The 56,301-nt window shown below is 66.3% G+C and carries 51 protein-coding genes and 1 pseudogene (1 of these 52 only partly in view); 26 read left to right on the plus strand and 26 right to left on the minus strand.

The window, feature by feature from the left end; translation table 11 throughout:
- Positions 1-205: hypothetical protein (locus KO516_RS22385; protein WP_216006010.1), on the plus strand; the 205-nt coding region annotated here is incomplete at its 5' end.
- An 804-nt stretch (positions 206-1,009) separates the two neighbouring features.
- Here KO516_RS22385 and KO516_RS22390 read toward each other — a convergent pair.
- Positions 1,010-2,146, minus strand: a pseudogene (locus KO516_RS22390) (IS3 family transposase).
- A 535-nt stretch (positions 2,147-2,681) separates the two neighbouring features.
- Between KO516_RS22390 and KO516_RS22395 the strand changes: the two are divergent.
- The gene (locus tag KO516_RS22395; RefSeq protein WP_216006011.1) at positions 2,682-3,839 is read left to right on the plus strand and encodes an AMP-binding protein; all 1,158 of its coding nucleotides are present in this window, start codon (positions 2,682-2,684) and stop codon (positions 3,837-3,839) included.
- A complete protein-coding gene (locus KO516_RS22400) occupies positions 3,836-4,939 on the plus strand; it encodes an acetyl-CoA C-acyltransferase (RefSeq protein ID WP_216006012.1) in 1,104 nt (367 codons plus the stop codon). The genes KO516_RS22395 and KO516_RS22400 overlap by 4 nt, the downstream gene beginning before the upstream one ends.
- On the opposite strand, the gene KO516_RS22405 is transcribed toward KO516_RS22400, so the two are convergent.
- The 7 genes from KO516_RS22405 to KO516_RS22435 form a co-directional block, all read right to left on the minus strand.
- Complete coding sequence (locus KO516_RS22405) at positions 4,936-5,613, minus strand: nitroreductase (RefSeq protein WP_216006013.1); 678 nt, start codon at positions 5,611-5,613, stop codon at positions 4,936-4,938. The genes KO516_RS22400 and KO516_RS22405 overlap by 4 nt on opposite strands.
- Positions 5,610-6,152 carry a biotin transporter BioY gene (locus KO516_RS22410; RefSeq protein ID WP_216006014.1) on the minus strand — a complete coding sequence of 181 codons (543 nt, stop codon included), beginning with the start codon at positions 6,150-6,152 and terminating at the stop codon, positions 5,610-5,612. The genes KO516_RS22405 and KO516_RS22410 overlap by 4 nt, the downstream gene beginning before the upstream one ends.
- An 11-nt stretch (positions 6,153-6,163) precedes the next feature.
- The gene (locus KO516_RS22415) at positions 6,164-6,781 is read right to left on the minus strand and encodes an energy-coupling factor transporter transmembrane protein EcfT (RefSeq protein ID WP_216006015.1); all 618 of its coding nucleotides are present in this window, start codon (positions 6,779-6,781) and stop codon (positions 6,164-6,166) included.
- On the minus strand, positions 6,756-7,469 hold the full coding sequence (locus KO516_RS22420; RefSeq protein WP_216006016.1) for an energy-coupling factor ABC transporter ATP-binding protein: 714 nt from the start codon (positions 7,467-7,469) through the stop codon (positions 6,756-6,758). Before KO516_RS22420 ends, KO516_RS22415 begins: the two co-directional genes overlap by 26 nt.
- Before the next feature lie 136 nt (positions 7,470-7,605).
- Positions 7,606-8,514 (minus strand): hypothetical protein, encoded by a 909-nt coding sequence (locus tag KO516_RS22425; RefSeq protein ID WP_216006017.1) that lies wholly within the window; start codon positions 8,512-8,514, stop codon positions 7,606-7,608.
- Positions 8,515-8,747: 233 nt separating this feature from the next.
- A complete protein-coding gene (locus tag KO516_RS22430; RefSeq protein ID WP_216006018.1) occupies positions 8,748-10,976 on the minus strand; it encodes a calcium-binding protein in 2,229 nt (742 codons plus the stop codon).
- 105 nt (positions 10,977-11,081) lie between these two features.
- Positions 11,082-11,801 (minus strand): GntR family transcriptional regulator, encoded by a 720-nt coding sequence (locus KO516_RS22435; RefSeq protein WP_216006019.1) that lies wholly within the window; start codon positions 11,799-11,801, stop codon positions 11,082-11,084.
- A gap of 147 nt (positions 11,802-11,948) precedes the next feature.
- Between KO516_RS22435 and KO516_RS22440 the strand changes: the two genes are divergently transcribed.
- The 6 genes from KO516_RS22440 (at position 11,949) to KO516_RS22465 (ending at position 20,323) form a co-directional block, all read left to right on the plus strand.
- A complete protein-coding gene (locus KO516_RS22440; RefSeq protein WP_216006020.1) occupies positions 11,949-14,003 on the plus strand; it encodes a hydantoinase/oxoprolinase family protein in 2,055 nt (684 codons plus the stop codon).
- Positions 14,000-15,691, plus strand: a complete 1,692-nt coding sequence (locus tag KO516_RS22445; RefSeq protein ID WP_216006021.1) for a hydantoinase B/oxoprolinase family protein — start codon at positions 14,000-14,002, stop codon at positions 15,689-15,691. The genes KO516_RS22440 and KO516_RS22445 overlap by 4 nt, the downstream gene beginning before the upstream one ends.
- A gap of 32 nt (positions 15,692-15,723) precedes the next feature.
- The gene (locus KO516_RS22450) at positions 15,724-16,701 is read left to right on the plus strand and encodes a TRAP transporter substrate-binding protein (RefSeq protein ID WP_216006022.1); all 978 of its coding nucleotides are present in this window, start codon (positions 15,724-15,726) and stop codon (positions 16,699-16,701) included.
- Positions 16,698-17,246 (plus strand): TRAP transporter small permease subunit, encoded by a 549-nt coding sequence (locus KO516_RS22455; RefSeq protein ID WP_216006023.1) that lies wholly within the window; start codon positions 16,698-16,700, stop codon positions 17,244-17,246. Before KO516_RS22450 ends, KO516_RS22455 begins: the two co-directional genes overlap by 4 nt.
- 9 nt (positions 17,247-17,255) lie before the next feature.
- Entirely contained in the window at positions 17,256-18,566 is a 1,311-nt protein-coding gene (locus KO516_RS22460; protein ID WP_216006024.1) for a TRAP transporter large permease, read from the plus strand.
- Positions 18,567-18,694: 128 nt separating this feature from the next.
- Positions 18,695-20,323 (plus strand): thiamine pyrophosphate-binding protein, encoded by a 1,629-nt coding sequence (locus tag KO516_RS22465; RefSeq protein ID WP_216006025.1) that lies wholly within the window; start codon positions 18,695-18,697, stop codon positions 20,321-20,323.
- On the opposite strand, the gene KO516_RS22470 is transcribed toward KO516_RS22465, so the two are convergent.
- The 10 genes from KO516_RS22470 to hmgA all read right to left on the minus strand — a co-directional run bounded on the left by KO516_RS22470 (position 20,270) and on the right by hmgA (position 29,714).
- Complete coding sequence (locus KO516_RS22470) at positions 20,270-20,758, minus strand: MarR family transcriptional regulator (protein ID WP_216006026.1); 489 nt, start codon at positions 20,756-20,758, stop codon at positions 20,270-20,272. The genes KO516_RS22465 and KO516_RS22470 overlap by 54 nt on opposite strands.
- A complete protein-coding gene (locus KO516_RS22475) occupies positions 20,746-22,053 on the minus strand; it encodes a TRAP transporter large permease (protein WP_216006027.1) in 1,308 nt (435 codons plus the stop codon). Before KO516_RS22475 ends, KO516_RS22470 begins: the two co-directional genes overlap by 13 nt.
- Positions 22,046-22,501 carry a TRAP transporter small permease gene (locus KO516_RS22480; RefSeq protein ID WP_216006028.1) on the minus strand — a complete coding sequence of 152 codons (456 nt, stop codon included), beginning with the start codon at positions 22,499-22,501 and terminating at the stop codon, positions 22,046-22,048. The genes KO516_RS22475 and KO516_RS22480 overlap by 8 nt, the downstream gene beginning before the upstream one ends.
- Positions 22,498-23,526, minus strand: a complete 1,029-nt coding sequence (locus KO516_RS22485) for a TRAP transporter substrate-binding protein (protein ID WP_216006029.1) — start codon at positions 23,524-23,526, stop codon at positions 22,498-22,500. The genes KO516_RS22480 and KO516_RS22485 overlap by 4 nt, the downstream gene beginning before the upstream one ends.
- A gap of 42 nt (positions 23,527-23,568) precedes the next feature.
- A complete protein-coding gene (gene maiA, locus KO516_RS22490) occupies positions 23,569-24,198 on the minus strand; it encodes a maleylacetoacetate isomerase (RefSeq protein WP_216006030.1) in 630 nt (209 codons plus the stop codon).
- On the minus strand, positions 24,191-24,379 hold the full coding sequence (locus tag KO516_RS22495; protein ID WP_216006031.1) for a DUF2783 domain-containing protein: 189 nt from the start codon (positions 24,377-24,379) through the stop codon (positions 24,191-24,193). The genes maiA and KO516_RS22495 overlap by 8 nt, the downstream gene beginning before the upstream one ends.
- Positions 24,376-25,977, minus strand: coding sequence for an FAD-dependent monooxygenase (locus KO516_RS22500; protein WP_216006032.1), 1,602 nt, complete (start codon positions 25,975-25,977; stop codon positions 24,376-24,378). Before KO516_RS22500 ends, KO516_RS22495 begins: the two co-directional genes overlap by 4 nt.
- A gap of 54 nt (positions 25,978-26,031) precedes the next feature.
- A complete protein-coding gene (locus KO516_RS22505) occupies positions 26,032-26,982 on the minus strand; it encodes an MBL fold metallo-hydrolase (protein WP_216006033.1) in 951 nt (316 codons plus the stop codon).
- Positions 26,983-26,995: 13 nt separating this feature from the next.
- On the minus strand, positions 26,996-28,228 hold the full coding sequence (gene fahA, locus KO516_RS22510; protein WP_216006034.1) for a fumarylacetoacetase: 1,233 nt from the start codon (positions 28,226-28,228) through the stop codon (positions 26,996-26,998).
- 118 nt (positions 28,229-28,346) lie between these two features.
- The gene (gene hmgA / locus KO516_RS22515; protein WP_216006035.1) at positions 28,347-29,714 is read right to left on the minus strand and encodes a homogentisate 1,2-dioxygenase; all 1,368 of its coding nucleotides are present in this window, start codon (positions 29,712-29,714) and stop codon (positions 28,347-28,349) included.
- Positions 29,715-29,790: 76 nt separating this feature from the next.
- Here hmgA and KO516_RS22520 point away from each other — a divergent pair, with 76 nt between their 5' ends.
- The gene (locus KO516_RS22520) at positions 29,791-30,258 is read left to right on the plus strand and encodes a MarR family winged helix-turn-helix transcriptional regulator (protein ID WP_216006036.1); all 468 of its coding nucleotides are present in this window, start codon (positions 29,791-29,793) and stop codon (positions 30,256-30,258) included.
- On the opposite strand, the gene KO516_RS22525 is transcribed toward KO516_RS22520, so the two are convergent.
- Positions 30,218-30,679 (minus strand): Lrp/AsnC family transcriptional regulator, encoded by a 462-nt coding sequence (locus tag KO516_RS22525; RefSeq protein ID WP_216006037.1) that lies wholly within the window; start codon positions 30,677-30,679, stop codon positions 30,218-30,220. The two genes, KO516_RS22520 and KO516_RS22525, sit on opposite strands and share 41 nt — an antisense overlap.
- A 162-nt stretch (positions 30,680-30,841) precedes the next feature.
- Between KO516_RS22525 and KO516_RS22530 the strand changes: the two genes are divergently transcribed.
- Positions 30,842-33,880 carry a transporter substrate-binding domain-containing protein gene (locus KO516_RS22530; protein ID WP_216006038.1) on the plus strand — a complete coding sequence of 1,013 codons (3,039 nt, stop codon included), beginning with the start codon at positions 30,842-30,844 and terminating at the stop codon, positions 33,878-33,880.
- Between the two features lie 383 nt (positions 33,881-34,263).
- On the opposite strand, the gene KO516_RS22535 is transcribed toward KO516_RS22530, so the two are convergent.
- Positions 34,264-34,758: a lactoylglutathione lyase family protein gene (locus KO516_RS22535; RefSeq protein WP_216006039.1), complete on the minus strand. Its 495-nt coding sequence runs from the start codon at positions 34,756-34,758 to the stop codon at positions 34,264-34,266.
- 103 nt (positions 34,759-34,861) lie between these two features.
- Between KO516_RS22535 and KO516_RS22540 the strand changes: the two genes are divergently transcribed.
- Complete coding sequence (locus tag KO516_RS22540) at positions 34,862-35,746, plus strand: LysR family transcriptional regulator (RefSeq protein WP_216006040.1); 885 nt, start codon at positions 34,862-34,864, stop codon at positions 35,744-35,746.
- 41 nt (positions 35,747-35,787) lie between these two features.
- Here KO516_RS22540 and opgC read toward each other — a convergent pair whose 3' ends face one another.
- Positions 35,788-36,972 (minus strand): OpgC domain-containing protein, encoded by a 1,185-nt coding sequence (gene opgC, locus KO516_RS22545; RefSeq protein WP_216006041.1) that lies wholly within the window; start codon positions 36,970-36,972, stop codon positions 35,788-35,790.
- Between the two features lie 660 nt (positions 36,973-37,632).
- Between opgC and KO516_RS22550 the strand changes: the two genes are divergently transcribed.
- Positions 37,633-37,929, plus strand: a complete 297-nt coding sequence (locus KO516_RS22550; protein WP_216006066.1) for an SH3 domain-containing protein — start codon at positions 37,633-37,635, stop codon at positions 37,927-37,929.
- A gap of 111 nt (positions 37,930-38,040) precedes the next feature.
- On the opposite strand, the gene KO516_RS22555 is transcribed toward KO516_RS22550, so the two are convergent.
- Both KO516_RS22555 and KO516_RS22560 read right to left on the minus strand, forming a co-directional pair.
- Positions 38,041-38,643: an NrsF family protein gene (locus KO516_RS22555; protein ID WP_216006042.1), complete on the minus strand. Its 603-nt coding sequence runs from the start codon at positions 38,641-38,643 to the stop codon at positions 38,041-38,043.
- Positions 38,625-39,179: a sigma-70 family RNA polymerase sigma factor gene (locus tag KO516_RS22560; RefSeq protein ID WP_216006043.1), complete on the minus strand. Its 555-nt coding sequence runs from the start codon at positions 39,177-39,179 to the stop codon at positions 38,625-38,627. Before KO516_RS22560 ends, KO516_RS22555 begins: the two co-directional genes overlap by 19 nt.
- Positions 39,180-39,346: 167 nt before the next feature.
- Here KO516_RS22560 and KO516_RS22565 point away from each other — a divergent pair, with 167 nt between their 5' ends.
- The 6 genes from KO516_RS22565 to KO516_RS24610 all read left to right on the plus strand — a co-directional run bounded on the left by KO516_RS22565 (position 39,347) and on the right by KO516_RS24610 (position 44,394).
- Positions 39,347-39,640 (plus strand): DUF2282 domain-containing protein, encoded by a 294-nt coding sequence (locus tag KO516_RS22565; protein ID WP_216006044.1) that lies wholly within the window; start codon positions 39,347-39,349, stop codon positions 39,638-39,640.
- A 68-nt stretch (positions 39,641-39,708) separates the two neighbouring features.
- A complete protein-coding gene (locus tag KO516_RS22570; RefSeq protein WP_216006045.1) occupies positions 39,709-40,524 on the plus strand; it encodes a DUF692 domain-containing protein in 816 nt (271 codons plus the stop codon).
- Complete coding sequence (locus tag KO516_RS22575; protein ID WP_216006046.1) at positions 40,521-41,207, plus strand: DNA-binding domain-containing protein; 687 nt, start codon at positions 40,521-40,523, stop codon at positions 41,205-41,207. The genes KO516_RS22570 and KO516_RS22575 overlap by 4 nt, the downstream gene beginning before the upstream one ends.
- Positions 41,204-41,746, plus strand: a complete 543-nt coding sequence (locus KO516_RS22580; protein WP_216006047.1) for a DoxX family membrane protein — start codon at positions 41,204-41,206, stop codon at positions 41,744-41,746. Before KO516_RS22575 ends, KO516_RS22580 begins: the two co-directional genes overlap by 4 nt.
- Positions 41,747-41,853: 107 nt before the next feature.
- Complete coding sequence (locus KO516_RS22585) at positions 41,854-43,995, plus strand: DEAD/DEAH box helicase (protein ID WP_216006048.1); 2,142 nt, start codon at positions 41,854-41,856, stop codon at positions 43,993-43,995.
- A gap of 273 nt (positions 43,996-44,268) precedes the next feature.
- Entirely contained in the window at positions 44,269-44,394 is a 126-nt protein-coding gene (locus tag KO516_RS24610; RefSeq protein ID WP_256444201.1) for a hypothetical protein, read from the plus strand.
- Here the strand turns inward: KO516_RS24610 and KO516_RS22590 are convergent, their stop codons facing one another.
- Positions 44,395-46,698, minus strand: coding sequence for a Tex family protein (locus tag KO516_RS22590; RefSeq protein ID WP_216006049.1), 2,304 nt, complete (start codon positions 46,696-46,698; stop codon positions 44,395-44,397).
- 32 nt (positions 46,699-46,730) lie between these two features.
- Positions 46,731-47,648 (minus strand): LysR family transcriptional regulator, encoded by a 918-nt coding sequence (locus KO516_RS22595; protein ID WP_216006050.1) that lies wholly within the window; start codon positions 47,646-47,648, stop codon positions 46,731-46,733.
- A gap of 99 nt (positions 47,649-47,747) precedes the next feature.
- Here KO516_RS22595 and KO516_RS22600 point away from each other — a divergent pair, with 99 nt between their 5' ends.
- From KO516_RS22600 to KO516_RS22630, 7 genes are all read left to right on the plus strand, one after another.
- A complete protein-coding gene (locus KO516_RS22600; RefSeq protein ID WP_216006051.1) occupies positions 47,748-48,947 on the plus strand; it encodes an acyl-CoA dehydrogenase in 1,200 nt (399 codons plus the stop codon).
- 3 nt (positions 48,948-48,950) lie between these two features.
- Positions 48,951-50,090 carry a CaiB/BaiF CoA-transferase family protein gene (locus KO516_RS22605; protein WP_216006052.1) on the plus strand — a complete coding sequence of 380 codons (1,140 nt, stop codon included), beginning with the start codon at positions 48,951-48,953 and terminating at the stop codon, positions 50,088-50,090.
- Positions 50,091-50,189: 99 nt separating this feature from the next.
- Positions 50,190-51,380, plus strand: coding sequence for a glutathionylspermidine synthase family protein (locus KO516_RS22610; protein WP_216006053.1), 1,191 nt, complete (start codon positions 50,190-50,192; stop codon positions 51,378-51,380).
- Between the two features lie 11 nt (positions 51,381-51,391).
- A complete protein-coding gene (locus tag KO516_RS22615) occupies positions 51,392-51,964 on the plus strand; it encodes a DUF1190 domain-containing protein (RefSeq protein ID WP_216006054.1) in 573 nt (190 codons plus the stop codon).
- Between the two features lie 147 nt (positions 51,965-52,111).
- Positions 52,112-53,500, plus strand: coding sequence for a glutamine synthetase family protein (locus KO516_RS22620; RefSeq protein WP_216006055.1), 1,389 nt, complete (start codon positions 52,112-52,114; stop codon positions 53,498-53,500).
- Positions 53,501-53,569: 69 nt separating this feature from the next.
- Positions 53,570-54,469, plus strand: a complete 900-nt coding sequence (locus tag KO516_RS22625) for a dihydrodipicolinate synthase family protein (RefSeq protein ID WP_216006056.1) — start codon at positions 53,570-53,572, stop codon at positions 54,467-54,469.
- A gap of 71 nt (positions 54,470-54,540) precedes the next feature.
- On the plus strand, positions 54,541-55,347 hold the full coding sequence (locus KO516_RS22630; protein ID WP_216006057.1) for a DUF6635 family protein: 807 nt from the start codon (positions 54,541-54,543) through the stop codon (positions 55,345-55,347).
- Positions 55,348-55,370: 23 nt separating this feature from the next.
- Here the strand turns inward: KO516_RS22630 and KO516_RS22635 are convergent, their stop codons facing one another.
- A protein-coding gene (locus KO516_RS22635) for an MFS transporter (protein ID WP_216006058.1) crosses the window boundary here: on the minus strand, positions 55,371-56,301 show its 3' portion. It continues 221 nt past the right edge of the window; only the last 931 of its 1,152 coding nucleotides appear in the window; its start codon lies off the right edge, out of view — the gene reads right to left on this strand; its stop codon occupies positions 55,371-55,373.

Here is a 56,301-nt window from a genome sequence, read left to right on the forward strand (position 1 = left end):
CGGATCAGCCGGTTGCCGATTTGCTCAGGCGCCCGGTCGACCGGCAGGCGCATGCGCAGCATGCTGCCAGGAGCGGGCCGTTCTTGATCCGCTCGACAACCTGATTTCGAAGCTCTGGATGCCGGATCAATTTGCGCTGACGGGCGCGCCGATGGATGGCTTTCTGATGCGCGGCAGCATAATGCTCGCCGTCATCGCCCGGTAGGCTTTCGTCACTGAACCAGCTCCGCGTGATCTCGCAGTGGCTCGTGGCTTTTGAACGCTGCAACACCCCCGCCATCTCCCGGACGGGGATCTTCGCCAGCCGCCAGCGTTCGATCTAAAGACGTTCCTTGACGCTCAGTTGCGTGTATACCGCTCCCAAGGCAGACTTTCTCCATTAGATAACCATCCGTTTTCTAATGGGAGTCGCGCTTGAGGGTAGCGCGCAACGGGTTTTATGTGAAGCAAGATCGGGAGGACCGGGGTCGCACATAGGGTGTGCTACGGTGACCCTCGTCGCAGGCCGATCCGGCAACTAGGCGACATGACAACGGCAGGTCTCCGGTCACCCTTACTCACCACTCGCATCATGCACTTAATATCAGTGGATTGACGGACCCAGACTGAGGCTCATGATGAACCTATCAAGCTCGGGCTGGGGAAAAACGATGGCCAACGACGAGGACCCACCGCAGTACTTCTCCTTTCGGGAGCGTCAACGCCAGTAACAGCTTTCGCGCCAACGGGACGAGGAGCGTTTGGAGCGAGGCGAGCTCTCTGCGCGCGACCTGCAACGTGAGAACTACGCCTTTGCGCATGTCCCATTCAACTGGTTTTCGATCCGACGCAGGGATGGCTCCCATATGCGTATTCCCATACCGCCACGCCGGTCACTGACCGAACCGGAAGACCCATGACCTGCCCCCCCCCCCGCGGGTCCCTCATTCATGACGAGAGTCTGCAGGTTGGTGATGTGCTACCCGACGCGCCCTCGGCCGTTCTTAGAGTATCCGCGCTTGCATCAGGCTCACGGGCTGGTGTCGTGAGCTGATTTGATCAGGTCTGTCGGGACCTTGTTCCCGATGGCCCCGTGCGGTCTTTCTTCGTTGTCGTCTCTACCACTGCCCGGCAGGCGATTGCGAAGCAATCTGCCGAGAGCGGCCAAGCCTCCAGCTTTTCGGCGGCATCTTCAAGGCTCATGAACCAGTGGCTGTTCAGGCATTCCGCCCGGAAGCGCCCGTTGAACGCCTCGATTAAGGCGTTGTCCGTGGGTTTTCCGGGGCGCGAGAAGTCCAGCGTCACACCCTTGGCGTAGGCCCATATCTCCATGTCCTTCGAGATGAACTCGCTGCCCTGATCGACGCGGATTGTGGCTGGATAGCCGCTGCGTTTGCACACCCGCTCGAGGGGCGCGACGACGTCTTCGCCGCGGTAGGTGAAGCGTGCCTCGAGCACCGGCACATAGCGCGAGAATGTGTCCACCATCGTGAGCACGCGAAGCTTGCGCCCCGTCGCGAGCTGATCGTGGACGAAGTCCATAGCCCAGATATCGTTGGGATCGACAGCCTCCTTCCGGTCGTCGCGGAGCTTGGCCTTTACCCGCCGCTTCGGCGTCTTGTTCCCCAATTTCATGCCCAACTCATTGTAAATGCGATAAGTCTTCTTCGCGTTGATCTCCCAACTCTCGCGGCGCAACAGCACATGCACCCGCCTATAACCGAAGCGGACACGGGTCTGGCAAATCTCTCGGATCCGCTGTTCCAAAGCGGCCTGCCCAGGTCGGCGAGACTTGTCGCGATAGCTCCTTGGATCGGACCGGATCACCTCGCAGGCGCGGCGGATCGACACCTGCCAATCCGCCCGCATCTCATCGACCAGCGTCCTCTTCCGGGCAGGCCTCAAAGCTTTCGCTTGATGACGTCCTGCAACATCTCCTTGTCCAGCGCGAGATCGGCGGCGATCTTCTTCAACCGCGCGTTCTCCTGCTCAAGCTCCCGCAGCCGCTTCATCTCGGACGGCATCAATCCCGCGTACTTCTTCTTCCAATTGAAGAAGGTCGCCGTGCTGATCCCCGCCTTGCGGCAGACCTCTACGACAGGCGTGCCATCCTCCGCCTGCTTGAGATGAACGCCTTCTGCGCGTCCGTGAACTTCGATGCCTTCATGCGTTTCCGCTCCTCTCCCAGCCAAGGATTCCGCCCGGAAAACTCTAAGCTGGAACGGGGGCGTTTTCGGGGATCACATCACGCGTAAACCGCTCCCATGGCAGACACTCTACAATAGATGACCATCTGTTTTCTAATGGGAGTCGCACTTGAGGGTAGCGCGCACCACAGTACCAAGCATAATCTGATAAGATTTCCCTTGGATAAGGGGTCCAGTTAACCATCTGCTTTGGCAGCATTTATCCGCTTTTGCACGGCTGTCAAACGCGCGAGCGACTTGCGCAGCGCATGTTGCATCAACGCGGGGTCAAGGCACCGGCGAGGCCATCCTCGCATGCCGGGGTCATGCGGTGTGGCTTGCCGCTCCTTGCCTTGCAGGCGGGTGCGCGGCGCACCGGCAACGGCGGGCGACGGCCCACCGCACGGGAGATTCCCTTCCAGAACTGGCGTTGTCCGGCACACAAGGTGCTTTGCCTTTGGGCCGCTGCTGCGCCACAAAGGGCAGGCCCAGACACGCCCAAAGGACCGCGCTCGCATGACTTTTGCCACCTTCCACTGGCACCCCGAAAGCCGCCTGTGGCGACATGGCGATGCATGCGCGTCGCATTTGCTGGACAAGCTGCAGGCGGCGCTGGCGCAGGGCGCTTCGCTCGCCATCGGGCCAAACGGGATCGACTCCCTGGCCGGCGCGCCGCGCGGGCTGTTGCAGACCCGATCCTCGGGGACGACCGGCAGCGCCAAGGCGATCCGGCGCAGCCATGGCTCGTGGATCTCCAGCTTTGCGGTGAATGCTGACGCGCTGGGGATCACGCCGCGCGACAGCTATGGCATCCTTGGCGCGCCCGCCCAGTCGCTGGCGCTGTATGGCCTCGTCGAGGCGGCATTTCTGGGCGCGGATTTGCACAGTCTTCAGAGGCTACGGCCGGCGCGGCAGGCCGCACTTATGGTGGAGGGTGGCGTGACCATCCTCTATGCCACGCCGACCCAGCTGCGGCTGCTGTGCGAGGTCGGCCAGCCGATGCCGAGCCTCCGGCACATCCTGTGCGGCGGCGGGCGGATGCCGGACGGGCTGCGCGCGCGGGTTGCGCAGCTGTGCCCCGGCGCGGCGCTGCGTGAATTCTACGGCGCCGCCGAGACCAGCTTCATCGCCTGGGGCGACGCGGACACGCCAGAGGGCGCCGTGGGCCGCGCCTATCCCGGTGCCGAGATCCGGATCGACGCCGCGCCGGGCGGCTTTGGCGAGATCTGGGTGCGCAGCCCCTATCTGTTCGACGGTTATGCCGAGGGCGACAGCGCCGACACCCGCTGGCAGGACGGATTCGTCACCGTGGGCGAGATCGGGCGGATCGAGGGCGGAGTTCTAACCGTCGCCGGGCGGCGCTCTCGCATGGTCACCATTGCCGACACCAATGTCTTTCCCGAGGACATCGAGGCGCTCTTGCTTGGCGATCCGGCTGTCAGCCATTGCGCGGTGCTCCCTCGCCGTGATCCGCGTCGCGGCACGCAGCTGGTGGCAGTGATCGCTGGCAACTGCCCCCCTGCGCTCGAGGATCATTTGCTGAGGCTCTGCCGCGCCGGGGTCGGGGCGCTTGCCGCGCCGCGCCGGGTGATCGGCATCAGCGACTTTGACTTGACCGCGACAGGCAAACCCGACCTGCGCGCCCTCGCAAAGCGGCTGGAGGATCTGCCATGAGCGGCGTGCGCATCGTTGCGGCGCTGCGCACGCCGGTCGCCCCGCGCGGCGGTGCGCTGTCGCGGATGTTGCTGCATGAGCTTGCCGCGCCCGTCTTGAACGCGGCTCTGGCGGCGGCAGGGCTGGCGCCCGAACAGGTCGATGAGCTGGTGCTTGGCAATGCGCTTGGCGCAGGCGGCAACCCGGCGCGGCTGGTGGCGCTTGCGGCCGGGCTGCCCGAACGCGTCGCGGGCCTGACCATCGACCGGCAATGCTGCGCCGGGCTGGATGCGCTGGTGCTTGGGGCGGCGCTGATCGCCTCGGGGCAGGCGGAGGTGGTGGCGGCTGGCGGGGTGGAATCCTATTCCCGGCGGCCCTTGCGGCTGCGCACCGATCCGGATGGCGGCACACCGCAAGCTTACGACCGCCCGCCTTTCACCCCCTTTCCAGAGCGTGACCCGGATATGGACACCGCCGCCGATACGCTGGCGCAGCGGGCTGGCTTTGATCGCGCCGCGCAGGACGATTGGGCCGTGGACAGCCATCGCAAGGCCCGCGCCGCCGATCTTCGGGAGGAGATCGTGCCTCTGGCGGGGCTTGCGCGCGATGCCTTCACCCGCGATCTGTCGCCTCGGCTTGCGGCGCGGGCGCGGGTGCTGACCGGCAGCATCACCCCGGCCAATGCCGCCGTCGCTGCTGATGGCGCGGCGATCTGCATCATGGTGTCGGATCGCGTCGCCGCGCGGCTGGGGCAGGGCGGCCTTCGCTGGGGCGGTGGTCTGACCCTTGGCGCGCGCCCCGATCTGCCCGGCCTTGCGCCGGTTGCCGCCATCAAGGCCTTGCTGAATCGCAACCGGCTTCACCCGCAGGACTTGCGCGTGGCCGAGATCATGGAGGCCTACGCCGTGCAGGCGCTGGCCTGTATCGCGGGCGCGCAGATCGACCCGCAAATCGTCAACCCCGGCGGCGGCGGGCTGGCGCGCGGCCATCCGGTTGGCGCTTCGGGGGCGATCAACGCGGTACGGCTATTTCATGAACTGCGGGGCAGGGGGGGCAGCGGCATCGCCGCCATCGCGGCGGCGGGTGGGCTAGGTAGCGCGGTGCTGATGTCCGCCGACTAGAAGCCCCTGAGCGTCGCGAACTCTTCAAGGGGCGCGCGCTCGGTCCGCACGGAATTGGCCGGGGCATCCGGATCGGCGCGCCCGAGCGCGAGGCCGCATACCACCATCTCGTCAGCGCCAAGGCCAAGCGCTGCGTGGGCGACATCGGCATGATTGGCCAGCGCGCCGATGCCGCAGCTGGCGTAGCCCATGCCTTCGGCGGCGATCATCAGCGCCATCAGCGACAGGCCCAGATCCATGAAGCAGCCCTTGCCCATCGCCGGGTCGATGGTCACGACGATGCCGACCGGCGCATCGAAGAAGCCGTAGTTGCGGGCAAACTGGGCGCGTCGCCCCGGCAGATCGCGCCGTTCGATCCCCAGCGCTGCATACAGAGCATGGCCCGCCGCGCGCTGGCGGGCCTTCAGGGCGGGCGGCATTGGCTGCGGAAAATAAGAGTATTGCGACACTTGCGCCCGGCCCGCGCTGGCCGCATCCACCAGCGCCACGCTGAGCTTTGCCAAGGGCGCACCGGTCAGTGCATGGAACCGCCCGGGCTGTAGATTGGCCCCGCTTGGCGCGGTGCGCGCGGCGCGCAACATGCGTTCCACATCGCCGCGCGGCACTGGATCCGGCAGAAACCCGCGGACAGAGCGCCGCGCGAATAGCAGCGCCTCTGCCGCGCTCAGGCTCATGCGCGCGACAGCACGCTGGCTGGGCGCGCCCGCGCCAGCGCCGAGGTGATCAGACCGGCCAGAACCGCCTTGATGACATCGCCCGGCAGGAAGGCGGTGACCAGAAGCGCGGCCTCGGGGAGGGTCTTGCCAAGCGTCACCGACATGCCGACGATGCCGAAAGCGTAGACCACAGCGATGCCGCCGATCAGCGAGGCCACCGCCGCCACCAGCGCCAGCTTGCCGCGCCAGCGCTCGACGATCAGCCCGGTGACAAAGGCGGCAATCGGCCAGCTCACCAGAAAACCCACGGTGGGCGAGGCAAACACCCCAAGCCCGCCGCGCCCGCCCGCCAGAAGCGGCAGCCCCAGCGCCACCAGCGCCACGAACAGCAGCGCTGCCAGCGCGCCGCGCCGCGCCCCCAACACCGTGCCGCACAGCATCACGCCCAGCGTCTGCGCGGTGATTGGAACGCCAAAGGCGAGGGTGAATTTCGGGATCAGTCCGAGCCCGGCGATCAGCGCGGCAAACAGCGCGATCATGGTGAGATTGCGTTCCAAGGGCGGTCCTCCTAAGGGTTCAGGTCGGGCGGTTCCAGCCCGCCCCGGGCGCGCAGCGCCTCGGCGACCTGTTCTGCATCATCGATGGCCAGTGCCGCAAGGGGCATTACGATGCGCCAGCCTGCCCGCCGCCGCGACCGCGCCCGCCATGCGTCGGACAAAAGCCCGCCCTTGCGGGCGATCGCCGGGGTGAACCGCACCACCAGCGCCACCGACAATTCCAGTGCGCGGGTCGACAGGCCGAAGCGGCGCAGCGGCGCCAGCACTGCGGATGCCACGGCGATCATGTCGGTCAGCCGCGTCGTCATGGTGACGAAATTGGCAAGGCTCAGCGCCGCCATCAGGCGCAGCGCCACCTTGATGCCTTCGCCGATCTGCCCGGTCAGCCCGTGCCACAGCGCGATCAGCGCGAGGAACGGCAGTAGGATGCGCAGGCTGGCCGCGGCGGCGCGGGAAAAGCGCCACCCGCAGCTAAGGATCAGCGCCAGCACCGCGACGCAGGCCAGCGCCAGCGCGCCGGGCGAGGGCAGGGCGAACAGCCCCACCGTCGCCGCCGACAGCGCCGCCAGCTTGAGGCCGGCGGGCAGCCGGTGCGCCCATGTGTCAACCGGCGAGGTCAGAGAGATCATCGCAGCCCCCCCAATCGCGCATCTGCGCTTCGAACGCGGGCAGCACCGCGCCGGGCGGGCCATCAGCCCGCAGCGTGCCGTCGTCGATCCAGATGATCCGCTCGTAATCGCGCACGCTGCCCGGATCATGGGTGATCTGGATCAGCCGGGCCTCTGCCTGATCAAAGGCACGCGAAAGCTGCATCCGTGTCGGGATATCCAGCCCCGAGAACGGCTCGTCGAGCAGGATCAACCGAGGGCGCATCGCCAGCACCGCCATCAGGCAAACCAGCTGCTTTTGCCCCTGCGACAGCCCGTGGGTCGGCGCATCGGCCCAATGCGCCTTGCCGAATTGCGCAAGGATCGCAGCGGTCTGCGCGGCGGCATCCGGTTTCGACTGGCCAAGCTGGGTCAGGCCAAAGGCGATCTCTTCGCTGACGGTGGGAAAGATGATCTGATGGTCGGGGTTCTGGAACAGGATGCCAACGCTGCGCAGCGCCGCCTTGCGATCACGCGCCATGTCGCGCCCGTCGATGCGGGCGCTGCCGGTGTCCGGGGCCTGAAGCCCGGCGATGATCCGCGCCAGCGTCGTCTTGCCCGATCCGTTGCGCCCGACGATGCCGATGCGCCGCTCGTCCGCACGCAACGAGATGTCGCGCAGGGCCAACGTCTCTCCGAGGGTCACCGAAACGTTGCTGAGTTCCAGCATTTGCGTCGTGTTCCTTGCGCTGCGCAGACCGCCCGCGCGCCGCGAAGATCCGGGCGCAACCGCAAGCCTGCTAGGTCGCGGCCGCTTATGCCCCGCAGCGCTGGCAAGGCCAAGGCAGAACGCGCGATGCGGGGGGTCAGAAACTCAGCCGGTAATTCGTCGTCAGTTTCAGCGGCTGGGCCGGGTCGAACACCTGCCGCCCGTCCAGTTGCACCGACACCGAATGTTTCTGGCGCGACCACAGCAACCCGGCGGCAAGGGTCTGCGCGCTGTAATCGCCTCTGCCGTCGGCGTTGCTCCACTGGCCCTGCGTCATGCCGAAATCGACATAGGGGCGCAGGGCGTTCTGCGGCAGAAAGGTGGCGCGGGTCGACAGCGTGCTATCGAGCTTGGTGATGCCAAACCCCCCGAGGCTGCGGCGCCCCGGCGTCACTTGCCGCGAGAATTGCAGGGTCGCGGTGCTGCCCAGCCGGACATCGCCGAAATCGCGTTCCAGTCTTGCGCGCGCTCCGGCGCCGAAGCGGGCGGCACGCAGGGTGGCTCCGGCGATGCGGTAGACAGGGCGCGAAAAGCTGGCCCAGCTTTTGAGATTCAGATACTTGCCGACTGGTGTCTTGAAATAGGGGCCAAAGGAAAAGGTGCGGCTCTGCACGGTTTCGCCGTTGCTCAGCTCGGCGCTGCCAAGGCTGGCCACAAGCCCAAGCCGGCTGGCATTCATCACCGGCACATCGTAGCCCAGCAGCAGGCGGCGGCTGACCCCGTGCGGGGTGCCGTCGTATTCGGTCATGCGAAACGCTGTCCAGGCGCGGGCGGTATTGGCCCCGGCCTGCGTTGCAAGATACAGCCCGTTGCCGTTGAGGCTGACATGGCCAAAACCATCCATCACATGCCCCAGCGCCGCCTCATGCGCGGCGATATCGGCGGCCAGCGTGGTTGTCGCCCCGAGCCGGAGCGCGGCGCGCAACTCGGCATCTTCCGCGCGGAGGGGCAGAGGGGCAAGCGCCAGAAGGACGGCGCACATGGCTTTGGCGCTCAGCGCGTGCATGACAGCGGGGCTCTTTTGGTCTGGACGTTTGGTCTTCGGGGTCTTCCCTCGATACCCGCCGCGCGGCGTTCGATCAAATCACAATGCCGCCCTGTCTGGCGATACCCTGCGGTAACGTAACGTTAGCCACACTTGCGAGGCTCAGCGCCAACGGTCGCCTTACGGGCAGCCCAGATACAAAGGGGGCGCCCCACGCACAGAGAGGCGACCCCGGAACGCACAGGCACGGACGATCAGACCAGCGGATCGCTCAGCGCGAAGGTCATGCTCAGATCGGTTTGCGTGGTCAGCACGCCGCTCAGGGTGACGGTGGCGCCATCGCCATAGGACACGACGGTGTCGCCAGTCAGTTGCACGACGTTGTCAATCCCCACGTCGAAGAAGCTCAGCACGTCGGTTGCCACGTCGAAATCGGTGATGGTGTCATCGCCGCCAGCGGTCTCGAAGACAAAGACATCGACGCCGGTGCCGCCGGTCAGGATATCATCGCCGGTGCCCCCGGACAGCAGGTCATCGCCGATCCCGCCATCCATCCGATCATCGCCGCCGCGCCCGTACAGCATATCGTCGCCCGCATAGCCTTGCAGGGCATTGCGGTAGTCGTTCCCCGACAGCGCGTCGTCATGGATCGTGCCGCGCAGCGCCTCGATCGACAGCAGGATGTCGCCCGCCGCATCGCCGGTGTTGGCGCTGGCATCGGCAAGATCGACGGTGACGCCGCTGCTGGCGCCCAGATAGCTCGCCACGTCGCGCCCGATGCCGCCGCGGATCAGGTCAGCGCCGCTGCCACCGTTCATCGTGTCGTTGCCGAAGGAGCCGATCAGCGTGTCGTCGCCTTCCCGGCCTGTCAGGCTGTCATCGCCCGCAAGGCCGATCAGCCGGTTGTCCTCGGCATCTCCTGCGATGGTGTCGGCCAGATCGCTGCCCCGGATGTTCTCGATGCCGGTCAGCACATCCCCAAGCGCTGCGCCAGCGTTGGCCGCGCTGTCCTGAAGATCAAGCATCAGCGACATCGTCTGATCGTCATAGGCGGCCAGATCGATGCCCAGCCCGCCATCCATGCTGTCGGCGCCCACGCCGCCCACCAGCGTGTCGTTGCCCTCGCCGCCGATCAGCGTGTCGTCGCCGATCCAGCCCGACAGGAAATCCCGCCCGCCGCGCCCGTCGAGCAGATCGTCGCCGATCCAGCCAAGCAATTCGTTGCGATAGGCGTTGCCCGAAAGGTCATCGTTCTCGGCTGTGCCAAGCAGGGTTTCAATACTGCTCAGAACGTCGCCCGCCGCGGCCCCGGCATTCAGCGTCTGGTCGTCAAGGTCGATCACCGCAGCCAGGGTTGCTCCGGAATAATCTGCCGTATCCCAGCCATTGCGCCCGTAAATCATGTCGGCACCGGCGCCGCCGATCAGCGTGTCGGCGCCGCTCCCCGCCCGCAGGGTGTCGTTGCCATTGCCGCCGCGCAGCAGGGCGGAATTGCTCCAGCTTGTCAGGTCGTCGTCCCCGTCGCCGCCGTTCAGAGTGTGCTCGCCCCAATCGGCGTAAAGCGTGTCATCGCCGCCTTCGCCGAACACTGCGCTGCGGGAGCCATATGCATAGATCTCATCGCCGCCGTCGCCGCCAAGCGCGACGGTGTTGGTGCCGCTGGCATAAATGGTGTCATCGCCCGCGCCGCCTTCGATGTGGTTGGTGCCGCCGTAGGAATCGATTTGGTCGTTGCCGTCGCCGCCAAGCAGCACGTCGTTATCGCTGCCGCCGATCAGCGTGTCCTTGCCATCGCCGCCGATCAGCGTGTTGTTGCCGCCCGCATAGCCCGCAAGCGAATCGTCGCCCGCGCCGCCATCAAGCAGATCGTCGCCCGTGCCGGACAGCAGGCGATCGTTGCCCTCGCCGCCCAGCAGCGTGTCGTTGCCATTGTATCCGGCAAGCAGATCATCGCCTGCGCCGCCGTCAAGGCTATCGTCCCCGGCCTGACCACGCAGTGTATCGTCAGCGTCCGAGCCGATCACCGTGTCATTGCCCGCCAGCGCATCGACGTCGCCGCCCCCGGCCTCTGGCATCTCGTAGAAATCGTCGCCATTGGTCAGGCTGAGCTGGGCGGTTGCCTGCAGCACATAGGCGCCCGTGCTGCTGCTGTAGCCACCGGCGGCGATATAATAGGTGCCGGTATAGCTTGTGGTGTAGACGATGCGCGAATTCAGCCCCGGCCCGGAGTCGTCGTTCTGGGTGAGCAGGTTGCCGCTGCTGTCATAGAGATAAAGATACGGATCGCTCATCCATTGGCTGTAAGGGGCGTAGGTGCCATCCAGCGTGATGGTCACCTCTCGCCCCTCGGCGAGTTCAATGCCGACCCAGTCGGTTTCACGCGACGTTTCCACAATGCCGTAGAACCTGTCGTTCAGGTTTATGGAATAGGGGGTGGTGATATCGCTCGGCGCGTCGCCGGCGTCTTCGTTTACAATTGCCATTTTGATTAAATCCTCCGCTAACTGAAAGGATCATGGGCTCAAGTTTGCAATTTTTTCAACCTAAAGCTTATTGCGCACACTCTATCGTTCATCATTTTGCGCTTTTTATTTGTCGGTTCGGATCGCGCGCGTGATGTCTGGCGTCAGCACGGTCGCAACGATGCGGTCGCGAAACAGGTCGACATGGGCGGCGGCAACCCGTTCGGCCGCGGCGGCATCGCGGGCGCGGATGTGGGCGATCAGCTCGCGGTGGTGACAATTGGTCTGGGCAAGATGCTCGCGCAGGCGGGTCTCATGACCGGCATGTTCGACAAAGCTGACATGGCCGACCCGCATCCCCTCGATCAACGCGCGCTCGTAGGAATCGTGCAGGTGCGATGATCCGGCGGCGGCGCTGATGGCGAGATGAAAGGCGCAGTTGGTCTCGTTGATCTCTTCGACATCGCGGGCGGTGGCGGCGGCTTCAAAGGCATCCTGCGCGGCTTCGATGGCGGCCAGTTGCGCGTCGCTGCGGCGCAGGGCGGCAAGATGAGTCTGCGCGCGCTGCAGCAGGTCGAGCGCTTCGAAGAAATCGCGCAAATCAAACAGGTTCATCGCCGCGACCCGCGCGCCGCGCCCACGCACCACCTGCACCAGTCCTTCGGAGCCGAGCCGGATCAGCGCCTCGCGCACCGGCGTGCGCGACACCTCGTAGCGGGCCGAGATCTCCAGCTCGTCGAGATCCGATCCCGGTGTCAGTTCCATACGCAGAATCGCGCGTCGCAGCATCCGGTACACATGTTCCGCCCCGCGCGCCGCGCCGGGGTCTGTCGGTTTGCGTGCCATTCCTGATCCCTTCCTGCCCGGTTTTGATGCCTTTGTATGCGCAATGCGCGGATGATGCGTGGGAAAATGACCGTCACTTGATATTTTGTTTGACTCATTCTTTGCATACTTTGTGTATTACAAAGCAATACCGAAGGAAGACAGACGATGGCGGAACACTGGACAATCGGCGTGGACGTGGGGGGCACCTTCACCGACCTGTGCGCGATCGAGGCGCAAACCGGGCGCATCGCGCTGCACAAGGTGCCCAGCACCCCGGCGAATCCGGCGCTGGCCATCGTTTCGGGGCTGGATGGGCTGGCCGACAAGGCGGGGTTCGATCTGGGTGATGTGCGCGCCATTGGCCATGGCACCACGGTGGCCACCAACGCGCTGATCCAGCGCACCGGCGCGCGAGTGGCGATGCTGACCACCCAGCATTTCCGCGATCTGGTCGAGATCGGTCGCCAGACCCGCCCGCTGATGTATGATCTGCGCGCCGATTACCCCGCGCCGCTGGCCCCGCGCCATCTGCGGCTTGAAATCACCGAACGCATCGGCGCTGCGGGCGAGGTGGTGACCCCGCTGGATATGGCCACGGTCGATGCCGCCATCGAGGTGCTGAAGGCCGAAGCGGTCGAGGCGGTGGCCATCGCCTTCCTGTTCTCCTATCTCAACCCGTCGCACGAACAGGCGGTCAAGGCGCGCCTGACCGAGGCGCTGCCCGGCGTCGCCATCAGCGCCTCGTCGGACGTGATGCCCGAATTTCGCGAATATGAACGGTCTTCGACCACGCTGCTCAACGCCTATCTGCAACCGGCCTTCGGCGATTACATGCGCACGCTGTCGGCCGAGGTCGCCGCCTGCTCGCCGCGCGCCAGCCTTGGGGTCAACCAGTCGAGCGGCGGCCTGATGTCGGTGGACAAGGCCCGCGATTTCCCGATCCGCACCGCCATGTCCGGCCCTGCGGCGGGGGCGAATGGCGCGATCCACACCGCGATGCAATCGGGCATCGAGAATGTCATCACCTATGACGTGGGGGGCACCAGCGCCGATGTGGCGCTGATCAAGGGGCAGGCCATCGGGCTGGCCTTTGACCGCGACGTGGCGGATTTCCCGGTGCGCATGCCGATGGTCGACATCAACACCGTCGGGGCCGGGGGCGGCTCCATCGCATGGTTCGACCGGGGCGGGTTGATGAAGGTCGGCCCGGCCTCGGCGGGCGCGCGGCCCGGCCCGGCCTGCTATGGCCACGGCGGCAGCCACGCCACCGTGACCGACGCCAACGTGGTGCTGGGGCGGCTGTCGACACGCGGCCTGCTGGGCGGCGACATGTCGCTGGATGTCGAGGCTTCGTTCCGGGTGGTGGGCGAGGTGGCCCGCCAGCTCGGTTGCCCGATCGAAACCGCGGCGCGCGGCATTCTGGATATCATGGCGGCAAATTCGGTGCGCGCGATCCGGGCGATTTCGGTCGAACGCGGCCATGATCCGCGTGATTTCGCGCTGATGCCCTTTGGCGGCGCCGGCCCGCTGCATGCCGAAGCGGTGGCGCGGGCGCTTGGCATCCGCACCATCCTCGTGCCGCTGCTGCCGGGCATTCTCTGCGCCGAAGGTCTTCTGGTCGCGGGCCGCTCCGAAGCGCTGGTGCGCTCGCAGCGCCTGCCGCTCGACGCCGCCGCGCCGGATACGCTGGCCACCCTGTCGGCAGAGCTGCGCGCCGAGGCCGAGGCATGGTTCGACGCCGAAGACATCGCGCCGCAGGAGCGCAGCGTCAGCCTTGTGGCCGACATGCGCCATGCCTCGCAGAATTACGAATTGCAGATCCCGGTGGGGGCGAATGTCGGTGATCTGGAGGCGCTGAAAGACGCCTTCTTCGAGGCCCACACCCGCGCCTACGGCTTTCACAACTCCGAAGATCCGATCGAGATCATCGCCCTGCGCATGACCCCGCAGGGGGCAAAGCCGCAGGTCGGAACGCCGCCGCAGGGGGCAGGGGCCTCGACCACCCCCGCGCCGCGGTCGCGCCGCCCGGTCTGGTTCAACGGCCCTGAGGCCATCGACACCCCGGTCTTTGAACGCGCCGATCTTGCGCCCGGAACCGCGCTGCACGGCCCCGCCGTGATCGACCAGTTCGACAGCACGCTGCTGCTGTTCCCCGGCGATGCGGCCCGCATCGACGACGCGCTCAATATTCTCATCACCCGTGGAGGCCTCGACCAATGAGCGCGCCCGATCCAATCACCGTCGAAATCGTCGCCTCCGCCTTTCGCTCGGTGGTGGATGAAAGCTTCATCGCGCTGATGAAAAGCGCCTATTCGACCAATATCAAGGAACGGCACGACCATTCCTGCGCGATCTGCGATCCGCGCGGGCGTCTGATCGTGCAGTCGGAACAATCGCTGCCGATCCATCTGGCCTCGATGACCGGGCTGATGCAGGCGGTGCTGGCGCGCTATCCGCTGGACCAGATCCACGAGGGCGATATCTTTGTCGCCAATGACCCGCATGTGGCGGGCGGCACCCACCTGCCCGATATCAACTACGCCGCGCCGATCTTTGCCGAGGGGCGCATCCTTGGCTTTGTCTGCAACATCGCCCATCACGCCGATATCGGCGGCATGGTGCCCGGCTCGATGGCGGGCGGCATGTCCGAGATCTGGCAGGAGGGCCTGCGCATCCCTCTGGTGCGCCTGTTCCGCGCCGGGCAATTGCAGCAGGACATTCTGGATATCCTGCTGCTCAACGCGCGCATTCCAAGCGAGCGCCGGGGAGACCACTTTGCCCAGATCGCCGCCTGTCGCCTTGGCCTGCGCCGGGTGGACGAGATCGTCGCCCGCTACGGCGCGCCGCTGATCGAGGCGGTCTGGGACGAATTGCTGATCCGCACCCACACGCGGATGCGCGCCGCGATTTCCGATCTGCCCGACGGCATCTACCGGTTTCAGGATGTGATGGATGACGACGGGTTTGGCACCCGTGACATTCCTCTGAAACTGGAAATTCGCGTCAGCGGCGAACGCGCCGTGTTCGACTGGACCGGCAGCGCGCCGCAGGTGCGCGGCAACATCAACCTGACCTTCGGCGCGACCAAGGCGGCGGTGGCCTATGCGCTGCGCACCCTGCTCGACCCCGAAATCGCCAACAACGAAGGCGTGCTCGATTGCTGCGAGCTGGTGACGCAGCGCGGCAGCATCGTCGATTGCGTTGCGCCCGCGCCGGTGGCGCAGCGTCTCAACACCTCGCAGCGTCTGGTCGACATCATCATCGGCGCGCTGGCGCCTGCCATCCCCGATGCGGTGGTTGGCGCCTCGAACGGGGCCAACACCACCGCCGTCTTTTCCGGCACCGATCCGCGCAATGGCCAGCCCTACCTGTACCTTGAAACGCTGGGCGGCGGGGCCGGGGGGCGGTCTGACCGCGATGGCAAGGACGGGGTGCAGGTGCATATCACCAACACCTCGAACCTGCCGATCGAGGCGATCGAAACCGAATATCCGCTGCGCGTTCTGGCCTATGGCTTTGCCCCCGACAGCGGCGGGGCAGGGCGGTTTCGCGGCGGCGCGGGGCTGCGCCGGGTGATCGCGCCGGTGGGCCATGATTGCACCTTCAACGGCGCGGGCGAGCGCTTTTCCAACGCGCCATGGGGGATCTTTGGCGGCGGCGAAGGCCGCCCCGGACGCTTCGTGCTGCAGACTGGCGCGCAGGACCAGCTGCTGGCGTCCAAGCCCACGGCGGTGCCGCTGCCCGAGGGCAGCGCCATCGTTGTCGAAACCCCCGGATCGGGCGGCTACGGCCCGGCGCAGGACCGCCCGCAAGAAGACGTCGCCGCCGACGCGCTTGCCGGGAAGTATTCTGATGAGTTTCTCGATCGCAACTACCCCGCGCAACGACGCGGGCAAGACCGGGCCTGACCCGGACATCCAACCAACAGGGAATCAAAACCATGAAATACATCGCTCTTGCGGCTATGACCCTCGCCGCGCCCGTCTCAGCGCAATCGGTCAGCTGGGATCTGGCCAATGAATACCCGCCCAATTCGGTGCACGCCCAATCTGCCGACACCTTCATCGCCGCGCTGGCCGAGGCCTCGGGCGGCGACATGAAGATCACCGCGCATCACGGTGCGGCGCTGGGGTATAAATCGCTGGATCAATACGATGCGGTGGGCGACGGCGCGCTGGACCTTGCCTCCAGCTTTGCCACCCCGTGGTCGGGGATCGACCCGGTGTTCATCCTGTCGTCTATCCCCTTCCTAGTGAAGACCCCCGCCGAAGAGCGCCAGCTTTATGAAATCGCCAAGCCCTACTACGAAGCCGTGCTCGAGGCCGACAACCAGGTGCTGCTGTTCGCCACGCCCTGGCCGCCGTCGGGCCTGTGGGGCAACAAGGCGCTCGACAGCCTCGAGGCGCTCGATGGGGTCAAGCTGCGCACCTATGATGCCAACGGCACCATCACCTTTGGCAACACCCCCGCAACCCCGGTACAGCTAAGCTGGGCCGACACCGTGCCGCAGCTGTCCACCGGCGCGGTCGATGCGGTGCTGACCTCGGCCGATGGCGGGGCGTCGGCGATGCTCTGGGAGCAGCAGTCGCATTTCACCGAAGTCAACTACGCCATGCCGCTGCAATTCGTGCACCTGAACCGCGATGTCTATGACGCGCTGTCCGATGAGCAGAAGGCATGGATCGCACAGGCCACCAAGGCAGCCGAGGATTTCGGCTGGGGGCTGCTGGAAAACCGCGTGGCGCAGAATTACGCCGACATGGAAAGCCACGGCATGACCATCGTTACCGATGTCGATCCGGCCTATCTCGCCGCGCTGTCCGAAGCGGCCGCCCCGGCGCTTGAGCAGTGGAAGGACAAGATGGGCGAAGACGCCGAGTCCATCCTTGCCGCCTTCGAGGAAAGCCGCGCGCAATGAGCGAGACCAAGCCTGTCGCCGGCCCGATCGGGCTGGCGATGCGCGCCGTCTGGGGCCTGTCGCAGGCAGCGGCAATCATCGCGGCGGGTCTTGTCGCCGCGATGACGCTGCACATCCTGCTGGAAATCGTGCTGCGGCTGCTCGACCGCTCGACCTTTGTACTGGACGAGATGGTTGGCTACGCGGTGGCCGGGGCGACCTTCCTGTCGCTGGGCTATGCGTTCGAACATGGCGCGCTGGTGCGGGTCGGCCTGCTGATCGACCGCTTTGCCGACCGCCCCCGCCGCCTGATCGAGGCGCTCTGCGGCCTGCTCACCTGCGCCATCGCCGCTGGCATCGCGCAGGTCATCGCCAAGACCGCGCTGCGCAGCTTTGAGCGTGGCCGCACCTCAAGCTCCATCGCCGAGATCCCGCTGTGGATCCCCGAGGCGATCTGCGCCATCGGGCTTGGCATCTTTGCCCTGCAGGTCGCGGCCTATGTGCTGCGGCAGCTGCTCGGCCTGCCGGGGCCGGTGGCGGCGCCCGCCCAACCTTCGGATCTCTAAGGACATCTCATGGACCCAGCTGTTTCCGGCCTCGCCCTTGTGGGCTTTCTTATCGTGACGCTTGGCAGCGGGGTCTGGATCTTTGCCGGGCTGCTGGTCGTGTCGTTCCTCGGGCTGTATTTCCTCGTGGACATGCCGCTGAGCCGGGTGCTTTCGGTGGCGGGTTCGATCACCTACCGCAGCGCCTCGACATGGGAACTGGCGGCGGTGCCGCTGTTCATCTGGGTGGCCGAGCTGATCTTTCGCTCGACGGTGTCCGAACGGCTGTTCCGGGGGCTCGCGCCGTTTGTCGACCGGGTGCCGGGGCGCTTGCTGCATACCAACGTGCTGGGCTGCACGCTGTTCGCGGCGGTGAGCGGATCGTCGGCGGCGACCACGGCGACGGTGGGCAAGATCACCTCGAGCGAACTGGTGACCCGCGGCTATGACGCGCGGCTGGCGGTGGGGTCTCTGGCCGGGGCGGGCAGCCTCGGGCTGCTGTTGCCGCCGTCAATCGCGATGATCATTTACGGCATCCTTGCCGAAGTGTCGGTCAGCCGGCTGTTTGCCGCCGGCGTGCTGCCGGGGCTGATGGTGGCGGGGCTGTATTCGGGGTTCATCATGCTGATGGCGCTCGTGAAACCGTCGATTGCCCCCGCCGGGCACGAGACTTATCGCCTGCGCGACTACCTGCGCGGGCTGGTCGATCTGGCCCCGGTGATCACGCTGATGGGCATCGTTCTGGGGGCGATCTACAGCGGCATCGCCACGCCGTCCGAGGCGGCGGCCGTGGGCGTCTTTGCCGCCTTCGTGGTGCTGGGGCTGATGCGCGAACTCAGCTGGGACTTGCTGCGCGACAGCCTGATGGGCACGGTGCGCACCTCGGTCATGGTGTGCATCATCCTTGTCAGCGCCTCGCTGCTATCGACCACGCTGGGCTATCTGCACCTGCCGCAGGAACTGGGCGCGGCCATCGCGGGCATGGGGCTCGACCCGCTGACCCTGATCGCGCTGCTGGCCTTGTTCTATCTGGTGCTGGGGGTGTTCGTCGACGGGGTGGCGATCATCGTGATGACGCTGCCGATGACGCTGCCGCTGATCGTGGCGGCGGGCTATGATCCGGTGTGGTTCGGAGTGTTCCTGATCCTGATGGTGGAAATCGGCCTGCTGACGCCGCCGGTCGGGATCAACCTGTTCGTGCTTCAGGGGCTAACCGGCTGGACGCTGGGCCGGGTGTCACGGGCAGCGGTGCCGTTTTTCCTGCTGTTCGGGCTGGCGGTGGCGATTCTGGTCGCCTTTCCGCAGATCGCGCTGTGGCTGCCGGGGTTGCTATATGATTGATGCGTGATCCGCGCACCTGACGGCGGCAGGATGCGCAGATCGTGCATCCTGTCACCCTAAAGCACCGTAACACGCGCCCCGCGTGCGGCGCCGCCGCGCTATCCTTGCCCCAAAGCAAGGAGCGCCCCATGTACGATCAGCAGACCGCCACCATCCCGACCCATCAGGCGCTGGCCCGGGGGCTGCATCACCACGGCATCGACACGATGTTCGGCCTGATGGGCGATGCGAACCTGTTCCTTGCCGATTACTTTGCACGTGAGTGTGGCGGGCGTTTCGTTCCAGCCGCGCATGAAGGCAGCGCCGTGCTGATGGCGCTGGCCTATGCCCATGTTACCGCCCGCCCCGGCATCGCGACGGTGACCCATGGCCCGGCGCTGACCAATTGCATGACCGCGCTGACCGAAGGCGTGCGGGGCAAGCTGCCGCTCGTCCTGCTGGCCGGAGACACCCCCGCCATCAACCCCCGCCACCTGCAAGGCATCGACCAGCGCGCCGTGGTTGCCGCCACCGGCGCGGGGTTCGAACAGCTGCGCGCCCCCGAAACCGCCGCCCGCGATCTGGCCCGCGCCATCTGGCGGGCGCGGGTGGAAAAGCGGCCCGTGGTGCTGAACATGCCCGCCGATTTCATGTGGGCCGAGGCCGAATACGTTCCGCATAAGCTCGACGTGTTCGAAACCCGCAGCTTCGTGCCCGAAGGCGATGCGCTCGATCAGGCCATCGGCATGATCGCCAGCGCGCGTCGCCCGGTGATCCTTGCCGGGGGCGGCGCGGTCGATGCGCGCGCGCAGATCCTGCGGCTGGCCGAGCGGCTTCAGGCTCCGGTGGCCACCACGCTGCGCGCCAAAGGGCTGTTTCGCGGGCATCCCTATGATCTGGACATCTTCGGCACGCTCAGCACACCCGCCGCCTATGACGTCATCGCCAAGGCCGATTGCATTGTCGCCTTCGGCGCGGGGCTGCATGATTTCACCACCGACCGGGGCAAGCTGATGGCGGCCAAACGGCTGGTGCAGATCGACACCGATGCCTCGGCCATGGGGCGCTCGGTGCATCCGCACGCGGCGCTGGTGGCCGACGCCGGGCTGACCGCCGACAATTTCGTGCATTGGCTGAACGAGGCCGAGATCGCGCCGTCGGGCTTCACCCCCGAACTGGATCCGGACAGGCTGCGCCAGCACGTGCCGGGGCGGCGATCCAAGTCCCGTGTTAGCTATGTCGAAGCGCTTGAAAAGCTTGAGGCCGCCCTGCCGCAGGATCGCATCCTTGTCACCGACGGCGGGCGTTTCATGACCGAGGTCTGGTGCCGCATCGGCGTGCGCGACCCGCAAAGCTTTGTGGTCACGGCACATTTCGGTTCGATCGGGCTGGGCCTGCCGGAGGCGATCGGCGCAGGCATCGCCGCGCCGGATCGCCCCGTGGTGCTGTTTTCCGGCGATGGCGGCTTCATGATGGGGGGCTTGGGAGAATTCAACACCGCGGTGCGGCTGAAACAGGATCTGGTGGTGATCCTGTGCAACGACGCTGCCTACGGCGCCGAGCATATCCAGTTTCTGGACCGGCAGATGGACCCGTCGATGACCGAATTCGACTGGCCGTGCTTTGCCGAGGTGGCGCGCTCGCTGGGCGGCAAGGGGATATTGGTCACCGACGACGCCGGGCTTGATGCGGCGCTGCACGCCATCGCCACCCGCGACGGCCCGCTATTGATCGAGCTCAGGCTTGATCCCAACGATGTTCCCCGGATGCGGATCTGAACATTCGGCGACAAAGGCATCCAGCAGCGCCACCAGCTGCGCGTAGCGTTCGGGGCCAAAGCGCGCGGTGAACGCATCGGTCACCGCGCGCGACACCGGCGCAAATTCGTCGATGATGGCACGGCCCTCGGCGGTCGCCGTCACCACCTGCCGCCGCCGGTTGGCGCTGTCCTGCCGACGCAGGACAAGCCCGCGCTCCACCATGGATTGCAGGATGCGCGACACCGACGTGGCTTGCAGACAGGCCTCTGCCGCCAGATCCTGCACCGACAGCGCACCGCGCTGGGTCAGCACCCGCAGAATACGCCATTGCGGTTCCGACAGCCCCGCCTTGGCCAGCATCGGGCGCAGTTCGCGCAACATGGTTTCGCGCGCGAGGATCAGCAGGATCGGCAGCGAGGCGCGGATTGGCGGCAGGTCGCTCAGAGCAGGCATAGCGACACCCAAGGCACCAGCACCAGCAGCGCAAGCCGGAAGATATCGGCGATCCAGAACGGCAGGATGCCGCGAAAGATCGTCGACAGCGCGATGTCGGGCATGACGCTGCGCAGGACAAAGACGTTCATCCCGACCGGCGGGGTGATCAGGCTGATCTCTGTCACCACGACCACCACCACCGCGAACCATGTCAGCAGCATCTCGGGGTCGGCCAGCAGCCCGGTGCCGAAATCCAGCTGGATGATGATCGGGTAGAACACCGGCACCGTCAGCAGGATCATCGACAGGCTTTCGAACACGCAGCCCATGATCAGATAGATCAGCACCATGATGCCGATCACCGTCCACGGGCTGACATCGAGCTCGTAGATCAAGTCGACCAGCCCGTCGGGCAGCCCGGCGAAGTTGACGAAGGCGGAAAAGATTTCGGCGCCGATCATGATGGCAAAGATCATCGCAGAAGCCAGCAGCGTCTCGCGGCAGGCGCTGACAAACCCTTTCCAGCTTAGCGCCCGCATCGCCATCGCCAGTGCCAGCGACGCAATGGCGCCCATACCCGCCGCCTCGATCGGGGTGAAGAAGCCGCCGTAGATGCCGATCATGATGAAGGCGAACAGCCCCAGCGTGCCGGCGACGCCCAGCTTGTCGGTCTTTGACATGGGTTGCGATTGCCCCGCCTCGGGGGCCAGCGACGGGTTTACCCGCACCGCGACCATGACGGCGATCAGGTAGAAGATGATGCCGATGGCGCCCGGGATCAGCCCGGCGATGAACAGCTTGCCGATGTCGCTTTCGGTCAGCAACCCGTAGATGATCATGATCACCGACGGCGGGATCAGAATGCCCAGCGTGCCGCCCGCGGCGATGGACCCTGCCGCCAGACTGTCGGAATAGCCGAACTTGCGCATCGGGGGCATGGCGACGCGGCTCATGGTGGCGGCGGTGGCCAGCGAAGACCCCGACACCGCCGAGAACCCGCCGCAGGACAGCACGGCGGCCAGCGCCAGCCCACCCCTCATGCGGCCAAACAGCCGGTCGGCCCCGGCGAACAGCCCATGCGCAATGCCCGAGCCTGCCAAAACGTTGCCCATGAAGATGAACAGCGGCACCACCGACAGCGAATAGCTCAGCCCGGTTTCGAACACTGTCGCGCCGACCATGGCGCTGGCCGGTTGCCAGCCGCGCAGCAGCGCAAAGCCGACGCCGCCGACCAGCGCCATGGCAAAGGCGATGGGCACGCGGGCAAAGACCAGCATCAGCAGGATGATGATGGCGATCAGCGATTCAATCATTGCGCAACCCTCTCAAGACGCCGAACAGCGCCGCCAGCAGGCAGGCCGCCGCGCCCAGCCCCGCGAATGGCGCCAGCGGCACCCCCAGCGACACCGAGCGCGCACCATCCGCCGCCTGCGTTTGCATCAGCGTCAGCAGTGTCCATGCGAACCAGCACAGCATCGCGGCCGAGACCAGCGCCGCGAACACCCCGAGCGCGCGATTGATCCCGCGCGGCAGCAGGGCTGCGACCAGATCGACCTCGACATGCGCACCGTGGTGGCTGACCAGCGGCAGCGCCATGAACACCAGTGCGCCCAGCAGCAATTCGGTCATCTCGAACGCGCCCGACAGGGGTGCATTCAGCAGGTAGCGCCCCACCACATCGATCCCGGTCACCGCCATCAGGGCCAGCAGCAGCAACGCCGCCAGCCCCAGCAGGACCGTTTCCAGTCTTTGAAGGGTCATTGTGTCGCCACGGTCCCCAACCCGGTCATCGACCGGAAGCGTTGCAGCGCAGCGGTGCCGTCCGCGCCTTCGGGCAGCGTTGCGGCCCAGGCGTCTTCGTGGATCGTTGCCGCGGCGCGCACCGCCTCGACCACAGCGTCCGAGGCCGGGTACAGGTCAATCCCTGCCTCGTTGATCTCGGCTTCGGCGGCGGCATCGGCATCGTTCCACGCCTGACCGACGCGTTCGGCAAAGGCTTCGCCCGAGATGGCGTCGATGGCGGCCTGATCTTCGGGCGATATCTCGTCCCACTTGTCCTCGTCCATCACGAGGAACCAGCTGGTGTTGTAGAGGCCCCCCGGCACGGTCATCGAATACTTCAGATCGTCGGTCAGCTTGAACGCGGTCAGCGCCTCGTAGGTAAAGGTGACCCCGTCGATCACCCCGCGCGAGAGCTTTTCATAGACCTCGGGCGAGGACATGAACAGCGGCGTCGCCCCCAGATCTTCCATCAGCGCGGCAACATAGCCGCCCGGCACGCGGATCTTCATGCCTTGCAGGTCGGCGGGGGTTTCGATCTTGCGCAGGTTGTTGTGCAGCAGGCCGGGGCCATGGGTGAACAGGCCCAGAAGATGCGTGCCCTCATGTTCGGCGCGGGCGTTCAAATCTTCGGTGTAGACGGTCCAGAAGGCCTTGGACGCGGCGATGGCATCATCGCCAAGGAACGAGAACTGCCCCAGCTGCGAGCCGGAAAAGCGGTCGTCCTGGGTAAAGCTGTGCAGCCCGTAGGTGATGTCGGCCACGCCGTCGCGGGCCATGTCGAAATGCGCCGGCGGGCTGCCCAGCGGCTTGCCAAGCACGCGCACCCGCACGCGCCCTTCGGTGACCTCTTCGATCTGCTTGGCCCATGGCTTGATGGCATTGACCACGATGGGATGGCGCGGCGGCAGCCAGCTCGACAGCGCCAGCGTCACGTCGGCGGCCTGCGCCGCGCCGCTCATCGCCAGCAGGGCAAGGGCCGACAGGCCGGTTTTCAGATATGTCATTGTGTTTCCTCCCTTATGGGCGTTCCTCTCGCCCGAATTGGTTCAGGTGGTCCGCGGTGCGCGGGCTTCGGCCTTTTGAAACGCATCGAGCGTCGCGCAATGCGCCGCCACGCGGGTCAGGCGCGGCAGGTCATCGGTTTGCACGCCCCAGCGGGCGGCGTTGTAAAGCTGCGGCACGATGCACAGATCGGCCAGCGTCAGCGTGTTTCCCATGGCAAAGGGGCCTTGCGCGTCCAGCATCGCCTCGATGGCCTCAAGGCCGGGGCGGATGAAGGCGCGCATCCATTCTGCCTTGGTCTCGTCGCGCCCACTCAGCGCGACGGCATGGGCCACAACGCGCAGATTACACACCGGGTGAATGTCGCAGGCGATGCCAAGCGCCACGGCACGGGCGCGCGCCGCCTGCGCCGGATCGGCCGGGGTCAGGGCGATCCGCCCCGTCGCTTCGAGATAATCAAGCATCGCAAGGCTTTGCGTCAGCCGAGTGCCGTCGATGTCCAGCACCGGCACCAAGCCCTGCGGGCTGCGGGCCAGATGCGCCGCCGCGCGTTGATCGCCGTGCAGCAGATCGACGGCGCGGCTTTCAAAGGCGATCCCCGCCAGATGCAGCCCGATGCGCACCCGCCACGACGCGGTGCTGCGCCAGTAATCGTAAAGCACCACCTCAGCCATCGGCGGCGACCGTCAGCAGATCCTTGAGCGTATCGACATCGCCGATCCGGTTGGCAAGGATCAGCACGATCCGCGCGTTGAGCGCATGGCTCTCCGGCTCCTCCAGCCCGTCATGCACCGCCATCAGCGCCTCGTAGAATTCATCGCCGCGGGCGCCAAGGCCCATCTCCTGCACACTCATGCCGACACCTTTTCAGCCCGTTTCCCCATGGCGCGGGCCAGTGCCGCCCGCGCCTCCCCGGCGGTGCAGCGGCCCTCGAAGCTGGCCGCGACATGGCCATCGGGGCGCAGCAGAAGCGCCCGTCTGGTACCGTAGCGTTGCAGCGCATAGCCATTCAGATCGTCGTGGCTGTCATAGCCCTGCGCGGGCCCGCCGATGCCGACGCGGCGGATGCCGATATCGGGCAGGGCGATATCGCCAAAGCCCACCAGCGTGAACTGCCCCTGCACCAGTTCCAGCAGCCAGCCATTGCCCACCGGCGCATCGACCATCGGCAGGCCGACGCCCGCGCCCGGGGTCTGCAAGGAAAAGCCTTCCAGCGAGCAGGGCAACGACAGCCGCCCCGAATTGATCAGCCGCCGCGCAAAGGGATGGCGATGCGCCAGCCGCAGGGTTTCATGCCGGAACATCGCCTCGATCGGGCTTTTCGGGGTCATGAAATTGGTCGCGCGGGCGGAGTTGGCGATATTCTCCGCCGAGCCATGGGAGCGTTCCTCGTGGTAGGTCTCGATCAGCGCCGCGTCGGCGTCGCCATGGATCACCGCCGCCAGCTTCCAGCCAAGGTTGTCGACATCCTGAATGCCGCCATTGCCGCCGCGCGCGCCGAACGGGCTGACCACATGGGCGCTGTCCCCGACAAACACCACGCGGCCATGCACGAAGCGATCCAGCTTGATGCAGCGGAACTTGTAGACCGACAGCCAGTCGAGCCGGAACGGACGCTCGCCGACGATGGCCTTGATGCGGGGGATGACCCGCTCTTCGGTGGCCTCGGCCGCCGCATCCGCGCCCAGATCCAGTTGCAGATCGATGCGATACAGATTGTCGGGCTGCATGTGCAGCAGGGCCGACTTGCCGGGGTGGAAGGTCGGATCAAACCAGAACCAGCGCTCGGGGGTGCCCTGTTCGAAGGGACTGTCCTCCATCTCGATATCGGCGATGAGGAACTGTTCCTCAAAGGTCTGCCCGGTGAAATCAAGGCCCATCCGGGCGCGCGTCTGCGAGCCTGCCCCGTCGCAGGCCAGCAGCCAGTCGGCGTTCAGCGTGTAAGTGCCTTCGGGGGTTTCGACCTGCAAGGCGACGCCTTGCGCAGTGGCGCTATGGCCGGTGACCTTGGACAGGAAGCGCAGGTCGATCAGCTCGGGGAACTGGCGGGCGCGCTCGAGCAGGTATTCCTCGACGTAATATTGCTGCAGGTTGATGAAGGCGGGATACTTGTGGCCGTCTTCGGGCAGCAAATCGAAGCTGTAGACCTCGGCGTCGCCGTGGAACAGCCGCCCCACCTTCCATGTGACGCCCTTGGCCAGCATCCGCTCGCCCACGCCCAGCCGGTCGAAAATCTCCAGCGTGCGCTTGGCCCAGCAGATGGCGCGGCTGCCAACTGACACCACATTGTTGTCGTCGAGCACGATGCTGCGCACCCCGTGCAGCGCAAGGTCAACCGCCATGGCAAGGCCGATCGGCCCCGCCCCGACGATGGCAACGGGCGCGCCGCTGGAGCCGCCGTCAAGCTCGGGTGGGCGCACAAACGGCTGTGGCGCATAGGAATAGGCTGGCATGTCGGTCTCCTCCCTCCGGTGGGGCGGCCCCTCCTCCGGGGCCGCCGCCATGGCTCAGCTTTGCAGGTCGGTCCACATCTGCTGGTCGCGCTCGGCGGTCCAGACGCGGGGCGTGTCAATGCCGCGCGCCTCGTCATAGGCACGGGCAACGTTGAACGGCAGGCAATGCTCATAGATGGCGTAATCGGCGAATTTCGGATCGCATTCGGCGCGCACCGCGTCCCACGCCTCTTTGAGGCTGCCGCCCCGCGCCACCACCTTCGCCACCGGGCGATAGGTCGAGCGCACGAAATCATCGGTGCTCGCCAGCGCCTCTGCCACGGCCTCCTCGCCGATCAGCGCATCGCCGCGCCCCGGCGCGATGGCCTGCGGCTCGTAGGCGGCAATCTGCGCCAGCGTTTCCGGCCAGTCGGCGAAATGCCCGTCGCCGCAATAACAGGCCGAGTGGAATTCGACGATGTCACCGGTGAACATCACCTCTTGGTCGGGCACCCAGATCACCGCGTCGCCCGCAGTATGGGCGCGCCCCAGATGCATGATGTCGACCCGGCGGCGCCCGAGATAAACCGTCATCCGGTCGCTGAACGTGGTCGTCGGCCGGGTCAGGCCGGGAATCTCGTCATGGCCTTGGAACAGGCGCGGGAAACGGCCGAATTCGCTGTCCCAGTCTTCCTGCCCGCGCTCTTCGACCATGGCGGCGGCGGTGTCGCTCATGATGATCTCGCGCGCGCCATAGGCCGATGCCCCGAGCACCCGCACCGCGTGGTAATGGGTCAGCACCAGATGGCTGATCGGCTTGTCGGTGACGCTGCGCACGCAGTCGATCACCTTGCGGGCAAGGCGCGGCGTCGCCTGCGCCTCGACGATCATCACCGACTCATCGCCGATGATGACCCCGGTGTTGGGATCACCCTGCGCGGTAAAGGCATACAGCCCATCGCCCACCTGCGTGAAGCTGATGGTTTTTTCTTCCATGTCGCCTTGCGATGCGAATGCTCGTGTCATTGGGTGTCCTCCCTCATGCCCAGTCCGGTTTCGGCAGCGCCGGCAAAACCTTGCCCGCACAGGCGCCAAACCCGATCCGATAGCCGTTGCCCTCTGCCGCGCCATAAAGCGTCAGCGTGTCGCCATCTTCCAGAAAGCGGCGTTCCTGCCCGGCGATGCTCAGCGGCTCCTTGCCGCCCCAGCTCATTTCCAGCAGCGAGCCGCGCGCATCCTTCGCCGCCCCCGAGATGGTGCCCGAGCCCAGCAGATCGCCGCTGCGCATGGCGCAGCCGCTGCTCGTGTGATGGCAAAGCTGCTGCGCGGCGGAATAATACATCTCGCTATAGTTGGTGCGCGCGATGATCTCTTCGTCGCAGCCGTCCGGTGCCAGCCCCACCGACAGCGAAATGTCATAGAGCATCGGCTTCGGCTCGCTCAGATAGGGCAGCAGCTCGCGCTCGCGCTCCGGCGTGCTCACCCGGAACGGCTCCAGCGCCGCCGCCGTCACGATCCACGGCGAGATGGTCGTCGCCGTCGCCTTGGCCTGAAACGGTCCCAGCGGCTGATACTCCCACGCCTGAATATCGCGCGCCGACCAGTCGTTAAGCAGCACGTAGCCAAAGATCATCTCATCGGCCTGCGCCACCGACACCATGCCTTCGGACGGCACGCCGACAATCGCCCCCAGCTCCAGCTCAAGATCGAACCGCGCACAGGGCGCAAAGCGCGGCAGCGCCTCGTCCGGCCCCTTGAGCTGTCCCCAGGGCCGCCGCACCTCGGTGCCAGACACCACCACCGAGGTGGCCCGCCCGTTATAGCCGATGGGAATCGACAGCCAGTTCGGCGGCAAGGCGTTCTCGGCCCCGCGGAACATCGTGCCGACATTGGTGGCATGATGCTTCGAGGCATAGAAATCCGTGAACTCGCTCACCGCAAACGGCATCTTCAGCGCCACGTCGGCCAGCGGCAGCAGATGCGGCTCGACTGCGCCCCGATGCGCCGCATCCCCAAGCAGTTCCAGCAGCCGCCCCCGCAGCGCCGCCCAAGCATCCGGTCCCGCCGCCATCACGGCGTTCCAGGATGGTGCGGCAAACAGCGCCGCATCCAATCCGTGATCCACCGCGGCCACGTCCAGCACGCAATCCCCGATGGCAACACCCATCCGCGCGCCGTCTCCGGCGTCAAACACCCCATAAGGCAGATTGTTCAGCGGAAATTCACAGCCGGGCGCATTTGCGCTCTCCAGCCAGCTCGTCATCAAGCTCATTCAACCCTTCCACGGACGCGCCGCGCCCTGTCTTCTTCTGGCCCAAAATATCCCGGGGGGAGCGCGCAGGCGCGGGGGGCAGCGCCCCCCCCCTCGGCCCTCTCCGCCCGCCGCAGCCTCAGTCCCAGTTGCCCTCGATCGTGCCGTCGAACCGCTTCTTCAGGCTCTCCCAGCAGTCGATGTAATCGTCCTGCAACGGCGCCTCCGATGCGGCAAAGCCGGTCAGATGCTGCGGAAACCGCGTCTCGAACATGAAGCTCATGGTATTGTCGAGCTTGCCCGGCCCCAGATCCGCAAGGCTCGCCTTTTCGAACGCCTCGTTGTCTGGCCCGTGCGGCAGCATCATGTTGTGAAGGCTCATGCCGCCGGGCACAAAGCCCTGAGGCTTGGCGTCATATTCACCGTAGATATTGCCCATCAGCTCGGACATGACGTTCTTGTGGTACCACGGCGGGCGGAAGGTGTTCTCGGCCACCATCCAGCGCTCGCGGAACAGCACGAAGTCGATGTTCGCGGTGCCCGCCACGCCCGAGGGCGCCGTCAGCACGGTAAAGATCGACGGATCGGGATGATCGAACAGCACCGCACCCACCGGGCAATAGGTGCGCAGATCGTATTTCACCGGCGCGTAATTGCCATGCCACGCCACCACGTCCAGAGGCGAATGGCCGATCTTTGTCTCGTGAAACTGCCCCTGCCATTTGATGGTGACGGTCGATGGCACCTCGCGGTCCTCGAACGCCGCCACCGGCGTCTTGAAATCGCGCCGGTTGGCCATGCAGTTGGCCCCGATCGGGCCGCGCCCCGGAAGTTCGAACTTCTGGCCGTAATTCTCGCAGACAAAGCCACGCGCCGGGCCGTCCACCAGCTCGACACGGTAAACCAGCCCGCGCGGCAGGATGGCGATCTCCGACGGCTCAAGGTCGATCACCCCAAGCTCGGTGCAGAACCGCAGCCGCCCTTCCTGAGGCACCACCAGCAACTCGCTGTCGGCGCTGTAAAAATAGGCGTCCTGCATCGACTGCGTCACAAGATAGATATGCGATGCCATGCCAACCTGCGTGTAGACATCGCCAGCCGTGGTCATGGTGCGCATCCCCGTCAGCCAGGTCAGCGGCGCGTCGGTATGGGGCACCGGGTCCCAGCGGTACTGGCCAAGGCTGGTCACGTCCGGGTCAACGCAAGGCGCGCTTTTCCAATAGGGCAGGGCGATCTTTTCATAGCGGTGCGAGTGCTTCACCGACGGGCGGATGCGATAGCACCACGTGCGCTCATTCTGGTGGCTCGGCGCAGTAAAGGCGGTGCCCGACAGCTGTTCGCCATACAGCCCATAAGCGCAGCGCTGCGGCGAATTCATCCCCTCGGGCAGCGCGCCCGGCAGCGCCTCGGTTTCGAAGTCATTGCCGAAACCGGGCATGTAGCCGTCGTGCAGCGCGCTGATGCCAGCGGCCCGTGTGAGGCCGGAAGTCTTGCTCAGATCGTTCATGAGGTCTCCTCCCTCGACTGATTGCTGACATGATGTTAGTTACTTTTGTAACTAACAAGAGGCTGTGACAGAAAATATGAAATCCGAAGATGCTTTTGAAATCGGCGAGTTTACGCCCTATCTTCTGAACCTCGCTGCCGAAGCGCAAAGTGACGTTTTTTCAAAGACCTACCGCGACAGATACGGGATGCTGCGCACCGAATGGCGGGTGCTCTATCACCTTGGTCGCTATGGCGAGCTGAGCGCCAAGGAGATCTCGGACCGGGCCCGGATTCACAAGACAAAGGTGTCGCGCGCCGTTCGTGCGCTTGAGGAAAAGCGATTCCTCGCCCGTGTCATCAGCCCGCAGGACCGACGCAGCGAGCGGCTGTCGCTGCGCCCGCCCGGGCGCGAGGCGTTCGACTATCTCAGCGGTGCGGCGCGCGATTACGAGGCGGCGCTGGAAACCCGGCTGGGCAAGCGCGACGCCAAGACGCTGCGCCGCCTGCTCGAACAGCTTTGCGTCACTCCAGCGGCAGGCCGCCGCGATCCTTCAGGGTCTTGAGCACCAGTTCAGAGCGCACCTGCCCAACCTGCGTCTGCGGCAGCAGCCAGTCGTGGATGAAGGCCGCGTAGGCATCCAGATCGCGCACCCGGATATCCAGCACGTAATCCGCATCGCCCGATACCGAAAAGGCGGCGCAGATCTCGGGCCGTCCGGCGACAAAGCGGGCAAAGTCGCGGTCGCCGCCATGGCCGTGGCTGCGCAGGTTGACCCGCGTGATTGCCCGGAGGCCAAAGCCCAGCTGCCCGGCGTTCAACCGCGCCGTATAGCCAAGGATCACCTGCGCCGCTTCCAGCGCCGCCCGCCGGCGCGAAATCTGGCTGGCGGACAGGTGCACCACCTCGGCCAGCGCGGCGTTCGAGACGGTCGCATCCCGCTGCAATGCAACAAGAATGGCATGATCGAAGCAATCAAGCTGCATGAGGCGCACTTTTTGGCTAAATCTGCAGGTTTCCTGCATCATCCTGCCTTGATTTGCGCGCTACGTCCAGAGGTGGGCAGGGCCGGCGCTGGGTTTGACTATCAATGGCGCGCATTTGCGGCTATCACTCTAAAAGTTGTTTCAGACGGTTCAGTACCCGTTATGCGCGTTTTTTGCCTGTTCGTGATGTTGCTTTGCCTAAGTCCGGGCTTTGCCTCGGCGCAGGATGCCACGCGCCCCGTGCTCACCGTGCCATGGACCGCAACGCCCGGGCTCAGCTTCTTGTCCGAAAGCGGCGAGGTCAGCAGCTTTTCCGCCGATCTGCTGCGCCTTGTCGCGCAGGACGCGGGTTTTGATCTGCGCTTTGTGCGTTACGACACGCCCGCTGCGGTGCTTGGTGCGGTCGCGCAGGGCGACACAGACCTGAGCCTGCTGGCCGCCATGCCCATGCTCGAGACGCAGAACCTGACCCTGTCGGCGGTTTCTGATGTCGAACTGATGCTCTACCTGCGCCGCGACGCGCCCGTGGACATCACCATCGACACGATTTCGCAAGGGCGGATCGGGGTTCTGCGCGGCACGATCTCAAACCGGCTCGCGCTGCCCGAAGCGGTCGAGATCGTGCACTTCGATGACGAGGCCATCGCCTTTACCAGCCTGCTGACCAAGGAGCTGGACGGCGTCATCATCCTGCACAGCTTTGCCGAACCGCTGCTGCGCACCACCGGGTTGGATAATCTGGTGCGGGCGAGCTTTCCGGCGGTGCGGACCGGCGAGCTACACGCCATTCTGAACAAACGCCATGCGGCGCTGGCACCTCGGATCGACGCCGCCATTGCCCGGCTCAGGGACAGCGGCGCGCTGGATGCCTTGCGCCTGCGCTGGTTTCTGGTGCCGGCTGCGCCGATGCTCGATGTGCTGACCGTGGGCGTCTCGCCCTTCCCGCCCTATCAGATCATCGGCCCGGATGGGCGGGCAAGCGGCTTTGCGGTCGAGCTTCTCCGGGCGCTGGCCGAGCGCGCCGACCTGAGCTTGCGCTTCACCGAAGTCAGCCGCGACAGCTGGGCCCGCGGCCCGCGCGCCGGGGTCTTCGACATGGTGCCCGCGCGCAGCATCAACCCGGTCGAGGCCAAGTTCCTGCATTTCTCGTTGCCGGTGCAGACCATCGAATATGCCACCTTCGTTCCGGCGGGCGGCCTGCTTGGGGCAAGTGGCGGGCGCATCGGCGTGCTGTCCTCGAGCCCGATCCGCGCCGAGATCGAGGCCGCGCTGAACCGCCCGCTTGTCCCGGTGTCCAGCGCCGCCGCCGGGGCCGAGGCGCTGCTCGACGGCACGCTCGACGCGCTGATGTTTCCGCGCCTGTCCTTCGGGCAGTATCTTCAGGAGATCGCGGCGCAAGAGCGCATCACCCGGCTGGACTCGCCGCTGTTTTCGGCGGAACTCGCCGTGGCGCTGCGCCCGGATCTGGGCGAGATCCGGCGGCGGCTTGACGTGGTGATCCCGGGCTTTCTGGGCTCGGCGCAATATCGGGCGCTGGCGCGCGACTGGCTGGAGCCGACACCGTTCTGGACACAGGATCGGGTGCGCCTGCTGCTGCTGCTGGCCGGCGCTGCCATTGCGGCGGGCGGGGCGCTGTTCGTAGCACAGATCCTGCGCGCCGCGCGCCGGGCCGAGCGCCTGAGGCGCGAAACCGCGGCGGCCCGCGATCGCCTCTCGGCGATTCTGGAGGGCACGCGTCACGCCATCATCGGCTTTGGCAAAGGCGGGCACATCGCGGTGACCAACCCCGGCGCGCGCGCGCTGCTGCATCTGCCCGACGGCGCGGAGCCTCGGCCATGGCCCGCCGACGCGCAGTTTCTCGACCCGATCACCGGCACCGAACTGCCCCCCGACAGCAACCCCGCCCACCGCGTGGTCAATGGCGCCGCCACCGACGGGCCGCTTTATCTGTTCCGTGCCTCGACGGCAGATCCACCGCGCTATGTCCGGGTTACGTCGGATCAACTCAGCGCCCGGCGCACCGGCCTGACCGCGCTGATGATCGTTGAGGACGACAACGACAACGAGTTGAACCGGCGAAAGCTGGACCGTTCGCAGCGGTTGTCCTCGCTTGGCCTGATGGCGGGCGGCATTGCGCATGATTTCAACAATATCCTTGCCGCGATCCAGTATCGCGCCGAACTGGCGCGGATGACGGCGAGCGATGCGCTTGCCGAGACCTTCACCGGCATTCTTGACTCGGTCGAGCGGGGCAGCGATCTGACCCGGCGCCTGCTAGGCTTTTCCCGCCAGTCGCCGCAGGCCCCGGGCGCGATCAATCTGGCCAGCTGTTTCAGCGCCCTGCGTGAGCTGTCGCGCCCTGTGGCGGGCGCCGGCGTCACGCTGGACATCCCCGACCCCGATCCCGACCTGTTCGTCTGGTGCGATGGCGGCGAGCTGGAAAACGCCTTGCTGAACCTTGTCATCAACGCGCGGGATGCCATCCTCGGGGCCTCGGAAAAGGGCCGGATCTCGTTGCATCTGCGCTGCTATGACTGGAGCGACGACGGCGCGCCGCCACGGGCGATGATCGAGATCGCGGTCAGCGATACCGGCCCCGGCATGCCCGAAAGCGTGCGCCGCCGCGCTGCCGATCCGTTCTTTTCCACCAAGCGCGACATCGGCGGAACCGGGCTTGGGCTGGCGATGGTCGAAAGCTTTGTGCAGCGCGCCGACGGCCATCTTGCGATCTATTCCGAGCCCGGGCATGGCACCACAGTGCGCCTGCGCCTGCCGCGCGCGACCGGCGATGCGCCCCGCGCGATCGCGCCCGCAGACCCCGCGCCAGAACCGGGCAACGGCGCCCACATCCTGCTGGTCGATGATCAGGAGGATCTGCGCCGCTGCATCTCGGGTTCGCTTACGCAGCTCGGCTATACACTGGAAGCCGCCCCGACAGCGGTGGCGGCGATCACGATGCTTGAAACCGCCACGCATTTCGATCTTGTGCTAAGCGATATCGTCATGCCCGGCGGCCTGTCGGGCATCGATCTTGCACATCATCTCAGAACTCATCACCCCGGCACCGCCATCGTGCTGATGACGGGGTTCGCCAATGTCGAGACGGTGGATCTGGACGGGGTGCAAGTGCTTCAAAAGCCCTTCCCGCTGTCCCATCTGGCGCAGGCGATCCGTGATGCGCTGGACACGCCGAGCGGCTAGGCGCACAGCAGGCCCCCGGTTCCGCGTGCGCACCCGCGCGTTGCGATCACGGCCACAGGGCGCGAAGATTACATAAGTTAGATTAGACGTGATCGCCAGATCAGTAGGCTGGAGGCTACAGGCCCGGCTATTGGGCCAAGGCCCGCTGTTACTCTTCGCAGCAATATTATACCGCCGCGCCGCCGCCGCGTCTCGTGGCGCAACGCCTCAAGCACACCAGTTGACCGGCCGGATGGCGTTGCCAGACAAAGGAACGCCCGCCCGCTACACGAAATAGCGGGCGGGCTTGTGACGGGTATCCGGGCTGCGCGCGGGCCCATCAGCGCCATGGCCGCGCAGGTCTTTCGCGCAAGCCCGAAACAGCCCGGTCGCGACGGCGAGCCTCAGCTATAGGCGCCTGCGGAATAGGTCAGCTCGTAGCTATGCGAGTAAAGCTCGAAGACGATGCCGAACGGGTCTTCGACATAGACCATGCGATAGGGCTTCTCGCCCGGGAAATACTCCCGCACCGGCATGCGCTGCTTGCCGCCCGCCGCGACGATCCGCGCCAGCAGCCCTTCCAGATCGGGATCCTGAATGGCGAAATGAAACAGCCCGGTCTGGCGGTAAGGAAGGTTGTTGTCGGGTTGGTGGTTTTGCGGGAATTCGAACAGTTCGAATCCGATCCGGTCGGCGGTCGACAGATGCGCGATGCGGAACTTGCCCCAGCCGGGGCCGAAGACATCGTCGCACATCACGCCGATGTCGCTGTCATCCTGAGCGATCTCGGTCGGCTCCATAATGACGTAAAAGCCCATCACGTCACGGTAGAATTCGACGGCCTTGTCGAGATCGGGAACCGACAGGCCGATATGGGAAAAGGTTCTGGGGGTGGTCATGGTCATGATGTCCTTCTTTCGTGTCTGACTGTCATCTGGGGTGACTAGAGCATAAACTCCAATTATCATTCGCTTTCGAAATCATAACGAAATGGATCAATCCGTGATCAACGCGACTTGGCTAGAGACCTTTGTGACGCTGTGCGACACCGGCCATTTCACCCGCGCGGCCAGCGTGCTGAACATGACGCAGCCGGGGGTCAGCCAGCATCTCAGGAAGCTGGAAGCGCAGCTGGGCCAAGCCTTGCTGTCGCGCGATGGCAAAAGCTTCACCCTGACGCCGCTTGGCGAGACGCTACTGGCCATCGGCCAGCGCCGCCGCGCCGAAGAGCGTGATCTGCGTCAATCGCTGCGCTTTGACGACCCGGACAAGGGCGAGGTCAGCGTCAGCTGTTCGGGCTCCATCGCGCTGTTGCTCTACCCCCGCTTTCTGAAGCTGATGGACGATGCGCCGGGACTGAGCCTGATGCTGAACGCCGCGCCAGAGGCGCGCATTCTCGAAGACGTTCTGGACGGCGCGGTCGATCTGGGCATCGTCAGCCACCCCCCGACCAATCCACGGCTCGAGGGCCACCGCGCCGGGCAGGATGAATTATGCCTGCTGCTGCCGGTCGGGCACCCGGCGCCGCAGAGCCTTGCCGATCTCGACCAGCTTGGCTTCATCGCCCATCCCGACGGCTACGCCCATGCGGATGAGCTTCTTGGTGCGAATTTTCCGAAGGATTATCGCGGCTCCGAAACCCTTGCGCGGCGCAGCTTCGTGAACCAGATCGGCCAGATCCCCGAACCTGTGGTGCGCGGCCTTGGCTATACGATCCTGCCCAGAAGCGGCGTGGACGGGTTTCGCGACAGTGGGCGCTTGTCCATCGCGGCGCTGCCGAACCCGGTTCGGCATGATCTGTGGCTGATCCAGCGCCGAAACCGGATTGCCGCCGCCCGGACAGAGCGGGTGCGCGGTGAAATCATGGCCGTCCTCGAGGTGCTGTGAGCATGGCCCCGGCGCCGAATGCCGCGGAAAAGCTCGCCCTGTCAGGCCCGCGGCCCGGGCACCCCAAGCCGGCTGCGATACCATTCCCGGCACAGCGGCGGCACCCACAGCAGCACCACCGTGTAAAGCGCCAGCAGCGTGTTGAAGCCTTGCCCGCTCGGCCCCCAGAGGCTGTCGAGATAGCGCACCGCATAGACCAGCACGACATGCCATGCGTAGACCTCGAGCGAATGCCGCCCGAGCAGGCACAGCATCGGGCGCGTGAACACCCAGCGCAGGGCGCGCGACACCCCCCGCAGCCATACGCTTGCGGCCTCGCGTCCCGCGATCACCACCCATGCGAACAGGAACGCCGCCGGGACGAAGTTGAGCAGGTAGACCGGGCCAAAGTTGCTGCGGAGTTCGAACGGGGCGAACAGGCGGTACATCTCTTTGCTGAAAAGCCCGTGCGCCGTGGCGATGCGCAGCGGCGCGAACAGCAGCACGAACAGCAGCGCCACCAGCGCAAGATCGCGGCTGCGCGGGCCAAAGACCTGCCCCCAGTCGATGCGCCCGTCAGCCCAGAGCGCGCCCAGCACCAGCCCCGCCATGAACGGCACCTGCCAGCCCAGAGGGTCGAACGCCATGCGCACGCCTTGCTTGTCGGAGGCGGTCAGCAGGACGTCGAGCGGCGCCGACACCAGCCCCGGCAGTTCAAGCTGACAGATCGTCCAGACCAGCGCCGACAGCCCCGCCGCCAGCATCCAGCGCCCGGCGAGAACCCAGCGGATCACGAAGGGCGCCACCCCCATGAACAGAATGTACATGGGCAGGATATCCAGAAAGGTCGGCTGGAACAGCAGCGAGAGAATCGCCAGCACCCGCACCGGCTCGCTCGCCGAGGCGGTGCCCAGCCAGTTCTGCCACGCCACGATGCCGCCGGGCGCCAGATCGCGCATCAGCAACCCGAGGAAAATCAGCCCGATGGTCCAGATCCAAAGCTCGACCATGCGCGCGCTGACCGATCGTCGCATCGCGTCATAGCCGCTGCGCAGGTAACGCCGCGCCTGCGTCAGGCCAAACATCAACCCCGACATAAAGACGAATCCCTGGGTACTTTCAACGAACATCAGCTCGCGAAAATGCAGATGCTGAAGCCAGAGCCCGTCCCGAAGCACAAGATGCGACAGAACCATCGTCAGCAGGAAGAACCCCCGGAGCCCATCCAGGAAATCGAGGCGTTTCATCACATCATCGTCCGAACGAGGCGGTTTGGCACCGGCCAGAATGGCCGGAATCGCTCCGCGCGACTGATGGTCCGGGAAAGAGCCGGTCCCAAAGGAGAGTTAACTTACCTGTTACAACGATCTTGCTCAATATCGGTTGCATGGCCGGGCATGTTACGGCGCATCACCGCCGAGCCGTTACGAGCATCGTGGTTGGGAGGCGCATGAGCGCGCCGGGCGACACCGTAAGATGGCAAGGCAGTCGCTTGATCCAACTTAGGACGTCGCGCCATGTCGGCTCAACCCGTTGCGGTCATGATCCGGGCGTGTGCAGGCCACTGAAACGAGACCCGATGATAGATTAGGCCATCGCCGGTGCGGGACCGATGTGGGCGGCCCCCGCTGTTGCGCGGCATCAGGCGTTGAGCGCGCTCGCAGCCTTTGGCCAAAGCGCCAGCATCCACCTGAGCAGCACGGTTCGCCCTGTCATGCCGCGCCGGGAAGCGCGTTGCAGCCCGGCTTGATCTCCCATGCCCGCAGGTGATGCTTCGAAACCCCGCCAGCCGTCGCGACATCTGGATCGTCGGGGGGAATGCCTGACATCGCCGTTTCGCTCGGCCCCGCTTGGCATTAGACTGAGCCGCGAGGCATATCATACGGGCAAACCGAAGGAGTGGAATGATGCGCAGATCCCTTGGCGCGCTGGCGGGCGCCATGCTGATGGCCGCGTGCAGCGGCTCTCCCGCCGATGTCTTTGCAGACCGCTACGAGGTGCATGGCGTCGAATCCGGCGACATGCTCAAGATGCGGGGCGGGCCGGGCACCGGCTTTAACATCATCACCGGGCTGCCGAATGGCACCGTGGTGCGGGTGCAGGAGTGCACCCAGACCGGCGGCACCCGCTGGTGCGAAGTGGTGATGGACCGGCCGGGCGGGCTTAGGGGCTATGTCTCCTTCGCCTATTTGCGCGCGGTCTAATCCGGCCTGGGCGATGGCCTTGGCGGGTTTGAAGACTGGCGGCACCGTGCGCGCCGCTGCCGATATGAACCGAAGGGTCGCCGCGCCAGCCGCATCAAGGCGCGGCCCTCTTTAAACGCCGAGCATCCGCTTGCCCGCGGCGCGCCCCGCGAGGGCGCTGATGGTGATGCCCAGCCCGTACCAGAGCAGGAAAAACGCCGGGGCGTCCTCGTTGCAATGAAGCGCGTAGATCACCGTCGCCGCGGCCCCGGCGAACAGCCCCGCCATCAGCCCGGTCCGCGCCGGGCGCGGCTCGATCCGGTGGCGCAGGCCCAGCAGCAATGCCGTCGCCACCGGCAGCGCAAGGAACGGAATCGACACAAGGCAGATCAGGGCGCTGTCGCCCATCACGTCGCCGCCGCGCAGCACCGACGCCCCCCAGCCAATCGCCGCCAGCCCCGCCACCGCGGCAAAGGGCAGCAGCGGCAATCGCCGGTCGGGCGCGGGGCGGATCAGCAGCACCCATGCCAGCAGCGCCAGCCCTAGCGGCAGCATTTGCTTGACCAGCGCCGGCCCCCGCGCGATCGCCTGCGCCCAGTCCGGGCGCACATGCCAGAACAGCACCAGCAGCAGCGCCGAGATCATCAGCCCCGACAGCACCCGCGCTGCAAGGCGCGGGCGTGTCGGGCTTGTCTCGTCTGCCACGAGGGCGGCAATCAGTTTGTCGGTCTCCATTCCTCATCCTTTCTGGCGGCCTCGGCGAGCCGTCGCAGCGCCCGGTGCAGCGCCACCCGCAGAGCGCCCGGCGACAGGTCGAAGCGCGCGCTCAGCGTTTCCGCATCCGCCCCCATCACCGCATGTTCGCGTACCAGCTCCGCATCGCGCGGCGCCAGCCGGGCCAGCGCCTGTTCGATGTGCAGCCCCTCGAGCGGGTCGACCTCGGGCGCGCCGATCTGCGGGTGATCCTCGATCGGTTCGTGCTGTCGGCGGGCCCCGGCGCGCAGCGCGTCGATGGCCTTGTGCTTGACGATCACCCGCACCCAAGGCAGCAGCGGGCGCGATGGCTCCCAGCTGCCACGCTTGAGATGGATCGACAGCAGCGCCTCTTGCACCACATCCTCGGCCATATGCGCCATGGTCTGCGGCAGATCGCGCGTCGCCATGGCACGCATCCTTGGCGCCAGCAGTGCAAGCGCTCGTCCATAGGCCTTGCGATCTCCCGCAAGGCCCTGCCGCATCAGCGCTTCGATCTCGGCATCCGGTCCCGTCATACCCTTGTATACGCCAACCTGCGCCCCCCTGTTACAGCGCCCCGCACAAAATCTGCGCCATTATTTCAGCGCATCACGAGACCGCGAGCAGCGTAACATCCGCGCCACTCCATCCGAAGACCACTTTGCAGGCAATGATCTGCAAAGTTCAACATCGGAGACAAACCATGACCGTACGTACACCCCTTGCTCTCGCCATCGCCGCCGGCCTCGCCCAGATGGCCCTGCCCGCCCATGCCGCAGGTCAGGAGAAATGCTATGGCGTCGCCATGGCGGGCGAAAACGGCTGCGCCGCCGGCCCCGGCACCACCTGCGCCGGCACCTCGAAGGTCGATTATCAGGGCAACGCATGGTCGCTGGTGCCCGCCGGCACCTGCACCGAGATCGAACTGCCCGCGATGGCAGATGGCACGGCCCGCATGGGCTCGCTCGAAGAGCTCGATCGCGACATCCCGATGTGATCCAGACCGGCGCGGCGGATCCCGCCGCGCCATTTTCCCCGGTCAAGCCCCCACGCAAGGAGACCGCCATGCCCCTGCCCCCCTCTGCCGGGATCGGCTTCAAACCGCAACATGCCGCGGCGCTGGACAATCCCGGCGCGGTGAGCTGGCTGGAAATCCACGCCGAGAACTACATGGTCGAGGGCGGCCCGCGCCTCGCCCTGCTCGCGGAGATGGCGCAGCGCTTCGCGATCTCGGCGCATGGGGTCGGCCTGTCGATCGGCGGCGAAGACCCGTTGGACAGCGCGCATCTGGCCCGGCTGCGCCACCTGCTCGACTGGCTCAAGCCCGCGCAGTTTTCCGAACATCTGGCGTGGTCGTCCCATGGCGGGGCCTATTTCAACGACCTGCTGCCCCTGCCCTACACCGCAGCTACGCTGGATCGAATCTGCGCCCATGTCGATACCGTGCAGCAGGCGATCGGGCAGCGGATGCTGCTGGAAAACCCCACCAGCTACCTGCGCTTTGACGACAGCACGCTGAGCGAAACCGCCTTTCTGGCCGCCATCGTGCAGCGCACCGGCTGCGGGCTGCTGCTTGATATCGAAAACGTCTTTCTGTCGGCGCAGAACCTTGGGTTTGAAGCGCGCGACTACCTGTCTGCCTTTCCGCTTGATGCGGTGGGCGAGATCCATCTGGCGGGCCATGCCCCGGGCGAGGATGTGCTGATCGACAGCCACAGCGCCCCGGTCGGCGATCCGGTCTGGGCCCTGTATGCTGACGTGATCGCACGCACCGGCCCGCTGCCGACCCTGATCGAATGGGATGCCGATCTGCCCGAGTTCGCCATCCTGCAAGCCGAGGCCGCCCGCGCCGCGCATATACTGCAAGGCGTGCCGGCATGAGCGAGCCCGCCTTCGCCGCTGCGGTGCTGTCAGACGCGCCGCCCCCGGTTGGTGCGGATCGGTTCGAGGTCTACCGCGGCTCGGTCACCGGCGCGCTGACCGCCACCCTGCGCGAGGCATTCCCGGCGGTGCGCCGCCTTGTCGGCGACGCTTTCTTCGATGCCATGGCGCGCGAGTTCCTGCGCGCCCACCCGCCGCGCTCGCCAATCATGGCGCTCTACGGCGACGCCCTGCCCGGCTGGCTGGCGCGCTTTGCCCCGCTGAGCGCGCTGCCATGGCTGCCCGAGGTGGCCGCCATCGAACAGGCCCGGCGCGAAGCGACCCACGCCGCCGATGCCGTCTCTCTGGATCCGGCGCGGCTTGCCGAGGCCGACCCTGATGCGCTGCGCCTTGCGCCGCACCCTTCGGTGCGGTTGCTGCGCACCCGCTATCCCGCGCTGTCGATCTGGGCGCGCAACGCCGAGCGGCCCGATCTAGAGGCCGCGCCCGCAGGCGAGGTGCTGATCACTCGGCCCGCCCTGTCGCTGCAGATCGCGCCGGCCCCGAACGGCACCGCCGATACCCTTGCCGCCCTGTCGCAGGGCACCGCGCTTGGCGATGCGCTGCCACAAGGCACCGACCACGCCGCCATCCTTGCCTGCCTGTTCTCGGCGGGCGCCCTGATCGAAAGGCCAATGCCATGATTGCCCAGCTCCACCGTATCGAAACCGCGCGAATCGACGCCGCACCCTTCATCGGGCTTTCGGCACGACTGGTCTTTGGCGCGGTGCTTGCCGGGTATTTCTGGGCCTCGGCGCGCACCAAGCTTGACGGGCTGACGCTGTCGCCAAACGCCTATGCGCAAGTGTTCCCGCGCCAGCTTGAAGCGACGGGCTATGACCCCTCGGCGCTGCCGTTTCTGGCGCATGTCATCACCGCCGCGGGCACGGCGGCGGAATTTGTCCTGCCTTTGCTGCTGCTGCTGGGGCTGTTCACAAGGCTAAGCGCGGTAGCGATGCTGGGGTTTCTGGCCGTGATGACCCTGACCGATCTTTACGGCCATGGCGTTGGCCCCGAAACCATCGGCGCCCCCTTTGATCGCGACCCTGCCGCGCCGCTCTGGGATCAGCGGCTGCTCTGGGCCTGGCTGCTGGGCGTGCTGGCGCTGAGCGGGGGCGGCGCCTTGTCGCTTGACCGGCAGTTGCCACGGCTTTGGTCAGGAAAGACCGATATATCCGGATAAACCCCCTGTACTTGTGAAAGGACATGCCTTAAAGGGAATGATCCGGCGCCGTGCATGGCGCCCCCCGGCATCTTGCCCCCTTTTCGCTGCCCCTGGAATTCCCTGTCATGATCACTTCCTTGTCCGAGGCGCTCGCCGAGCGTGGCTTCGACACGCTCACCCCCGTTCAGGAGGCCGTGAGCAACCCCGACCTGGCCTCGTCCGACCTGCTGGTCTCGGCCCAGACCGGCTCTGGCAAGACGGTGGGCTTCGGCCTTGCCATCGCGCCGACCCTGCTGGGCGAGTCCCCCAGTTTCGGCCCCGCCGCCGAGCCCATGGCGCTGGTTATCGCGCCGACGCGCGAGCTGGCTTCGCAGGTCAAGGCCGAGCTAAGCTGGCTCTATGCGCGCACCGGCGCCTCTCTTGCCTCTTGCGTTGGCGGCATGGACGCAAGGCAGGAACGCCGCGCGCTGGAACGCGGGGCGCATATCGTCGTCGGCACGCCGGGCCGTCTGCGCGATCACATCCAGCGCGGCGCGCTCGATCTGTCGGGCATCCGCGCCGTGGTGCTCGACGAGGCGGACGAGATGCTCGACCTCGGCTTCCGCGAAGACCTTGAATTCATTCTTGGCGAAGCCCCCGAAGACCGGCGCACGCTGCTGTTCTCGGCCACGGTGCCGCCTGCGATTGCCAAACTGGCCGAGACGTTTCAGCGCGATGCGCAGCGCGTCAGCACCATCAGCAACAGCAAGCAGCATTCCGACATCGAATATCTGGCGGTGCGCGTTGCGGCCCCCGATGCGGAACATGGCATCTTCAACATGCTGCGCTTTCACCATGACAAGGGCGCGATCGTGTTCGCCAACACCCGCGCGCAGGTCAACCACCTGACCGCCCGGCTGACCAATCGCGGCCTCTCGGTGGTGAGCCTGTCGGGCGAGCTGAGCCAGGACGAACGCACCCGCGCGCTGCAATCGATGCGCGACGGGCGGGCACGGGTCTGCGTTGCCACCGACGTTGCGGCGCGCGGCATCGATTTGCCGAACCTCAATCTGGTGATCCACGCCGATCTGCCGACCAACACCGAAAGCCTGCTGCACCGTTCGGGCCGGACCGGCCGCGCCGGGCGCAAGGGCATCTCGGCGCTGATCGTGCCGCCGCGCGTTGCCAAGAAGGCCGAGCGCCTGCTGAAATGGGCCAAGATCGACGCCAACTGGGTCGAGGCCCCTTCCGCCGATGCGATCCGCGCTCAGGACGAGGCCCGGCTGCTGGCCGATCCGACTTGGGATGAAGCGATCACCGCCGAAGAATCCGCCTTTGCCGCGACCCTGCTGGCGCAGCGCAGCCCCGAGGTGATCGCCGCAGCCTATCTGCGGCTGCACCAGTCGCGACAGGCCGCGCCCGAAGACCTGCTGCCTGCCGATGCCAAGCCTGAAAAGCGCGCGCCGCGCGAATTCGGCCCCAGCAAGTGGATCTCGCTGTCGGTCGGCCGCGACAACCGCGCCGAGGCGCGCTGGCTGCTGCCGCTGCTGTGCCGTGCCGGCAACCTGAGCAAAGATGACATCGGCGCCATTCGCGTGCAGGAAGGCGAGACCTTTGTCGAGCTGACCCAGTCGAGCGTCGATGGCTTTGTCGCCTCGCTGGGCGATGGCGGGCTGCTCGAAGATGGCATCTCGGCCCGGGTTCTGGACAGCGTGCCGGAATTTGCGCCGCAGCCGCGCCGCGATGGCCCGCGTGGCCCTCGGTCCGATGGGCCGCGTGGCCCGCGCCCGGATCGCCCCCGCAAGGATCGTGACGAGGGCGAGCGCAAGCCGCGTCCGCCGCGGGGAGACGATGCCGACCGCGCTCCGCGCCCCAAGCGCGACGACGATGCAGGCCGCGCTCCGCGCGAGCATCGGGCTGACCGCCCCGACCGCGAAGCACGTGGCCCGCGCCCGGAACGCAAGCCGCTGGAAACCGGCCCTGACGCCCCGCATCGCGCCCCGCGCGTCAACCACGGCGGCGCCGGAAAACCCGCGCGCCCCGGCAAGCCGGATTGGGCAGCCAAGGGCGGCCCGAAATCCGGCCCCCGCGGCCCCAAGCCTGACGGTGCGCCGCGCGCCTCTGCCAATGACACCTCGAAGCGCTTTACCCCTCCGGGCGGCAAACCCGGCGGCAAGCCCGGTCCGAAGGGCCCCGGCAAACCTGCTGGCAAGTTCGCCAAGCCCGGCGGTAAACCGAACCGCCCCGTGGGCGGGGGCGACACGCCCCGCCGCGGCAAGCGCCCCTGATCCCAAAACGCCCCGCAGCATCGCTGCGGGGCGTTTTGCCATTGTCCTTATCTGTCCATTCAAGACAGACGGAGCGTCCGATCCAGTCACCCACCGGGGCAGGCTATGTCGGCCGGCGGGCAGATCGCCATCGGCATCACTTGCGCCAGCATCGCCGATGCACGGCGATCCTGCGCCCAGCGATTATGTGCCACTGTCTGTGCGCGACAGCCGCACCGGTGGACGCTTACGCATCAGGCCCGCGCCGCGCGGCCCGATCTGAGCATCACTTTTATGACCGGTTACGACGAGTACATGCCCGGCACCCCGGATCAGATTCAGGGGGCCGGTCTGGTGACCAAGCCGATCGGCATCGACACGCGGATGCGCAGGGTCTCGCAAACGATCCTGCGCGGCTGATCAGCGTTTGCGCATCGCGTCCAGAAGGGCCGCACCAAAGGCGCCGGTCTGCTCTTTGGCCGGGGGTTTTGATGCAGTGCGCATCGGTTTGCCCTTGGCCGGGCCGCGCGCCGCCTGCGCCTCTTTTGCAGAGCTGCCGCCGTCCTTGCGCATGGTCAGGCCGATGCGCTTGCGCGGCACGTCGACCTCGGTCACGCGCACCTGCACCACGTCGCCCGCCTTGACCACCTCATGCGGGTCCTTGACGAAACGGTCGGCCAACTGGCTGACATGCACCAGCCCGTCCTGATGCACCCCGATATCGACAAACGCGCCAAAGGCGGCGACATTGGTCACCGTGCCTTCCAGCCGCATGCCGGGCTTGAGATCGCGGATATCGTCGATGCCCTCGGCAAAGGTGGCGGTCTTGAAACTGGGGCGCGGATCGCGGCCGGGCTTTTCCAGTTCCGACAGGATGTCGCGCACCGTCGGCAGGCCGAAGCGCTCGTCGGCAAAGCTTTGGGCATCCAGCCCCGACAGCACCTTGGGATCGGCCTGAATGGCACGCAGATCGCGCCCGCAGGCCTTTACGATGCGCCGCGCCAAATCATAGGCTTCGGGGTGGACCGACGAGGCATCGAGCGGCTCCTTGCCATTCGTCACCCGCAGGAAACCGGCGCATTGTTCAAAGGCGCGCGGGCCAAGGCGCGCCACCTTCAGCAGCTCTCGGCGCGAGTTGAAGGCACCGTTGGTGTCGCGGTGCAGCACGATCGCCTCGGCCAGCCCCGGCCCAAGCCCCGACACATGCGCCAGCAGCGGCGCCGACGCGGTGTTGAGATCGACGCCCACCGCGTTCACCGCATCCTCGACCACCGCTTCGAGCGATTTGGCAAGGCGATGCTGGTCGACATCGTGCTGGTACTGGCCGACGCCGATGCTCTTGGGTTCGATCTTGACCAACTCGGCGAGCGGATCCTGAAGGCGGCGGGCGATGGACACCGCGCCGCGCAGGCTGACATCCAGATCGGGGAATTCCCGCGCCGCCAGTTCCGAGGCGGAATAGACCGAGGCGCCCGCCTCGGAGACGATGACCTTGACCGGCTTGGCCACCGCCGCAGGCAGCATCGCCAGCGTGTCGCTCACCAGCTTTTCCGTCTCGCGCGAGGCGGTGCCGTTGCCGATGGCGATCAGCTCGACCCCGTGTTTCGAGATCAGGTTCAGGATCGCCATCTGCGCGCCGCGGATGTCGTTCTTGGGCTGAAACGGATAGATCGTGTCGGTCGCCAACAGCTTGCCGGTGGCATCGACCACCGCCGCCTTGACCCCGGTGCGGATGCCCGGATCAAGCCCCAGCGTCGCTCGCGCCCCCGCCGGAGCCGCCAGCAGCAGATCCTTCAGATTGCGGGCAAAGACCGCGATGGCCTCGTCCTGGGCGCGCCCGCGCAGATCGGCCAGCAGATCGAGCATCATCGACGACGACAGTTTGACCCGCCATGTCCAGCCCGCAACGCCGCGCAGCCATTTATCGCCCGGTAGGGTCGCCCCCGACAGCCCCAGCCGCGCCGCGATCATGTCGACGCAGCGATCCGCCCCGCCTTCGGGATCGGGGCCGATGTCGATCTGCACCACCTCTTCCTTCCAGGCGCGCATCATCGCCAGCGCCCGGTGGGACGGCACATTGGCCCATTTTTCGGTATGGGCGAAATAGTCGGAAAACTTGGCGCCTGCCTCTTCCTTTCCGGGTACCACGGTGGCGCTCATCACCGCCTCGCGCGCAAGATAGCCGCGCAGGCTACCCAGCAGCTCAGCGTTCTCGACAAGCTCTTCGGTCAGGATGTCGCGCGCGCCGTTCAGCGCGTCCTTGATGGTGGTCACCTTCTCGGTGATGAAGCCCGCCGCAAGCGTTTCGGGATCGGCCCTGCGATCGCCAAGAATGGCGTCTTTCAGCGGCTCCAGCCCGTTTTCGCGGGCGATCATCGCCTTGGTGCGGCGCTTGGGTTTGTAAGGCAGGTAGATGTCTTCAAGCTGGGCCTTGGTGTCGGCCTGCGCGATCGACAGGGCCAGCGCATCGGTCAGCTTGTCCTGCCCAGCGATGGATTTCAGGATGGCATCGCGCCGGTCATCCATTTCGCGCAGATAGCCCAGCCGGTCGGCCAGCGTGCGCAGCTGCGTGTCATCCAGCCCGCCGGTGACTTCCTTGCGGTAGCGGGCAACGAAGGGCACGGTCGCGCCCTCGTCCAGCAGTTTGACGGCGGCGGCGACCTGCGCGGGGGTGGCGCTGATCTCGGTGCCGATGGTCCGGTTGATGCGGCTGGCGCGGTCCATGTGCTGTCTCTCCTGTTGGGCGCGGAGGCTCTTCATAGCCCCCCGTGCGCAGCGGTGGAAGACCCCGCGCCGAGCGTTCCCGCCAGCCAGCCGCGCAGGGCGCCAAGTGCAGCGTCCTCGTGCCGCGTCTCGGGCCAGACCAGCCAATAGGCGCCGCGCACCGGAACCGCCTGCTTCAGCACCGGCACCAGCCGCCCTTCGGCGATCTCGATGCGGGCGAGGTAGTCGGGCAGCAGCGCGATCCCAAGGCCGGAACTTGCCGCCTGAATCATCATGGAAAACTGATCCATCAGCATCCCGGGCCCGCCGGGCGCGGCGCCGCCCTGCCCGGCTGTCCAATCCTCCCAGACGGTGGGCCGCGATTCCAGCCGCAGGGTCGGCAGGTCGCGCAGATCATCAAGGCTGTGCACCGGATGCTGCTCGGCAAAGGCCGGAGAGACGCAGGCGGTGATCCGCTCGTCGAACAGCTTCAGGTGTTGCGCGCCGGGCCAGTCGGGCTCGCCGAAATAGATCGCCGCGTCGAACAGTTCGGTTTCGAAATCAAAGCGACCGATGCGAGTCGACAGGTTCAGCGCCACCCCCGGATGCCGCCCGAGGAAATCCCCCAGACGCGGCCCCAGCCAGCGGGTGGCAAAGGTCGGCAGCACCGCCAGCGACAGGGTGCCGCCCTCGGGGTTGGCGACCACCGCCATCGAGGCGCGCTGCACCATATCCAGCGCCCGGCCAATGTCGCGCTGATAGCTCAGCGCAGCGGCATTGGGCACAAGGCGGCGCTTTTGCCGGGTGAACAGCTCGCGCCCGAGCTGGCTTTCCAGCGCGGCGATCAGCTTGCTGACCGCGCCTTGCGTCAGGTTCAGCTCGTCCGCGGCGGCGGTGACAGAGCGATGCCGCACCACCGCATCGAAGGCCAGCAGCAGCCGCAGCGAGGGCAAAAAGCGCCGCTGTCTCATATATTCCTCCTTGGAATGTAATAATGCGGGAATATCGCTTTTTATCGCCGCTTGCCACTGTTATTCGGGCACAAACGGAATGATCCAACGGAGCCGCATATGTCTTCCTCGTCGCACAAGGGTATCCCCTTCAACTGGTCCGACCCTTTCCTGCTGGACGACCAGCTTAGCGAAGACGAGCGGATGATCGCGGACAGCGCCCGCGCCTTTGCACAGGACAAGCTGCTGCCCCGCGTCGAAGATGCCTATCTGAACGAGACCACCGATCCCGAGATCTTTCGCGAGATGGGCGCGGCGGGCCTGCTGGGCGTCACCGTCCCCGAGGAATACGGCTGCGCCGGGGCGTCCTATACATCTTACGGGCTTGTCGCCCGCGAGGTAGAGCGGGTCGATTCCGGCTATCGCTCGATGATGTCAGTGCAATCGAGCCTCGTGATGTTCCCGATCTACGCTTACGGCTCCGAAGAGCAGCGGCAGAAATACCTGCCCAAGCTGGGATCGGGCGAGTGGATCGGCTGTTTCGGTCTGACCGAACCGGATGCGGGCAGCGACCCGAGCGGCATGAAGACCCGTGCCATCAAGACCGAGGGCGGCTACCGCCTGATCGGCTCCAAGATGTGGATTTCCAACAGCCCCATCGCCGATGTCTTTGTGGTCTGGGCCAAATCCGAAGCGCATGACGGCAAGGTGCGCGGCTTCATCCTTGAAAAGGGCATGAAGGGCCTGAGCGCCCCGAAGATCGGCGGCAAGCTGTCCTTGCGCGCCTCGATCACCGGCGAGATCGTTCTGGACAATGTCGAGGTTGGCGAAGAGGCGCTGCTGCCCAACATTCAAGGCATGGGCGGGCCGTTCGGCTGTCTCAACCGGGCGCGGTATGGCATCAGCTGGGGTGTTCTGGGCGCGGCCGAGGATTGTTTCCACCGTGCGCGTCAGTACGGGCTGGACCGGCACCAGTTCAACCGCCCCCTTGCGGCGACGCAGCTTTACCAGAAGAAGCTGGCCGACATGATGAGCGAAATCACGCTGGGCCTTCAGGCCTCGCTGCGGGTGGGCCGGCTGTTCGACGAGGGCCGCTTCGCGCCCGAGATGATCTCGATGGTCAAGCGCAACAACTGCGGCAAGGCGCTGGATATCGCCCGCATGGCCCGCGACATGCACGGCGGCAACGGCATCCAGATCGAATATCACGTGATGCGCCACGCCGCGAACCTCGAGACGGTGAACACCTACGAGGGCACGCATGACGTGCACGCGCTGATCCTTGGTCGCGCCATCACCGACATTCAGGCGTTTGGCTGACTCATGACCTCTGACGCGCCTCTCAAGGGGCTGAAAGTCATCGAGCTGGCGCGCATTCTGGCCGGTCCGTGGATCGGCCAGACGCTGGCCGATCTGGGCGCCGAGGTCATCAAGATCGAGGCGCCCGAGGGCGACGACACCCGCCGCTGGGGGCCACCGTTCATCGAGCGGCCCACCGAGCATGGCACCGAAACCGTCGCCGCCTATTTCCACGCCGCCAACCGCGGCAAGCGGTCGGTGACCTGCGATTTCTCGAATGCGGGCGATCTTGCCGCGCTGAAAGAGATGATCGCGGGCGCGGACGTGGTGATCGAGAATTTCAAGGTCGGCGGGCTGAAAAAATTCGGCCTCGATTACGACAGCCTGTCGGCGCTGAACCCGCGCCTTGTCTATGCCTCGGTCACCGGCTTCGGGCAGGACGGGCCTCGGGCCAAGCAGCCGGGCTATGATTTCTTGATTCAGGGCATGTGCGGCATCATGGATCTGACCGGCGCGCCGGACGGCGAGCCGCAAAAGGTCGGCGTGGCGTGGATCGACCTGTTCACCGGGCTTTACGGGGTGATCGGCGTGCAGGCCGCGCTGGCCGAACGCGAACGGTCGGGCAAGGGGCAGCAGGTCGATCTGTCGCTGCTGGATTGCGGCGTCGGGGTTCTGGCCAATCAGGCGGCGAATTTCCTGCTGGGCGGCGTAACGCCGACGCGGCTGGGCAATGCCCATCCCAATATCGTGCCCTATCAGGTGTTTCCCTGCGCCGATGGCCACCTGATCGTGGCCTGCGGCAACGACCGGCAATTCGCCGCGCTGTGCGCCATGCTCGGGCTGGAAGGCCTCGCCGAGGATCCGCGCTTTGCCACCAACCCGGCGCGGGTTGCGCATCGCGACACGCTGTGCCCGATGCTCGAAGCCGCCATGGCAGGCCGCCCCAAGGCCGATCTGATCGCCGCGCTGGAAGCTGCGGGCGTTCCCGGCGGGCCGATCAACACCGTGGCCGAGACGCTGAGCGAGCCGCAGATCGAAGCGCGGGCCATGCGCATCGCCCCCGAGGGCATCGCCGGGCTGCGCACCCCGATCAGCTTTTCGCGCAGCGATCTGGTGCTGGAGCGCGCCGCCCCCGCGCTTGGGCCGAAAGTCTCGGCCGACTGACCGCTCCGGCGCAGGGTTTTCTTGCGCCGGGGCATTCACATTCCCTCACTTCTGCCCCATCTGTCCCCTGACGCGACCGAACGGAAAGGCCGACCACAGGTGCAGAAACTAGACTTGCCGGAACGGCCCGATTGGCGCGACAAGGCCGAAGAGCTGGGCTTTACCTTTGCCGACATGCACGGCGAGCCCTATTGGGAAGAAAGCTCGGCCTATGCTTTCGGCCTTGCCGAGATCGAAGAGCAGATCGAAGACCCCTGCACCGAGTTGCACGGCATGTGCCGCGAGGCGGTGGCGCGGGTTCTGCAATCCGAAGAACTGCTCGACCGTCTGAGCATTCCCGACGAGCACCGCGATTACATCGCGCAAAGCTGGCACGACGGTGCGCCTGAGCTTTATGGCCGGTTCGATCTGGCCTATGGCGGCGATGGCCCGGCCAAGCTGCTGGAATACAACGCCGATACCCCGACATCGCTTTACGAGACTGCCGCGTTTCAGTGGCAATGGTTCGAAGACAATCAGGCGCTTGGCGTGCTGCGCGCCGATGACGACCAGTTCAACGGCGTGCACGAGGCGCTGGTTGCCCGCTTTGCCGAGATCTTCCCACAAGGCGAAAACCTGCACTTCACCGCCGCCGCAGGCGCGCCCGAAGACTATGCCACCGTCGAGGCGCTGGCATGGGCCGCCCGCGAGGCCGGGATGGGCGCGCATTACACCGATCTGCAAAAGATCGCGATCAGCGACGAGGGCCAGTTTCTCGACGACGAGGACCGGGTGATCGGCACGCTGTTCAAGCTCTACCCGTGGGAAGACCTGCTGCGCGACGATTACGCAGAGCACCTCGCCACATCGCAATGCCGCATGATCGAGCCGCCGTGGAAGGCGATCCTGTCGAACAAGGGCATCCTGCCTGTGCTCTGGGAGATGTTCGAGGGCCACCCCAACCTGCTGCCCGCCTTCTTCGAAGCGGATCTGGCCGCCGGGTCCGCGCTGATCGACCGGGCCTTGGTGCCGATGCAGCGCCATGTTCTCAAGCCGTTGTTTTCGCGCGAAGGCGCATCGGTGACCATCATCGAGAACGGCAAAACCACCGAGACCGCCAAATCCAGCGATTACGACGCCCATCCGCGCATCGCGCAGGCCTATCACCCGCTGCCGGTGTTCGGCGGATTTCGCCCGGTGATCGGCGCATGGGTCGTCGGCGAGACCTGCTGCGCCATCGGCATCCGCGAGGATCAAAGCCGCATCACGCAGGACCTGTCCCGTTTCAAACCGCATTTCATCCGTGACTGAGGATTTCCCCGATGACCAAACGCTCTCGCACCGCAGCCCTTGCCATCGTCGGCGCCGCCTCGTTCGCCCTTGCGGGCTGCCGCGAGGAACAGGTCGACGCGCGCGCCTTTCCCGACGTCGACAGCTGTCAGGCGGCGGTGGGCCCCGACAGCCTGTTTTCCGCGCAGGATTGCACCGATGCCTTTGAAGAGGCGCAACAGCTGCACGCCGAGACCGCGCCGCGCTACGACAGCCTTGAGGTCTGCGAGGAACAATACGGCGAGGGCAACTGCGGCTCCGAGGCGCAGGCGACGAGCGGCGGATCGGGCAGCATCTTCATGCCGCTGATCGCCGGCATGCTGCTGGGCAACATGCTGGGCGGGCGCGGCGTCGGGGCGCAGCCGATGTATCGCAACAGCGACGGGCGCTTCACCACGCCGGGCGGCGGGACCAGCTATGCCAACAACACCGGCAAGGCCAAGATCGGCGCGCAGGCGTTTGCCAAGGCCCCGACGACCATCGGCAAACCGCCGATGACCCGCGCCACCGCCACCACGCGCGGCGGCTTTGGCTCGACCGGCGGGCAACGCGGCTTCGGCACCTGACGCCAGCCTGTGAACGGCCCGCTCCGGCGCGCGCGTAGACCCAAAGGGCCGATCCTGACCGCCCCCCCTGCCCCGGCCCTGCACCGGGCAAGGATCGAGCGACTGCCCGGCACCACCTTCGACCTTCTTGCAAGACTGAAAGCCCCCATGACCGACCCCTGCCCCTCTGGCGCCGCGCTGTCCGAAGCCGAGGCGTTTCTGGCGACCCATCCCGATGTTCAGGCCATCGACATCCTGCTGCACGATTCCAACGGCATCGGGCGCGGCAAGATCATTCGGCGCCACGAGCTGGAATCGCTGTACCGCAGCGGGCGGCACCTGCCGATCTCGATCCTCGGGCTGGATGTGGTGGGCGAGGACGTGCATGAAACCGGCCTGATCTGGGATGCGGGCGATGGCGATCTGCGGGCATGGCCGGTGCCCGGATCGCTGGTGCGCCAGCATGGCACCGACCCCGCTCGCGCCGAGCTGCTGCTGTCGCAATACCACCTCGATGGCACGCCGATGCTGTCCGATCCGCGCCACGCGCTGACCCGGCAGGTGGCGGCAATGGCGCAACTCGATCTGCACCCGACCGCCGCTTTCGAGCTGGAATTCTTCCTGCTCGATCCTGAACGCGATGCGCAAGGCCGCGTGCAGCCGGCGCGCGATGTGCTCGACGGGCGCCGCTCGACCCGCACCGAGGTCTATTCCGTCGACCAGTTGATCGGCATGCAGCCGCTGCTTGATGACATCTACGCCGGTGCGGCGCTGGCCGGGATCACCGCCGAGACGGTGATTTCCGAATACGCGCCCGGCCAGTACGAGCTGACCCTGCGTCACCGCGACAATATCCTGCAAGCCGCCGACGATCTGGTGCGGCTCAAGCGGATCGTGCGGGCTCAGGCGCGCCGCCGCGGCGTGGTCGCCTGTTTCATGGCCAAACCGCTTGCCGATTTCGCCGGGTCGGGGATGCACCTGCATGTCAGCCTGCGCGACGGCACCGGCAGCAACGCCATGGCCGAAGCCGAGGGTGCGCCCTTTGCCGACACGCTGCGCCATGCCATCGGCGGCACGCTGGCCACCATGGCCGAGTCGATGCTGGTCTTTGCTCCGCATGCCAACAGCTGGCGGCGCTTTGCCGATCAGAGCTACGCGCCGGTCTCGCCGGTCTGGGGGGTCAACAACCGTTCGGTCGCGGTGCGGGTACCGGCCGGGGAACGGCGGGCGCGGCGGCTGGAACATCGCCCCGCGGGGGTCGACGCGAACCCCTATCTGGTCGCAGCGACGGTGCTGGCCGCGATGCGCAAGGGCATCACCGAGCGCATCGACCCCGGCCCCGAAACCACCGGCAACGCCTATGCCTCTGAGGCGGGGGCGCAGATCCCGCGCGACTGGAACGCCGCCATCGCCGCGGCCAGCGCATCGACGTTCCTCAAAGACGCACTTGGCACCGAGATGCACCGGACATTCACCGCCGTGAAGGCCGCCGAATACGCCCGCGTCGCCCGCACCATTCCGGATGTGGATTTCGAGCTGTATCTGCACCGGGTGTGATCCGGTCTTTTTCGGCACTTCGAGCGTCTTGCTGACCGGGCAGACGCCATTTCAGACAGGATGCTTCGCATGTCCATGCCGTCAGGGCTGTCCGCCTTTCCGATCACCCCCGCCGATGCGGATGGCCGCGTCGATCTGGCCGCGCTTGGCCGGATCATCGATCGGCTTGTCGCCGCTCAGGTCGGTTCGATCGGGGTGCTGGGAAGCACCGGCATCTACATGTACCTCAGCCGCGATGAACGCCGCCGCGCCGTCGAAGCGGCGCAGGATCGCTGCGGCGCGATCCCGCTGGTGGTTGGTATCGGCGCGCTGCGCACCGATGAGGCGATCGGCCTTGCCCAGGACGCAAGGGCCATGGGGGCGGCGGCAGGGCTGCTGTCGGCGGTGTCCTACGCGCCGCTGAGCCAGGACGAGGTGTATGAGCATTTCTCTGCCGTGGCCAAGGCCAGCGGGCTGCCAATCTGCATTTACGACAACCCCGGCACCACGCATTTCAGCTTTTCCCCGGATCTCGTCGCCCGTCTGTCGCGGGTGCCGGGTGTCGTCGGGATCAAGAACCCCCCGCCGCCAGATGGCCAGATGGCGCACCACCTTGCCAGGCAGCGCAGCGCCACCTCGCCCGGTTTCAGCATCGGCTACAGCGGCGACTGGTGCTGCCCCGAGGCGATGATCGCCGGGGCGGATACGTGGTACAGCGTGCTGGGCGGGATCTTTCCGCGCATCTGTGTCGCGCTGAGCCGCGCGGCGCAGGCAGGCGATACCGTTCAAGCCCGACGGCTCGATGCGGCGCTCGCCCCGGTCTGGGAAGTCTTTCGCAGCCACAGCAGCCTGCGCGCGGTCTATGAGATCGCCCGCCAGATCGGCCTGACCACCGCCGAGCCACCGCGCCCGATCCTGCCACTCGGTGCCGAGGGGCGGCGCGACATCGCACAGATGCTACGCAGCCTTCCCCCGGAGATCTGCGGCTGAATGCGCAAGTTTGTTTTGTCCGGTCACGATCCGGGCAATACTGCCCGCGCCAGACCGGTTTGGAGAGCAAGATGCAGCCGTCGCAAGAACATGACGCACAAACCGTGAGCGCGCGCATCGACGCCTTCGTGCGTGCCAACTTCCGTCTTGCCGGAACCCTGCGCCTGCACCGCGCGGCGCTTGGCTGGGATCTGCTGCGCGCCCCACTGAACGTGATGCTGGCGCCAATTCACCTGCTGGTCATGCTGATGGGGCTTTGCGCGCGCATGGTCGGGCTGCACCGGCTGGGGCGCTGGCTGACCAGTCGGCAACTGTTGATGAAGACCGCCGTCGCGCGCGAACTTGAACTGCGACTGCTGGGCGATCTGCTGCAAGGCGCGCCGCTCAGCCCGCAGGGGCTGGCGCGGCTCGACGCCTATTGCGCCGTGCGCTCTGCCATTGCCGAGATCACCACCTCGCTCTTCGTGCTTTGCGCCGGGCTGGCGCTGTTCGGCAGCGCCACGCCGGGCATCATGTCGCTGGCCCCAAGGGTGTCGGATTATTTCGGCCACGCCAGCGCGGTTGCAGCCTTTCCGCTTGGGGCGGGGTTGGGGGGCCTGTGGTACGGCGTGTTCCCGGTCGCGCTACCGGTGTGGTTCGTGATCGCCACCGGGGTTGCGCTGGCAATGACCGGCGCGCTGGTGACCACCTTCGCCGGAATCATCGCCGATCCGGTGCAGGCCCTCGTCGGCATTCACCGCCGACGGCTGGCGCGCTTGCTCGAGGCACTTGCGAGAATCGACGGTAACGCCGCGGGAATCGCCCCAGAGCACATTCTGGCAAGGCTGGCAGACCTGACCGACGCCGGCATCAGTCTCGTGAGACTGCTGAGGTCGTGACCACCGCCCGAGCTACGCCTTGCTTAACGCATTCCGCTGGCACCGGGACGCAGCGCCCCTGCCAGCGCCGCCGCCAGCATAGCACAGCAGCCGACAAGCCCGAAAGACACCCGCAACGAGGTCAGCTGCGCGATAAAGCCGATGGCTGGCGGGCCGAGAAGCATGGCGCCATAGCCCAGCGTCGCCACCGACGCGATGGCCTGCCCCGGCGGGATCTGCGGATCGTTGGCCGCCCGGCTGAACGCCATCGGCGTCACCGCCGCCAGCCCCATGCCGATCAGCACAAAGCCAAGCACTGCAAGCGATAGCTGCGTGGTCAATGCGCACAGACCATAGCCCACCGCCGCCAAAGCACCGCCGATGCGCGCAACCCGAACCGGCCCGATGCGCAGGATCACCCTGTCGATGGTCAGACGCATCGCCACCATCGTCATCGAAAACGCGGCATAGCCCAGCGTCGCGCGGCTGTCGGCTGCGCCAAGCACATCTCGCAGGAACACCGCGCTCCAGTCGACTGCGGCGCCCTCGCCCAACCCGGCGGCCATGGCGATCAGCCCCACCAGCACAAGAGCTCCGCGCGGCAGGGAAAACATCTGCCCGCCGCCCTGTGCCCGGCGGATCGGCGACACCCAAGGCAAACGCAGGAATGGCCCAAGCACGCCCCCGGTGATCAGTGCCGCAAGGCAGAAATGCAGCGCCACGCCCAGCCCGGCGGTGGTCGCGACATAGCCGCCAGCGGCCCCAAGACCCGCGCCAAGGCTCCACATGGCGTGAAACGATGACATGACGCTGCGCCCGAGGTGACGTTCGACCTCGCTTCCCCAGCTGTTCATCGTGACATCCATCGCCCCGTGGCACATGCCAAAGACAAACAGCGCGACGGTCAGCGCCAGCGGCGACCACGACAGCCCGACCAGCAGGATGCTCAGCAGATAGACCACTGCCAGCCAGCGC

Source organism: Citreicella sp. C3M06 (genome assembly GCF_018860705.1).
Taxonomy (GTDB): Bacteria; Pseudomonadota; Alphaproteobacteria; order Rhodobacterales; family Rhodobacteraceae; genus Salipiger.

Excerpts from the sequence above, each read along its gene's own strand:
- KO516_RS22415 (WP_216006015.1), bottom strand. The coding sequence starts at position 6,781 with ATGATCTCTCTGACCTCGCCGGTTGACACATGGGCGCACCGGCTGCCC.
- KO516_RS22620 (WP_216006055.1), top strand. The coding sequence starts at position 52,112 with ATGACCGACCCCTGCCCCTCTGGCGCCGCGCTGTCCGAAGCCGAGGCG.
- KO516_RS22460 (WP_216006024.1), top strand. The coding sequence starts at position 17,256 with ATGGACCCAGCTGTTTCCGGCCTCGCCCTTGTGGGCTTTCTTATCGTG.
- KO516_RS22630 (WP_216006057.1), top strand. The coding sequence starts at position 54,541 with ATGCAGCCGTCGCAAGAACATGACGCACAAACCGTGAGCGCGCGCATC.
- KO516_RS22480 (WP_216006028.1), bottom strand. The coding sequence starts at position 22,501 with ATGACCCTTCAAAGACTGGAAACGGTCCTGCTGGGGCTGGCGGCGTTG.
- KO516_RS22580 (WP_216006047.1), top strand. The coding sequence starts at position 41,204 with ATGATTGCCCAGCTCCACCGTATCGAAACCGCGCGAATCGACGCCGCA.
- KO516_RS22565 (WP_216006044.1), top strand. The coding sequence starts at position 39,347 with ATGACCGTACGTACACCCCTTGCTCTCGCCATCGCCGCCGGCCTCGCC.
- KO516_RS22585 (WP_216006048.1), top strand. The coding sequence starts at position 41,854 with ATGATCACTTCCTTGTCCGAGGCGCTCGCCGAGCGTGGCTTCGACACG.
- KO516_RS22560 (WP_216006043.1), bottom strand. The coding sequence starts at position 39,179 with ATGACGGGACCGGATGCCGAGATCGAAGCGCTGATGCGGCAGGGCCTT.
- KO516_RS22570 (WP_216006045.1), top strand. The coding sequence starts at position 39,709 with ATGCCCCTGCCCCCCTCTGCCGGGATCGGCTTCAAACCGCAACATGCC.
- KO516_RS22535 (WP_216006039.1), bottom strand. The coding sequence starts at position 34,758 with ATGACCACCCCCAGAACCTTTTCCCATATCGGCCTGTCGGTTCCCGAT.
- opgC (WP_216006041.1), bottom strand. The coding sequence starts at position 36,972 with ATGAAACGCCTCGATTTCCTGGATGGGCTCCGGGGGTTCTTCCTGCTG.
- KO516_RS22505 (WP_216006033.1), bottom strand. The coding sequence starts at position 26,982 with ATGACACGAGCATTCGCATCGCAAGGCGACATGGAAGAAAAAACCATC.
- KO516_RS22420 (WP_216006016.1), bottom strand. The coding sequence starts at position 7,469 with ATGCTGGAACTCAGCAACGTTTCGGTGACCCTCGGAGAGACGTTGGCC.
- KO516_RS22625 (WP_216006056.1), top strand. The coding sequence starts at position 53,570 with ATGTCCATGCCGTCAGGGCTGTCCGCCTTTCCGATCACCCCCGCCGAT.
- KO516_RS22550 (WP_216006066.1), top strand. The coding sequence starts at position 37,633 with ATGCGCAGATCCCTTGGCGCGCTGGCGGGCGCCATGCTGATGGCCGCG.
- KO516_RS22450 (WP_216006022.1), top strand. The coding sequence starts at position 15,724 with ATGAAATACATCGCTCTTGCGGCTATGACCCTCGCCGCGCCCGTCTCA.
- KO516_RS22470 (WP_216006026.1), bottom strand. The coding sequence starts at position 20,758 with ATGCCTGCTCTGAGCGACCTGCCGCCAATCCGCGCCTCGCTGCCGATC.
- KO516_RS22595 (WP_216006050.1), bottom strand. The coding sequence starts at position 47,648 with ATGAGACAGCGGCGCTTTTTGCCCTCGCTGCGGCTGCTGCTGGCCTTC.
- KO516_RS22440 (WP_216006020.1), top strand. The coding sequence starts at position 11,949 with ATGGCGGAACACTGGACAATCGGCGTGGACGTGGGGGGCACCTTCACC.
- KO516_RS22405 (WP_216006013.1), bottom strand. The coding sequence starts at position 5,613 with ATGAGCCTGAGCGCGGCAGAGGCGCTGCTATTCGCGCGGCGCTCTGTC.
- KO516_RS22435 (WP_216006019.1), bottom strand. The coding sequence starts at position 11,801 with ATGGCACGCAAACCGACAGACCCCGGCGCGGCGCGCGGGGCGGAACAT.
- fahA (WP_216006034.1), bottom strand. The coding sequence starts at position 28,228 with ATGAGCTTGATGACGAGCTGGCTGGAGAGCGCAAATGCGCCCGGCTGT.
- KO516_RS24610 (WP_256444201.1), top strand. The coding sequence starts at position 44,269 with ATGACCGGTTACGACGAGTACATGCCCGGCACCCCGGATCAGATTCAG.
- KO516_RS22455 (WP_216006023.1), top strand. The coding sequence starts at position 16,698 with ATGAGCGAGACCAAGCCTGTCGCCGGCCCGATCGGGCTGGCGATGCGC.
- KO516_RS22445 (WP_216006021.1), top strand. The coding sequence starts at position 14,000 with ATGAGCGCGCCCGATCCAATCACCGTCGAAATCGTCGCCTCCGCCTTT.
- KO516_RS22500 (WP_216006032.1), bottom strand. The coding sequence starts at position 25,977 with ATGCCAGCCTATTCCTATGCGCCACAGCCGTTTGTGCGCCCACCCGAG.
- KO516_RS22400 (WP_216006012.1), top strand. The coding sequence starts at position 3,836 with ATGAGCGGCGTGCGCATCGTTGCGGCGCTGCGCACGCCGGTCGCCCCG.
- KO516_RS22495 (WP_216006031.1), bottom strand. The coding sequence starts at position 24,379 with ATGAGTGTGCAGGAGATGGGCCTTGGCGCCCGCGGCGATGAATTCTAC.
- KO516_RS22475 (WP_216006027.1), bottom strand. The coding sequence starts at position 22,053 with ATGATTGAATCGCTGATCGCCATCATCATCCTGCTGATGCTGGTCTTT.
- KO516_RS22425 (WP_216006017.1), bottom strand. The coding sequence starts at position 8,514 with ATGCACGCGCTGAGCGCCAAAGCCATGTGCGCCGTCCTTCTGGCGCTT.
- KO516_RS22605 (WP_216006052.1), top strand. The coding sequence starts at position 48,951 with ATGACCTCTGACGCGCCTCTCAAGGGGCTGAAAGTCATCGAGCTGGCG.
- KO516_RS22615 (WP_216006054.1), top strand. The coding sequence starts at position 51,392 with ATGACCAAACGCTCTCGCACCGCAGCCCTTGCCATCGTCGGCGCCGCC.
- KO516_RS22430 (WP_216006018.1), bottom strand. The coding sequence starts at position 10,976 with ATGGCAATTGTAAACGAAGACGCCGGCGACGCGCCGAGCGATATCACC.
- KO516_RS22485 (WP_216006029.1), bottom strand. The coding sequence starts at position 23,526 with ATGACATATCTGAAAACCGGCCTGTCGGCCCTTGCCCTGCTGGCGATG.
- KO516_RS22555 (WP_216006042.1), bottom strand. The coding sequence starts at position 38,643 with ATGGAGACCGACAAACTGATTGCCGCCCTCGTGGCAGACGAGACAAGC.
- KO516_RS22395 (WP_216006011.1), top strand. The coding sequence starts at position 2,682 with ATGACTTTTGCCACCTTCCACTGGCACCCCGAAAGCCGCCTGTGGCGA.
- KO516_RS22465 (WP_216006025.1), top strand. The coding sequence starts at position 18,695 with ATGTACGATCAGCAGACCGCCACCATCCCGACCCATCAGGCGCTGGCC.
- KO516_RS22520 (WP_216006036.1), top strand. The coding sequence starts at position 29,791 with ATGAAATCCGAAGATGCTTTTGAAATCGGCGAGTTTACGCCCTATCTT.
- KO516_RS22590 (WP_216006049.1), bottom strand. The coding sequence starts at position 46,698 with ATGGACCGCGCCAGCCGCATCAACCGGACCATCGGCACCGAGATCAGC.
- maiA (WP_216006030.1), bottom strand. The coding sequence starts at position 24,198 with ATGGCTGAGGTGGTGCTTTACGATTACTGGCGCAGCACCGCGTCGTGG.
- KO516_RS22575 (WP_216006046.1), top strand. The coding sequence starts at position 40,521 with ATGAGCGAGCCCGCCTTCGCCGCTGCGGTGCTGTCAGACGCGCCGCCC.
- hmgA (WP_216006035.1), bottom strand. The coding sequence starts at position 29,714 with ATGAACGATCTGAGCAAGACTTCCGGCCTCACACGGGCCGCTGGCATC.
- KO516_RS22600 (WP_216006051.1), top strand. The coding sequence starts at position 47,748 with ATGTCTTCCTCGTCGCACAAGGGTATCCCCTTCAACTGGTCCGACCCT.
- KO516_RS22530 (WP_216006038.1), top strand. The coding sequence starts at position 30,842 with ATGCGCGTTTTTTGCCTGTTCGTGATGTTGCTTTGCCTAAGTCCGGGC.
- KO516_RS22525 (WP_216006037.1), bottom strand. The coding sequence starts at position 30,679 with ATGCAGCTTGATTGCTTCGATCATGCCATTCTTGTTGCATTGCAGCGG.